This window comes from Bacillus salacetis (genome assembly GCF_003581585.1).
Taxonomy (GTDB): domain Bacteria; phylum Bacillota; class Bacilli; order Bacillales; family Bacillaceae_B; genus Rossellomorea; species Rossellomorea salacetis.
The window spans coordinates 1-57,671 of sequence record NZ_QXIR01000006.1 but is presented as its reverse complement, the minus strand read 5'-3'; the positions used below and the strand labels follow the sequence as shown (position 1 = coordinate 57,671).

The 57,671-nt window shown below is 38.5% G+C and carries 63 protein-coding genes (1 of these 63 running past the window's edge); 61 read left to right on the top strand and 2 right to left on the bottom strand.

From position 1 onward, the window contains the following. On the bottom strand, nucleotides 1–233 hold the 5' portion of the coding sequence (locus tag D3H55_RS06305) for a hypothetical protein (protein ID WP_119546069.1). It extends 580 nt beyond the left edge of the window; the window shows 233 of its 813 coding nt (coding positions 1–233); the start codon lies at nucleotides 231–233; the stop codon falls past the left edge of the window. Nucleotides 234–411: 178 nt separating this feature from the next. On the opposite strand from D3H55_RS06305, the gene D3H55_RS06300 reads away from it, so the two are divergent. The 22 genes from D3H55_RS06300 to galE all read left to right on the top strand — a co-directional run bounded on the left by D3H55_RS06300 (nucleotide 412) and on the right by galE (nucleotide 24,187). Further along, complete coding sequence (locus D3H55_RS06300) at nucleotides 412–1,152, top strand: YveK family protein (protein WP_119546068.1); 741 nt, start codon at nucleotides 412–414, stop codon at nucleotides 1,150–1,152. After that, on the top strand, nucleotides 1,142–1,843 hold the full coding sequence (locus D3H55_RS06295; RefSeq protein ID WP_119546067.1) for a CpsD/CapB family tyrosine-protein kinase: 702 nt from the start codon (nucleotides 1,142–1,144) through the stop codon (nucleotides 1,841–1,843). Before D3H55_RS06300 ends, D3H55_RS06295 begins: the two co-directional genes overlap by 11 nt. A gap of 113 nt (nucleotides 1,844–1,956) precedes the next feature. Next, the gene (locus D3H55_RS06290; protein ID WP_119546066.1) at nucleotides 1,957–2,724 is read left to right on the top strand and encodes a tyrosine-protein phosphatase; all 768 of its coding nucleotides are present in this window, start codon (nucleotides 1,957–1,959) and stop codon (nucleotides 2,722–2,724) included. 441 nt (nucleotides 2,725–3,165) lie between these two features. After that, entirely contained in the window at nucleotides 3,166–3,309 is a 144-nt protein-coding gene (locus D3H55_RS24060) for a hypothetical protein (protein WP_168412980.1), read from the top strand. 103 nt (nucleotides 3,310–3,412) lie between these two features. Further along, on the top strand, nucleotides 3,413–5,233 hold the full coding sequence (locus D3H55_RS06285) for a polysaccharide biosynthesis protein (RefSeq protein WP_119546065.1): 1,821 nt from the start codon (nucleotides 3,413–3,415) through the stop codon (nucleotides 5,231–5,233). A 13-nt stretch (nucleotides 5,234–5,246) separates the two neighbouring features. Continuing rightward, the gene (galU, locus tag D3H55_RS06280) at nucleotides 5,247–6,140 is read left to right on the top strand and encodes a UTP--glucose-1-phosphate uridylyltransferase GalU (RefSeq protein WP_119546064.1); all 894 of its coding nucleotides are present in this window, start codon (nucleotides 5,247–5,249) and stop codon (nucleotides 6,138–6,140) included. 207 nt (nucleotides 6,141–6,347) lie between these two features. Then, nucleotides 6,348–6,731, top strand: coding sequence for a type II secretion system protein (locus D3H55_RS06275; protein ID WP_119546063.1), 384 nt, complete (start codon nucleotides 6,348–6,350; stop codon nucleotides 6,729–6,731). Between the two features lie 1,126 nt (nucleotides 6,732–7,857). Further along, entirely contained in the window at nucleotides 7,858–8,976 is a 1,119-nt protein-coding gene (locus D3H55_RS06270) for a DegT/DnrJ/EryC1/StrS family aminotransferase (RefSeq protein ID WP_119546169.1), read from the top strand. Then, nucleotides 8,973–9,665 carry a sugar transferase gene (locus D3H55_RS06265; protein ID WP_276310208.1) on the top strand — a complete coding sequence of 231 codons (693 nt, stop codon included), beginning with the start codon at nucleotides 8,973–8,975 and terminating at the stop codon, nucleotides 9,663–9,665. Before D3H55_RS06270 ends, D3H55_RS06265 begins: the two co-directional genes overlap by 4 nt. Nucleotides 9,666–9,683: 18 nt before the next feature. Beyond that, nucleotides 9,684–10,430: a glycosyltransferase family 2 protein gene (locus D3H55_RS06260; RefSeq protein WP_119546062.1), complete on the top strand. Its 747-nt coding sequence runs from the start codon at nucleotides 9,684–9,686 to the stop codon at nucleotides 10,428–10,430. A 44-nt stretch (nucleotides 10,431–10,474) separates the two neighbouring features. Next, nucleotides 10,475–11,362 carry an ATP-grasp fold amidoligase family protein gene (locus D3H55_RS06255; RefSeq protein WP_119546061.1) on the top strand — a complete coding sequence of 296 codons (888 nt, stop codon included), beginning with the start codon at nucleotides 10,475–10,477 and terminating at the stop codon, nucleotides 11,360–11,362. Nucleotides 11,363–11,414: 52 nt separating this feature from the next. Further along, the gene (locus D3H55_RS06250) at nucleotides 11,415–12,503 is read left to right on the top strand and encodes a glycosyltransferase (RefSeq protein ID WP_119546060.1); all 1,089 of its coding nucleotides are present in this window, start codon (nucleotides 11,415–11,417) and stop codon (nucleotides 12,501–12,503) included. Nucleotides 12,504–12,550: 47 nt separating this feature from the next. Further along, on the top strand, nucleotides 12,551–13,387 hold the full coding sequence (locus tag D3H55_RS06245) for a hypothetical protein (protein ID WP_119546059.1): 837 nt from the start codon (nucleotides 12,551–12,553) through the stop codon (nucleotides 13,385–13,387). Nucleotides 13,388–13,740: 353 nt separating this feature from the next. Further along, on the top strand, nucleotides 13,741–14,886 hold the full coding sequence (locus tag D3H55_RS06240; RefSeq protein WP_119546058.1) for an EpsG family protein: 1,146 nt from the start codon (nucleotides 13,741–13,743) through the stop codon (nucleotides 14,884–14,886). Between the two features lie 105 nt (nucleotides 14,887–14,991). Beyond that, nucleotides 14,992–15,846: an ATP-grasp fold amidoligase family protein gene (locus D3H55_RS06235; RefSeq protein ID WP_119546057.1), complete on the top strand. Its 855-nt coding sequence runs from the start codon at nucleotides 14,992–14,994 to the stop codon at nucleotides 15,844–15,846. A gap of 13 nt (nucleotides 15,847–15,859) precedes the next feature. Further along, nucleotides 15,860–16,858: a glycosyltransferase family 2 protein gene (locus tag D3H55_RS06230; protein WP_119546056.1), complete on the top strand. Its 999-nt coding sequence runs from the start codon at nucleotides 15,860–15,862 to the stop codon at nucleotides 16,856–16,858. Between the two features lies 1 nt (nucleotide 16,859). After that, nucleotides 16,860–17,975 carry a polysaccharide pyruvyl transferase family protein gene (locus D3H55_RS06225; protein ID WP_119546055.1) on the top strand — a complete coding sequence of 372 codons (1,116 nt, stop codon included), beginning with the start codon at nucleotides 16,860–16,862 and terminating at the stop codon, nucleotides 17,973–17,975. A 66-nt stretch (nucleotides 17,976–18,041) separates the two neighbouring features. Further along, nucleotides 18,042–19,451: a lipopolysaccharide biosynthesis protein gene (locus D3H55_RS06220; protein ID WP_276310207.1), complete on the top strand. Its 1,410-nt coding sequence runs from the start codon at nucleotides 18,042–18,044 to the stop codon at nucleotides 19,449–19,451. A gap of 160 nt (nucleotides 19,452–19,611) precedes the next feature. Continuing rightward, complete coding sequence (locus tag D3H55_RS06215) at nucleotides 19,612–20,982, top strand: UDP-glucose dehydrogenase family protein (protein WP_119546053.1); 1,371 nt, start codon at nucleotides 19,612–19,614, stop codon at nucleotides 20,980–20,982. Beyond that, on the top strand, nucleotides 20,963–21,988 hold the full coding sequence (locus D3H55_RS06210) for an SDR family NAD(P)-dependent oxidoreductase (protein ID WP_119546052.1): 1,026 nt from the start codon (nucleotides 20,963–20,965) through the stop codon (nucleotides 21,986–21,988). Before D3H55_RS06215 ends, D3H55_RS06210 begins: the two co-directional genes overlap by 20 nt. Before the next feature lie 99 nt (nucleotides 21,989–22,087). Beyond that, nucleotides 22,088–23,182 (top strand): non-hydrolyzing UDP-N-acetylglucosamine 2-epimerase, encoded by a 1,095-nt coding sequence (wecB, locus tag D3H55_RS06205; RefSeq protein ID WP_119546051.1) that lies wholly within the window; start codon nucleotides 22,088–22,090, stop codon nucleotides 23,180–23,182. Between the two features lie 15 nt (nucleotides 23,183–23,197). Continuing rightward, the gene (gene galE / locus D3H55_RS06200) at nucleotides 23,198–24,187 is read left to right on the top strand and encodes a UDP-glucose 4-epimerase GalE (protein WP_119546050.1); all 990 of its coding nucleotides are present in this window, start codon (nucleotides 23,198–23,200) and stop codon (nucleotides 24,185–24,187) included. Nucleotides 24,188–24,258: 71 nt separating this feature from the next. Here the strand turns inward: galE and D3H55_RS06195 are convergent, their stop codons facing one another. Continuing rightward, nucleotides 24,259–24,939, bottom strand: a complete 681-nt coding sequence (locus D3H55_RS06195) for a helix-turn-helix domain-containing protein (RefSeq protein WP_205685404.1) — start codon at nucleotides 24,937–24,939, stop codon at nucleotides 24,259–24,261. Between the two features lie 331 nt (nucleotides 24,940–25,270). On the opposite strand from D3H55_RS06195, the gene D3H55_RS06190 reads away from it, so the two are divergent. The 39 genes from D3H55_RS06190 to D3H55_RS06000 form a co-directional block, all read left to right on the top strand. Further along, the gene (locus D3H55_RS06190; protein ID WP_119546049.1) at nucleotides 25,271–25,477 is read left to right on the top strand and encodes a hypothetical protein; all 207 of its coding nucleotides are present in this window, start codon (nucleotides 25,271–25,273) and stop codon (nucleotides 25,475–25,477) included. 337 nt (nucleotides 25,478–25,814) lie between these two features. Next, entirely contained in the window at nucleotides 25,815–26,252 is a 438-nt protein-coding gene (locus D3H55_RS06185) for a sigma-70 family RNA polymerase sigma factor (RefSeq protein ID WP_119546048.1), read from the top strand. 75 nt (nucleotides 26,253–26,327) lie between these two features. Continuing rightward, a complete protein-coding gene (locus D3H55_RS24055; protein WP_168412979.1) occupies nucleotides 26,328–26,504 on the top strand; it encodes a hypothetical protein in 177 nt (58 codons plus the stop codon). After that, entirely contained in the window at nucleotides 26,479–26,820 is a 342-nt protein-coding gene (locus D3H55_RS06180; protein ID WP_119546047.1) for an rRNA biogenesis protein rrp5, read from the top strand. The genes D3H55_RS24055 and D3H55_RS06180 overlap by 26 nt, the downstream gene beginning before the upstream one ends. A gap of 11 nt (nucleotides 26,821–26,831) precedes the next feature. Further along, nucleotides 26,832–27,995 (top strand): DUF2800 domain-containing protein, encoded by a 1,164-nt coding sequence (locus D3H55_RS06175; RefSeq protein ID WP_338067926.1) that lies wholly within the window; start codon nucleotides 26,832–26,834, stop codon nucleotides 27,993–27,995. 17 nt (nucleotides 27,996–28,012) lie between these two features. Continuing rightward, entirely contained in the window at nucleotides 28,013–28,561 is a 549-nt protein-coding gene (locus D3H55_RS06170; RefSeq protein ID WP_119546045.1) for a DUF2815 family protein, read from the top strand. Between the two features lie 5 nt (nucleotides 28,562–28,566). Next, nucleotides 28,567–30,516 carry a DNA polymerase gene (locus D3H55_RS06165; protein ID WP_119546044.1) on the top strand — a complete coding sequence of 650 codons (1,950 nt, stop codon included), beginning with the start codon at nucleotides 28,567–28,569 and terminating at the stop codon, nucleotides 30,514–30,516. Between the two features lie 22 nt (nucleotides 30,517–30,538). After that, nucleotides 30,539–30,718, top strand: coding sequence for a hypothetical protein (locus D3H55_RS06160; protein WP_119546043.1), 180 nt, complete (start codon nucleotides 30,539–30,541; stop codon nucleotides 30,716–30,718). Next, nucleotides 30,702–33,107, top strand: coding sequence for a virulence-associated E family protein (locus D3H55_RS06155; RefSeq protein ID WP_119546042.1), 2,406 nt, complete (start codon nucleotides 30,702–30,704; stop codon nucleotides 33,105–33,107). The genes D3H55_RS06160 and D3H55_RS06155 overlap by 17 nt, the downstream gene beginning before the upstream one ends. A 252-nt stretch (nucleotides 33,108–33,359) precedes the next feature. Further along, nucleotides 33,360–33,638 (top strand): PDDEXK family nuclease, encoded by a 279-nt coding sequence (locus D3H55_RS06150; RefSeq protein ID WP_119546041.1) that lies wholly within the window; start codon nucleotides 33,360–33,362, stop codon nucleotides 33,636–33,638. Further along, on the top strand, nucleotides 33,635–35,014 hold the full coding sequence (locus D3H55_RS06145) for a DEAD/DEAH box helicase (RefSeq protein WP_119546040.1): 1,380 nt from the start codon (nucleotides 33,635–33,637) through the stop codon (nucleotides 35,012–35,014). The genes D3H55_RS06150 and D3H55_RS06145 overlap by 4 nt, the downstream gene beginning before the upstream one ends. A gap of 20 nt (nucleotides 35,015–35,034) precedes the next feature. Next, entirely contained in the window at nucleotides 35,035–35,466 is a 432-nt protein-coding gene (locus D3H55_RS06140) for a DUF1492 domain-containing protein (protein ID WP_119546039.1), read from the top strand. Nucleotides 35,467–35,667: 201 nt separating this feature from the next. Further along, the gene (locus D3H55_RS06135) at nucleotides 35,668–36,021 is read left to right on the top strand and encodes an HNH endonuclease (protein WP_119546038.1); all 354 of its coding nucleotides are present in this window, start codon (nucleotides 35,668–35,670) and stop codon (nucleotides 36,019–36,021) included. A 346-nt stretch (nucleotides 36,022–36,367) separates the two neighbouring features. Beyond that, nucleotides 36,368–36,805, top strand: coding sequence for a helix-turn-helix domain-containing protein (locus D3H55_RS06130; protein ID WP_119546037.1), 438 nt, complete (start codon nucleotides 36,368–36,370; stop codon nucleotides 36,803–36,805). After that, nucleotides 36,795–38,039, top strand: a complete 1,245-nt coding sequence (locus D3H55_RS06125; protein ID WP_119546036.1) for a site-specific DNA-methyltransferase — start codon at nucleotides 36,795–36,797, stop codon at nucleotides 38,037–38,039. Before D3H55_RS06130 ends, D3H55_RS06125 begins: the two co-directional genes overlap by 11 nt. 71 nt (nucleotides 38,040–38,110) lie before the next feature. After that, a complete protein-coding gene (locus tag D3H55_RS06120) occupies nucleotides 38,111–38,308 on the top strand; it encodes a hypothetical protein (RefSeq protein ID WP_119546035.1) in 198 nt (65 codons plus the stop codon). 6 nt (nucleotides 38,309–38,314) lie between these two features. After that, complete coding sequence (locus tag D3H55_RS06115; RefSeq protein ID WP_119546034.1) at nucleotides 38,315–38,629, top strand: DUF6329 domain-containing protein; 315 nt, start codon at nucleotides 38,315–38,317, stop codon at nucleotides 38,627–38,629. 125 nt (nucleotides 38,630–38,754) lie between these two features. Further along, a complete protein-coding gene (locus tag D3H55_RS06110; RefSeq protein ID WP_119546033.1) occupies nucleotides 38,755–39,507 on the top strand; it encodes a virulence-related protein in 753 nt (250 codons plus the stop codon). Next, entirely contained in the window at nucleotides 39,500–39,739 is a 240-nt protein-coding gene (locus tag D3H55_RS06105) for a hypothetical protein (RefSeq protein WP_079525447.1), read from the top strand. Before D3H55_RS06110 ends, D3H55_RS06105 begins: the two co-directional genes overlap by 8 nt. A gap of 267 nt (nucleotides 39,740–40,006) precedes the next feature. Further along, nucleotides 40,007–40,222 (top strand): hypothetical protein, encoded by a 216-nt coding sequence (locus tag D3H55_RS06095; protein WP_119546032.1) that lies wholly within the window; start codon nucleotides 40,007–40,009, stop codon nucleotides 40,220–40,222. A gap of 73 nt (nucleotides 40,223–40,295) precedes the next feature. Continuing rightward, nucleotides 40,296–40,778 carry a phage terminase small subunit P27 family gene (locus D3H55_RS06090; protein WP_079525454.1) on the top strand — a complete coding sequence of 161 codons (483 nt, stop codon included), beginning with the start codon at nucleotides 40,296–40,298 and terminating at the stop codon, nucleotides 40,776–40,778. After that, on the top strand, nucleotides 40,771–42,315 hold the full coding sequence (locus D3H55_RS06085) for a terminase large subunit (protein ID WP_119546031.1): 1,545 nt from the start codon (nucleotides 40,771–40,773) through the stop codon (nucleotides 42,313–42,315). Before D3H55_RS06090 ends, D3H55_RS06085 begins: the two co-directional genes overlap by 8 nt. Nucleotides 42,316–42,348: 33 nt before the next feature. Beyond that, entirely contained in the window at nucleotides 42,349–43,566 is a 1,218-nt protein-coding gene (locus D3H55_RS06080) for a phage portal protein (protein ID WP_119546167.1), read from the top strand. 3 nt (nucleotides 43,567–43,569) lie between these two features. Further along, nucleotides 43,570–44,250, top strand: a complete 681-nt coding sequence (locus tag D3H55_RS06075; RefSeq protein ID WP_119546030.1) for a head maturation protease, ClpP-related — start codon at nucleotides 43,570–43,572, stop codon at nucleotides 44,248–44,250. Between the two features lie 13 nt (nucleotides 44,251–44,263). Continuing rightward, nucleotides 44,264–45,457 (top strand): phage major capsid protein, encoded by a 1,194-nt coding sequence (locus D3H55_RS06070; protein ID WP_119546029.1) that lies wholly within the window; start codon nucleotides 44,264–44,266, stop codon nucleotides 45,455–45,457. A 10-nt stretch (nucleotides 45,458–45,467) separates the two neighbouring features. Next, nucleotides 45,468–45,689, top strand: a complete 222-nt coding sequence (locus D3H55_RS06065) for a head fiber protein (RefSeq protein ID WP_119546028.1) — start codon at nucleotides 45,468–45,470, stop codon at nucleotides 45,687–45,689. An 18-nt stretch (nucleotides 45,690–45,707) separates the two neighbouring features. Continuing rightward, nucleotides 45,708–46,019 carry a head-tail connector protein gene (locus tag D3H55_RS06060; protein WP_119546027.1) on the top strand — a complete coding sequence of 104 codons (312 nt, stop codon included), beginning with the start codon at nucleotides 45,708–45,710 and terminating at the stop codon, nucleotides 46,017–46,019. Then, entirely contained in the window at nucleotides 46,016–46,351 is a 336-nt protein-coding gene (locus D3H55_RS06055) for a head-tail adaptor protein (protein WP_119546026.1), read from the top strand. The genes D3H55_RS06060 and D3H55_RS06055 overlap by 4 nt, the downstream gene beginning before the upstream one ends. A 4-nt stretch (nucleotides 46,352–46,355) precedes the next feature. Beyond that, a complete protein-coding gene (locus D3H55_RS06050; RefSeq protein ID WP_119546025.1) occupies nucleotides 46,356–46,790 on the top strand; it encodes an HK97 gp10 family phage protein in 435 nt (144 codons plus the stop codon). Further along, on the top strand, nucleotides 46,787–47,131 hold the full coding sequence (locus D3H55_RS06045) for a hypothetical protein (RefSeq protein ID WP_119546024.1): 345 nt from the start codon (nucleotides 46,787–46,789) through the stop codon (nucleotides 47,129–47,131). Before D3H55_RS06050 ends, D3H55_RS06045 begins: the two co-directional genes overlap by 4 nt. Next, on the top strand, nucleotides 47,132–48,013 hold the full coding sequence (locus D3H55_RS06040) for a major tail protein (RefSeq protein ID WP_119546023.1): 882 nt from the start codon (nucleotides 47,132–47,134) through the stop codon (nucleotides 48,011–48,013). It begins immediately after the preceding gene. A 19-nt stretch (nucleotides 48,014–48,032) separates the two neighbouring features. Beyond that, a complete protein-coding gene (locus D3H55_RS06035) occupies nucleotides 48,033–48,455 on the top strand; it encodes a hypothetical protein (protein WP_240628503.1) in 423 nt (140 codons plus the stop codon). Between the two features lie 242 nt (nucleotides 48,456–48,697). Next, nucleotides 48,698–51,298 (top strand): phage tail tape measure protein, encoded by a 2,601-nt coding sequence (locus D3H55_RS06030; protein WP_119546022.1) that lies wholly within the window; start codon nucleotides 48,698–48,700, stop codon nucleotides 51,296–51,298. A gap of 15 nt (nucleotides 51,299–51,313) precedes the next feature. Continuing rightward, nucleotides 51,314–52,471: a prophage endopeptidase tail family protein gene (locus tag D3H55_RS06025; RefSeq protein WP_119546021.1), complete on the top strand. Its 1,158-nt coding sequence runs from the start codon at nucleotides 51,314–51,316 to the stop codon at nucleotides 52,469–52,471. Continuing rightward, nucleotides 52,468–53,526 carry a hypothetical protein gene (locus tag D3H55_RS06020; RefSeq protein WP_119546020.1) on the top strand — a complete coding sequence of 353 codons (1,059 nt, stop codon included), beginning with the start codon at nucleotides 52,468–52,470 and terminating at the stop codon, nucleotides 53,524–53,526. The genes D3H55_RS06025 and D3H55_RS06020 overlap by 4 nt, the downstream gene beginning before the upstream one ends. A gap of 88 nt (nucleotides 53,527–53,614) precedes the next feature. Next, nucleotides 53,615–54,049, top strand: coding sequence for a phage holin family protein (locus tag D3H55_RS06015; RefSeq protein ID WP_119546019.1), 435 nt, complete (start codon nucleotides 53,615–53,617; stop codon nucleotides 54,047–54,049). Nucleotides 54,050–54,053: 4 nt separating this feature from the next. Beyond that, nucleotides 54,054–55,016, top strand: coding sequence for an N-acetylmuramoyl-L-alanine amidase (locus D3H55_RS06010; protein WP_240628499.1), 963 nt, complete (start codon nucleotides 54,054–54,056; stop codon nucleotides 55,014–55,016). 228 nt (nucleotides 55,017–55,244) lie between these two features. Then, on the top strand, nucleotides 55,245–56,846 hold the full coding sequence (locus tag D3H55_RS06005) for a recombinase family protein (RefSeq protein WP_119546017.1): 1,602 nt from the start codon (nucleotides 55,245–55,247) through the stop codon (nucleotides 56,844–56,846). Between the two features lie 6 nt (nucleotides 56,847–56,852). After that, on the top strand, nucleotides 56,853–57,671 hold an 819-nt coding region (locus D3H55_RS06000; RefSeq protein WP_136035648.1), incomplete at its 3' end, for a recombinase family protein.

Here is a 57,671-nt window from a genome sequence, read left to right as displayed (position 1 = left end):
TGAACTTCCTCAGGAAGCAGCGATGTTCTCTCAGAAAGCTCTTCCTTCGTCAAGGAATTCAAAGAAGCCGATGTTTCAACATTCTTTTGAGTAGTTACTTCTGCTCCATCTGAAGCCTCTACCATTGGCCTTTCAGCATCAACAAAAGCTTTCTCTTTCCATTCCATCTGCCCGAACACAATTACGCCAATCCCAATAATCGAAAAAATGATAGCCAAAATTCTAAAAAACAAACTATGATGACCTCCTTCATGTGCCTCTATCAGGAATATTATAATAATAATTACTAAAAATTTCTAATCATTTTCGACGCAAAACCCTATTATTTTACAGAAAAATAGCTATAAGGATTAATATTCTATGCTATAATGTTACAAGATTTGAACAAAAAAGAAAAAAGTGGGGGAAACAATGGAAGAAACAATCAGTCTGAAGGATTTACTTGGCACTCTTCGTAAGAGGCTGAGTTTAATTGTGCTTATAACAGCATTGGCGGTCATTACAAGTGGAATCATCAGTTATTTTGTCTTAACGCCAATCTATCAATCTTCTACACAGCTTTTGGTCAATCAAACGAAAAATGAACAAACACCGTTTGATGCCAATGCTATCAGGACGAATCTGGAATTGATCAATACGTATAACGTCATTATGAAAAGTCCGGCCATTTTAGATAAAGTGTCACAAAACTTAGACTTGGATATGACTTCAAGTCAATTAAATGGAAAGATCACTGTTGGAAGTGAAAATAACTCACAAGTTGTCAATGTGGCTGTCACTGACCCTGATCCGGAAAGAGCAGCTCAAATCGCCAATGAGATTGCTACTGTTTTCCAGCAGGAAATTCCCTCTATTATGAATGTTGATAATGTCAGTATCTTATCAAGTGCGGAAGTCGGGGATAAAGTCAGCCCGGTTAAGCCGAAGCCTCTTCTTAACATTGCCATTGCGTTGGTGGTGGGATTGATGGCAGGAGTCGGACTGGCCTTCCTGCTGGAGTATCTGGATAATACTATCAAAACCGAGCAAGACATAGAGAAAGTATTGGAACTTCCTGTGCTGGGAGCCATCACTACCATTACAGATGTCAAAGATGAAAGAAGAAGCCGAAGTGAAAAGCGCAGTATGAGAGGTGAAACCATTGGCTCTTAGAAGACAAAAAATTCAATCCAATAACCATAGCAGAAAGCTTGTGACAGACGCGGCACCAAAGTCGCCTGTTTCAGAACAGTACAGGACTTTGCGGACAAACATTGAATTTTCCCAGGTCGATGATGCTTACCGTTCGTTGATGGTCACCTCTACGGGTCCGGGGGAAGGAAAGTCAACCACTTCTGCAAACCTTGCAGTGGTATTTGCACAACAAGGGAAAAAAGTACTTTTGATAGATGCAGACTTGCGCAAGCCGACGATGCACTACACCTTTCAAAAGATGAATACTGTCGGCCTTTCCAATGCTGTTACCAAACAGGTTGGGCTGACGGACGCTGTACAGAGTACCAGGGTTGAGAACCTGGACATCCTGACATCCGGACCAATCCCGCCTAATCCGGCTGAATTACTTGGTTCGAAGGGGATGAACAGCTTGCTGGAGGAAATGTATCGTTTGTATGATGTAGTCATTTTTGATACGCCTCCTGTACTTGCAGTCACGGACGCCCAAATCCTCGCAAATAAATGCGATGGCACAGTACTGGTCGTTTCCAGCGGCAGAACGGAAATCGAAGCTGCGCAAAAGGCGAAAGAGCAGTTGCAAAGTGCACAGGCCAAGCTGTTGGGCGTAGTCCTTAATAATAAAGAAGTCAAATCGTCGCAATACTATTACTATTACGGCGGTAAATAACAGAAGAAAAAAGTTCCCCCTTTCCTTGGAGTGCAAAATCTATTACATCCTGTTACTGGATGTAAAGGAATAGGGGGTTTTTATATGCCTTAATCCAGAAAGGAGTTATGAACATGATAGATATCCATAGTCACATTTTGCCCGGGGTAGATGATGGAGCCCCTGACTTCACTCACAGCATCGCCATGGCACAGCAGGCGGTAAAAGAAGGAATCAAGACGATGATTGCGACACCTCACCATCTTGATGGTAAGTATACCAACCCAGGACGCCTTATAAGAGAGCGGGTAGCAGAATTAAACCAAAGAATAGAGGAAGAAAACGTTCCTGTGAAAATCCTTTCCGGCCAGGAAATACGCATCTTTGGGGAATTAGCAGATGAACTTTCGGGCACTGAACTATTAACACTGGGAGAGACAGGGCCCTATGTACTTATAGAGCTGCCATCTTCACAAGTCCCGCGTTATACAGAGCAGCTTCTCTTCGACATTCAGTTAAAGGGTTATATACCAGTGATCGCCCATCCGGAAAGAAACCAGGAAATCATAGAGAACCCAGGCCAGCTGTATAACCTTGTGAAGAAAGGCGCCTACTCCCAAGTAACGGCATTAAGTGTAGCAGGCGGCTTCGGGAAAAAGATACAGAAATTCTCCTTGTCCCTTATCGAGCACAACCTTTCACACTTTATTGCATCTGATGCCCATAACACCAGAACCCGCCCTTTCAAGATGGCTCAAGCATTAGACGTTATAGAGAAAAAGTTTGGAAGTGGAATGGTCTATCAATTAGTGGAAAATGCAGAGTTGATGGTAGAAGGAAGTATGGCATATAAAGAGGATCCCAGGAAGGTCCGACAGAAAAAAATTCTTGGTATTTTTTAAGATTTTGTTAAAAATATAACAGAAAGAATAATTTTTTGTCGATTCGACTACATTCGACAAGATTTCTCATTCCAGAAATCGACATTATGTGCTATTGTTTTATAGGAAAGAAGTACCTTAAATATTTATTTATAATTTATCCAGGAGATAGTGGGTTCAATTTAGAGACCATCAAACTTAAAAAGAGTGCACCGCTCAAAAACTAGCCAAAAGCTAGTTTTTGTTGCTGTTTAGAAGCAATAATATGTAAGATTTACCATTTATTATCAACGGCTATGTCTCCTACCCGCTATCGTCGGAGGCACTCGACCATGCTGTGGGCTGGCTCCTAGTCAGACCTTAGACATCCATTGTCAGTGGGGTGGTGTGAGGACGGGTTCGATGCCCGGATTTAATTTTTCCCTGGAATTAAAGGATTAAACCATATTAGGATAGTTATTCATGAAAAAGTTTCAAGGTTTGCCGAAAACCATCCAGAAGACCGTCCGGTATATCTTTCAGGATGCACCCGTGGACAAGTTAGAAGAAATCCAGAAGGTAATCGAACAGGCGATTCAGACGCGATTGCAGGATAAACTGCAATAATCACTAGATATATAATGAAAGGACACTATCAAAATGGTGTATTTTCATTACATATTTAATGCCAAACGTTAAAGAAAAATAATGAGTAAAGAAGGGATTTCATTTGAGTTATCAAAAAAGGGTTTCACTGCTGATGCTGCTGGACTCCATGATTGTCATCAGTACCATTTATCTCGGCTATTTCATCCTTCAGCCGTCTCTGAACATCTATACCATTCCTATCTTAGCAGTCAGTTCCATTGCGCTGTTAGTCAGCCATCATATATTTGCCTTCATCTACCGTCTCTATCATAAAGCATGGGAATATGCGAGTGTCGGCGAAATGGTCGCCATCATTAAAGCCATAACCTATTCAATTATTGCTACCTCTGTTATACAGTTCGTTGTCGTAGGGGATGTATATTTTCGTGTGATGGGTATCACGTGGATGATGCATATCATCTTAATCGGCGGCTCCCGTTTTGCCTGGAGGATGTACCGCGACACGTATATGAAAACAAAAACAGAGAAAAAGAAAGCCCTGATCATCGGAGCGGGTTCGGCCGGAACGATGCTGGTCCGCCAACTTCAAAAAAGTAACGATACCGACCTTGAACCTGTAGCCTTCGTCGATGACGACCGCAACAAACAGAAACTGCAAATCTTTGGAGTGACAGTGGAAGGCGTCACGTCAGACATTCCATCACTCGCAGAGAAGCACAGTATCGACAATATCATCATTGCGATTCCGTCTCTCAGCAAGTCAGAGATACAGAAGGTCTATCAGGAATGCAGCAAGACAAATGCGAAAACACAGATCATGCCGATGATTGAGGATATTGCGACCGGGAAAGTGTCTGTCAATCAATTCCGTGATGTACAAGTGGAAGACCTTCTTGGAAGAGATCCAATAGAATTGGATATGAAGAGCATTTCTCAAAAACTTACCGGAAAAACCATCCTTGTCACCGGTGCAGGTGGATCGATCGGGTCGGAAATCTGCCGCCAGGTCAGCAAGTTCAAGCCGAGGAAGCTTTTGCTGTTAGGACATGGGGAAAACTCCATTTACACTATCGATATGGAACTGCGCAATCAATATAAAAATGAATTTGAGATCATCCCTATTATCGCTGATATTCAAGACCGCAGCCGTATCTTTGATGTAATGGAAGAGCATGCTCCGGATGTTGTCTACCATGCAGCTGCACATAAGCATGTGCCTCTTATGGAATACAACCCGAAAGAAGCAGTGAAGAATAATGTCATCGGTACAAAAAATGTTGCGGAAGCAGCGGATACGTTTGGAGTGAACACATTTGTTCTTGTATCTTCTGATAAGGCTGTCAACCCTACGAATGTGATGGGATCGACGAAGAGGATTGCGGAAATGGTGATCCAGAACTTGAACAAAGAAAGTCAGACAAACTTTGTGGCGGTGCGTTTTGGAAATGTATTGGGAAGCCGCGGAAGTGTCATTCCGTTATTTAAGAAACAGATTCAAGTGGGAGGACCGGTAACGGTTACTCATCCTGATATGACGCGTTACTTCATGACGATCCCTGAAGCTTCCAGGTTAGTTATCCAAGCTGGAGCCCTGGCGCGCGGCGGCGAGATATTTGTACTGGATATGGGTGAGCCGGTCAAGATCGTCGATTTGGCGAAAAACCTCATTCAACTCTCTGGCTATACAATAGAAGAAATCGGATTGAAGTATTCCGGTATCCGTCCCGGTGAGAAGATGTATGAAGAGCTTCTCGGGGAGAATGAAGTTCATGGTGAAGCGGTGTTTCCGAAAATCTTCATCGGGAAAACGGTCGGATTTGATTATGAGAGAGTGTTTAACCTGGTAGAGAATCATCCAAGCTTTGAGCCTCATTATTTGGCACAGTATGTATTGGATCTGGCGAATAAAAAAGACAGCCTTTTAGTGAAAAGTGCGAACTAAGGAGCGGATGAAAATGAAAAAGGTCAGAAAAGCGATTATTCCAGCGGCAGGACTAGGTACAAGGTTCTTGCCGGCAACAAAGGCACAGCCGAAAGAAATGCTGCCGATTGTTGATAAACCAACGATTCAATACATCATCGAGGAAGCGGTGGCTTCGGGGATTGAAGATATCATTATTGTCAGCGGCAGGGGAAAAAGAGCGATCGAAGACCATTTTGATAAGTCATATGAGCTGGAAGAAACGCTTGTCAAAAAAGAGAAGTTCGAGCAGTTGAAAGAGATTCAGGAGATTTCACAGCTGGCGAACATCCATTACATTCGTCAAAAAGAGCCGCTTGGTTTAGGGCATGCAATCGGATGTGCCAGCCGTTTTATTGGGGATGAGCCGTTTGCAGTCCTATTAGGAGATGATATTGTTCATTCTCCAGAAAATCCAGGGTTGAAACAGTTGATTGATGTATACGAAAGATATAACTCTTCCGTCATTGGTGTACAACAAGTGGCTGAAGAAGATGTATCCAAATACGGTGTCATTTCCATCGGACGCGGCGAGATGGAACCAGGTGTGTACGGGATTGATAACCTGGTAGAAAAGCCGAAGAAAGAAGACGCACCTTCCAACTACGCCATCATGGGCCGTTATATCCTGAGACCGGAGATTTTTGAAATCCTCGAAAATCAGGCACCTGGAGCTGGCGGTGAAATTCAGTTGACAGATGCGATCAAGAAGCTGAATGAGCAGCAGATGGTTGTGGGGTGTGAGTTCAAAGGTGAGCGTTATGATGTTGGGGATAAGTTTGGGTTTATTAAGGCTACAGTGGAGTTTGCGCTGGAGCGTGGGGATTTAAGGGAGAATGTGCTTGAATATTTAGAGGGTGTTGTTAGTAAGGAGAAGGTAGAGAGATAGCACTTTCTTCCTGATTTATATTGCAGGCTGTTTGACTGGGCTGTTCTTTCGAACAGCTTTGTGCTTTTTATTGGATTTGTAGTTCATTGAAAGAATTAATTGGTTTTTATTTTGGATACTTTTGTTGTTCTTCGAACAACTTCTTTTATTTGTTACCATCTTGGTCTTTAACATCATGTTTATTTATTTGTTGGAGGAGATCGAGGAATGAATTGTTTTAAGAGGTTGGTTTCTTTTGTTATAGATAAGAGAGGATTAACGCTTATAGAGTTGTTGGCTGTTGTGGTGATTCTAGGGATTATCAGTTCTATTGCTGTTTTAGCAGTGCTGGGTGTGATAGGCGATACTGAGGAAGAGGTTTGTGAAGCTAATCAATTGCAGTTGGAGAAAGAGTATCATCAGGATCTTGTTCTTAATGAGGTTGAGCATTCTGATTTGAGATTTACTTCTTATCTGGTGAAGTTTGGTGAGGTTTGTCCTGTGACTGGAGATATTACTTATGTCGATGGGCATGTTGAGTGTAGTGAGCATGGGGATAGTGCTGAACCGGGTGAAGATGATAGTGGGGATGAAGGGGTTCCGTTTTTGTAGGTGAGTAACAATAGGGGAACATTTAGTGGCTGCTTTGGTAATTACTGCAGATTCCCTTATTGGATTGAATGTTAGTGTGGAAGTCAGAATGGTTAATAGATGACCACAACATATTGTGTTAAAATTAGTGAAAAATCATTAAATTATACAATATATGGGATTCATCTATATAACATAGTACCATTTTGTTAGTATATAAAGATAAAATGGCTTAAATCGAGTGTTTTGATTTGGAAAACGTTGATTTGACGGGCTTTTTAGTATCCCAAAATATGGAAAATTATTGAATGGAGTTAAGGAACTGACTATCGAAGTTAGATTGAGTGCTAGAAACCTTGCGGGATAAGGGTTTGAGGCGTTTTTAGTGAGATTTATAGATTGATTGAATGGTATATATAATAGGAAGAAACTCGGTTTAGAGGTATAAATGCAAGAATATCTATCTCGTATTCTTTAGGTAGATTGAATAGATATTACGAGGTGGGTATTGTAATACGATAAGAAAACACAATATGTAGTATATAAATAAGGTTTTATTCGTTACGGCATACTATGTGTTGATTTTTTCATCTATACCTCATATTGAATATTCGGTGCGAGGTGAGTATCGGAAATCGATAACAAAACACAATATGTAGTATTAAAATCCATTTAATTATGACGAAACATACTATATGTTGATATTTTAATCTATTTCTCATATTGAATATTTCATGCGAGGTGACTATCGGATAGGGATAAAACACAATATGTAGTATTAAATTTCGTGAAAAAGTATAAAACGAACACAATATATTGATTTTATCTATTTAGTATAATCACCTGAGGGTGCAATTTTGCGTAAATGTGTTGCATAGAGGTAACGAGGTGAGTATCGGAATTTGATAAGAAAACACAATATGTAGTATTGAAAATCATCTTATAACAATAAAGTATACTATATGTTGATTTTTTCGTCTATTTCTCATATTGAATATAATATGCGAGGTGGCTATGCTTTATAGATGCAATTTTAGTGGTTTAGAAGTTAGTTGGAATGGAAGAATAGCAGATTCTAATTAAGTCCTAATCTACTAAAATAATAACTTATCAAAGGAAGGAAGTCTAGAAGATGGAGTCGACAAAAGTGAAAGAGAGAATATTCCTTTCTTCACCGCATATGAGTGATGAAGGTTATGAAATGCAATATATAAAGGAAGCTTTTGATACAAACTGGATTGCACCCCTTGGTGAAAACGTAAACGGATTTGAAAGAGAGCTTGCTGAGAAGGTTGGTTCTAAAGCTGCTGCAGCACTGTCTTCAGGAACAGCTGCTATTCATCTAGCTCTTAAAGCGGCAGGAGTCGGAGAAGGGGATATCGTATTCTGTCCAACACTTACTTTCTCCGCTACTGCAAATCCAATCATCTATCAAAATGCTATTCCTGTTTTTATCGATAGTGATTATGAAACCTGGAATATGAGTCCAAAAGCATTGGAAGAAGCATTTGAGAAATATCCAGAAGTAAAGGCAGTTCTTGTTGTTCATTTATATGGCTTGTCCGCTGATATGGATAAGATTATGGAGATTTGTAAGAAACATAATGTGGCGGTTATAGAAGATGCAGCTGAGTCTCTGGGTACTTACTATAAAGGTAAGCATACTGGAACTTTCGGTGACTATGGCGTCTTCTCTTTTAATGGGAATAAGATTATCACAACTTCTGGGGGTGGAATGCTTGTTTCTAATAATGAAGAGAGAATTGCAAAAGCGAGATTTTGGGCCACTCAATCCCGAGATCAAGCTAGACACTACCAGCATAGCGAATTAGGGTTTAATTATCGAATGAGTAATGTTGTTGCGGGGATTGGTAGAGGGCAGCTTAAGGTTCTAAATCAAAGAGTAATGAAAAAGAATTATATATTTGAGTTTTACAAAAGAGAGTTAGGCGAGCTTGAGGGTGTTAAGTTCATGCCAAGCAATGAGTGGAATGAGCCTAATTATTGGTTAAGTTCAATGACTTTGACCAGTAAAGTGAGGCCAATCGATATATTTGAAGCATTGGAAGCTGAGAATATTGAATCAAGACCAGTGTGGAAGCCAATGCATATGCAGCCGTTCTTTGAGAAGTATGAGTTTGTTGGGACGGATGTATCGGAGAAATTGTTTGAAAATGGTGTTTGTTTACCGTCTGATACGAAAATGACGGATAATGATTTGGAGAGAGTTTGTGAGATTATTAAAGGGTTGTGGTTGAAGAAATGAATTCAAAAGGTGGCATTTATAAAAGATTTATAAAGAGACCGATGGATTTTATTCTCTCTTTGATTGCTATTATTGTGCTTAGTCCGGTACTTTTGGCAGTTACTATTCTGGTAAGAACGAAGCTAGGTAGTCCGGTGATTTTTAAGCAGAAAAGACCGGGATTGAATGAGAAAATTTTTACGATGTATAAGTTTCGGACTATGACGGATGAGAGAGATGAGAATGGAGAGCTGCTTCCTGATAGTGTTAGGTTGACGAAGTTTGGTCGATTCCTACGTTCTACATCACTTGACGAGTTACCTGAACTTTTTAATATACTTTTGGGGGATATGGCAATTGTTGGTCCAAGACCACAGCTAGTTCGGGATATGGTATTTATGACTACACAACAAAGAGAAAGACATAGTGTCTTACCAGGGTTAACTGGATGGGCACAAGTTAATGGGCGTAATGGGGTTACATGGGAGAAAAAGCTGACTTTAGATTTAGAATATGTCAATAACATTACTTTCTTACGAGATTGTAGAATTATTTTGATGACTGTAGCTAAAGTATTTATAAGAGACGGAATTAGTGCAGAGGGCATGGATACCGCAGAAGATTATGGTGACTACTTGTTAAGAATTGGTCAAATAGATAAAGGAACTTACATTAATGGTTTAGAGAAAAGCAGAAAGATAGCAAATTAGTTTTAGAGAAGGTGCAAAATGGATAAAAAAGATAATTTAATTTCAATAATTACACCTGTTTATAATTCAGAAAAGTATATTGGAGAAACAATAAAAAGTGTTTTAGCACAGACGCATAATAATTGGGAAATGCTTATTGCTGATGATTGTTCAAAAGATAATACGGCTAAGGTAGTCAGTGAATTTAATGATCCTCGAATTAAGTACTTTAAATTAGAGGAAAATTCTGGTGCTGCTATAGCGAGAAATAAGGCTTTAGAAAAAGCCAAAGGAACATACATTGCATTCCTAGATGCTGATGATATGTGGAAGCCAAATAAATTAGAAAAGCAATTGGATTTTATGATTAATAATAATGTTGGATTTTCTTTTACAGGTTACGAAATATTAAGAGAAAATGGAAACAAAGTTATTAGTGTCCCATCGTGTCTTAGTTATAGTCAGTTTATGAAAAATACAATTATAGGCACACTAACGGTAATGGTTAATACTGAAATAGTCGGTGAGGTTAGGCTAGTTAATGTGAAGAAGGATCATGATTCAATGACCTGGGCTAAGCTCCTTAGAGAGGGCCATACAGCATATGGACTAAATGAAAGTTTAGCATATTATAGAAAAGTTGAAGGGTCCATTTCTAATGATAAATTTAAAGCTGCAAAAAATCATTGGAATAATTGTAGAAATATTGAGAAGTTATCATTACCTAAATGTCTTTATTATTTCCTCTTTTATGGAATTAATGCAGTAAAAAAACATTATTTTTAAAAATAATAATCACAAAATATAGTTACTAGAGGAAGGTGGAAAAAATGGCGAAAGACAATGTTATCTATAATACAAGAAGATACCTTCAAAAGATAGCACTTAAAGTGACATCTAATGAATTTATGTCAAAACTCTATTTCTGGATCATTTTAAAAGAGAAACTAGATTTTAAAAATCCTACATCATTTAATGAAAAAATCCAATGGTTAAAGCTCTATGATTATCCTAATAATCCTTTAGTTATTCAATGTGCAGATAAGTATGCAGTGAGAGAGTATATAAAAGAGAAAGGATGTTCAACTTATTTGAATGGATTAATTGGTGTTTGGGATAAGGTTGACGACATAAATTGGAATGAACTTCCCGAAAAGTTTGTTATGAAATGTAATCATGGATGTGGTTACAATATAATTTGTGATAATAAATCAGAGTTGGATATTGAAGAAGCAAAAACTAAGTTAACAAAATGGATGAAAGAAGATTTTGGCCTATTTAATGCTGAGCCTCATTATAGTAAAATTCCAAGAAAAATAATCTGTGAGGAACATCTTGGAGACGATATTGTTGATTATAAGTTTTTTTCTTTTAATGGGGAACCAAAATTCATGTATATTGCCAAAGGTTTTGGTAAAGGACACAATGAAAGAATTACATTCTTAGATATGGATGGTAATCGTGCTCCATTTAAAAGAACGGATTATGATGAAATTGAAGGAGATTTTGATGCACCTCAAACATTTTCCACTATGGTGGAATTAAGTAGAAAGCTATCTGAAAACTTCACTTTTGTAAGGGTAGATTTTTTTGAAATAGGTGGAAAAATTTATTTTTCAGAATTAACCTTTACACCTAACGGAGGACTAATGCCTTTTTCCCCAAAAAATTACGATGATTATTGGGGAAATATGATAGATTTGAAAGGTCTTCGATAAGAGAATAATTAAAGAATTACATTTCAAAGAAAATGGTTTGTGAGGAAGAGTAATGAATATATTATATATTTCAAAACTAACGGGGAATATGTGGGCTGGACCAAATAATAGTGTTCCAGCTCAAATTTCAGCGCAGTCAAAAGTTGATAAAGTATTTTGGTATAATATTAATCATGTAACAAAAGATAGTTGGAAGGAATTGGGTTTTTATAATAATTTAGATGACTTTCCCCAAAAAAAAATTGATGCTCTACCATATCCTTTCAATAAGCCAGATTTGGTAGTATTTGAAGGAGTTTATGAATTTCCGTTTTGTAGTCTAGTTTTTGAAGTTTGGAAAAAAAAGATACCTTATATTATTATACCAAGAAGTGCTTTAACTAAACACGCCCAACTAAATAATAGAGTAAAAAAGAATATAGGTAACTTGTTGTTTTTTAATAAATTCTTAAATCGAGCAAAATCAATTCATTATCTAACAGAAAAAGAGTACTTAGATTCCGGCGATAAATGGAACCCGAATTATATTGTAATTCCAAATGGAATTGAATATAAGAAGAATGTAAAAGTTTCAAAGGCTAAACAAAAACTTAATGGTATATATATCGGAAGGATTGAAATATACCAGAAGGGTTTAGATTTGTTGATTGAAGCTTGCGCAATGATACAAGATGAGTTAAGAAGAGCAAACTGTTCAATTAATCTATTCGGACCTAACAGAAATAATTCGAGAGAAAATTTGCAAAAAAGAATTGAAACGAAAGGAATTAAAGACCTTATCTTTATAAATGAGGGGGTTTTTGGGGAAGAAAAGGAAAAAATTCAAATTGAAGCAGATTTTTTTATTATGACTTCTCGGTTTGAGGGTCACCCTATGGGATTAATTGAAGCATTATCCTATGGGTTACCAAGTCTAGTGACTACTGGAACAAATCTTACGGACGAAATAGCAAAATACGATGCAGGTTGGACAGCTGAGACCAATACAGAAGGAATTGTTAGCGCATTACAAAATTTATTAAGTACTCAAATGCATTTGGTAGATAAAGGACATAATGCACTTGAGCTCTCTAAACAATATAATTGGGATTCAATTGCAATTATAACTAGTAATAAGTATAAAGATTTAATAAATTTTTAAGATTAAAGTTTTTTAAATAAAAATTTAAAAGGACTAGAGGTTGAAAAATGAAAGAGGGATGGAGCATATACAATTATGCCTTCTTGCCAACAACAGCCCCCCATGAAGAAGCCGAAGTAGATGTATTATTAGAGGGGAAAGTATGGAGTGAGGGTAAGGCTTTTATGGCACGGTATACAACAGACTTTGATTGTGGGTATGAAACAGAGTGGTGGTATTGTATTAAAGACGATCCAATTGACATAAGTAAATTAAAGAAAAAAAGAAGGTATGAGATTACTCGTGCTCTGAAAAATATTGATGTAAAAATAATTAATCCTATGAATTATAAAGATGAAATTTTTAATAATACTATGGAATGTTTTGATGAATATCCAAAACAGTATAAACCTAACATAAATTATAATACATTTAGCGGGGAAATAAAAATGTGGTCTCAAAGTGCAATCTGTTTCGGAGCATTTTTGAAAAATAGTGGTGAATTTTTAGGGTACGCAATCTGCTTTCTGAGAAAAGAATACGTTTCACTAGCACATTTAAAAGTACCTTCTAAATATCATTCATTGGGTACAAATGCTGCTTTGGTGTACGCAGTTTGTACTGAATTCTTAAATAGCAATAAATACAATATAAAATATGTGAGTGATGGAGCAAGAAATATACGGCATAAAACTAATTTCCAAACCTATCTCGAGAAATACTTTGGATTTCGAAAGGCATATTGTAAATTGAATATAGTCTATCGACCTTTTTTTAAATATGCAATAAATCTCTTATACCCGTTTAGAAATTTAATACAATTATTTGGAAAACAAAAACATATTTATAATTTGTCTTGTCTGCTTAAACAGGAAGAAATTCACCGAAGTTTTAAAAGAAATTGAAATTGACAGTCTATATTTTATGTAAAAAAAACTAGATTTAAAATATCGATATAAGCTTAAGAATTCCTGTTAAATACACTGAAAAAAGTATAAAAATGTTAAGAAAATGATTACAGATAAGTCTTGTTTAATTTTCCGATATTTTATATTGATTTTTCCTTTTAGGAATTAGAGATTAGGAAATTTTAGAGAAATTTTTAATGGCTTTCCTTTTTGGGGAGTTGAATTTATGAGGTTATATCTTGGAGAAAAAATACCTTATCCCTGCTTTAGTTTTTAGTGATCTACTCAGGATTAAATTAATGAAACGTAAGGAAGTAGGATAATTGCTAATAAATAAAGGGGAATAATGAATGGCACTTTATATTGGGCTTTCAATTTTTTATATTTTAGTAATGTTACTTGAATGGATGATAGGTAAAAGATTAAACAGTAAGTTATCAATAATAATTCTTCTCTTACCATTATTCATTCTAGCAGGATTTAGAGCAACAACTGTTGGAAATGATACATTAAATTATTATACAACATTTTTATCTGTATCCCAGGAAAATTTATTTTCTTCAACAGTATCACGCCTAGAGATTGGTTATATATTTCTTATGCGTATTATTGGTAACTTGGGATTGAGTTATTTAGGTTTTCAAATAATAACTACAGCATTCATTTTCTTATCTATTGGTAGATTCATTTATAAATATTCTCTTAATCCTGCCCTAAGTGTTTTTGTTTTTGTTACTAGTCGAATGTTTTTTGGAACAATGAATATCAGTAGGCAGTATATAGCAATAGCAATATTGCTTTATTCAATCGACTTTTTAAAAAAGAGGGAGTTTACAAAGTTTTTTATAATAGTATTTCTGGCTTCTCTCTTCCATTCAAGTGCTTTAGTTTTCTTAATACTTTATCCTATTGCATTAGTTAAATTAAATAAAAAAAGGATAATACTTTTCATAGGAGTAGGTACTATTCTTTCAATTATATTTGATAATGTAATACAATTGGTAATTAATTTGACTAATAAATATCAAGGATATTTAGATAGTCAATACTTTAATTTTGAAGGGAATACAGCAATATATTTTCAGTTGGCAATATACTTTATATTTTTTATTGTAGGTTCATATACAGGTTATTGGAAATCTGATTACAATAATATAAAAGAAATTAATTCTAATACTATTAATAAGAGAATAAGAAAATCTAATAATAAGGGGGTTACAATAACAAATGAGATGATTTGGTACGTTGCAGCCCTGTTGACTTTTATTATTGGTATTGTTGGCTTAAATTCAACAATTATGGATAGAATAGCAATGTATTTTTCTGTATTTTATTTAGCATATATTCCTAGCTTGATAACAAAAATAAGAAGTAAACATATTAGAGTAATAATAATTAATGGAATTATCTTAGGACTATTTCTAAGTTTTTGTATAGTTATGATTTATAGACCGAACTGGAATACAGTTTTTCCATATGTGTGGTATCAGGACTAGTTTAGTTAAATTTTTGAAAAAGGAAAAGTTTTGATTATAAATGAATGTCTGAATTTAAAAAATGGGTAAACTTCAGCTCATTATATACGTAGAGGGGTGGTAAATGTGGTTCCGCTTATTGTGAAAAAATTGATTCCGGATAAAGTGTATCTTCAATTAATGTATTATCATCATAACCGTAGGTTTATAAACTTCCGTAAACCGCAATCATTTAGCGAAAAGCAACAATGGTTAAAATTATATAATAGAAAGCCAGAATATACCATTATGGCTGATAAATATGCAGTGCGTAAATATATTGAAGAAGTAATCGGTAAACAGTACTTAGTACCATTGGTAGGAGGACCATGGAATTGTTCTGATGAAATTGATATCTCAAGGTTACCTGAACAATTCGTTTTAAAATGTAGCAATGGCCATGGCGTTGAAATATGTTCTCAAAAGGATAAATTTGATTTTGAGGCTGCAAAAAAACGTTTGGAAAAGTCACTAAGGAATAATTTATTTTGGTATGGTCGTGAATGGCCATATAAAAATTCTAAATCGTGCATTATTGCTGAAGAATATTTAGGAAATGATGCAATAGATTATAAATTTTATTGCTTTAATGGAGCTCCAAAATATTTGTTTATAGTAACAAATAGGTTCCAACCCAATGGGCCCAATGGTGATTACTTTGATATGAATGGTAATCATTTGAAAGTTAGAGATATTGAATTTTACAATAATCCTACCCCTAATTCTTTATTACCTAGCTCTTTTGAAGAAATGAAAACAATTGCACAAAAATTATCCCAAGGTATACCATTCGTTCGTATAGATTTATATGAACGGAAAGAAAAACCTATTTTTGGTGAAATTACGTTTTTTGATTCTAGTGGTTTTTCAAAGTTTGATCAACCAGATTTTGATTATGAATTAGGACGATTAATTAAACTACCTGAGAAAAAATATAATTAAATTGGAGGAGCATATGAACGATTTTAGTCCTTTAATTTCTGTAATTATACCTGTATATAATACTTATGATTATGTCAAAAGGGGTATTGATTCAGTATTATCTCAGACGTATAAAAATATTGAATTAATTATAGTGGATGATGGTTCGACTGATGGAAGCAAAGAATTATTGGATCACATACACAAAATTAATCCACAAATAATAGTTGTGCACCAAAACAACTCTGGAGTATCTGTAGCTAGGAATAGAGGACTTGATTTAATTTCGGGCAAGTATGTCTGCTTTTTAGATTCTGATGATTGGCTAACTGATGATGCAATAGAATTTTTATATGAACAAATTAAGGAGAAAGATAAGACAGTATCAGCATGTGATAGAAATTTTGTGGAAATAAAGAATGGTAAATTAGAAGTTAAAAGGCAACGAGACTCAGAGGCCCCCATATATCTATCTGCTACTCAAGCTTTGCTAGAAACAGGAACTGTAAAATTAAATCTTCAAAGTGCGTGCTATAAGTTATTTCCTGTATCCTTAATTAATGGGAAGGAACAGATTAGATTTAATGAAGAAATTAGTCACGGCGAAGATGGCTTATTTGTATTTGATATATTGTGTCGTGCCGAAGGAATAGTTTTTTCCACGGAGCCTAAGTGGAATATTTTAACACGTCCAGGCAGTGCTACTACTTCGGATTTTTCATCAAAGATGTTAACAGCACTATGGGCTGTTGATAAAATGATTTCTGTAGCTGGTAATAACACTGAATTAATTAATCGACTGAAAATATATTATACAGAACGTGCAATGGGATTGACTGTAAAATATAGCATTAGTAAATACAAAAGTAAAAACGACAAAAAATTGTTACGTTCAGCATTAAAAAGATATAAAGGGATTTTCATTAATAATAATGTTTCTGTTATAAAGAAATTTAAATATTATTTCTTATTATATATGCCGTTAAAAATCGTGTATTTAACATTTAATTTTAAGAAAACTATAGGGGGATAAAATGAAAAAAGCATTGCTCTACGCTTGTATTGAGAAGAATATAGGTGATGATTTATTTATATATACTTTATGCAAAAGATATCCAAATTGCAATTTTTATATTTCCTCGGAGGCAAAGTATGGCTCCTTAAGAGAAATTAAGAATTTGCGATTTAGTCATATATTTAATATATGGCAAAAGGCTAGTAATACTGGAAATAGAAAAGGAATAAAACTTCTTGCTAGTAAAATAATAGCAGCAATTTGTTCAATATATTTAAAACAATTTAGTACTTCAGTGTACGTGGTTGGTAATGCATTTAAAAACTACGAATATAAAGGAACAAGGCAATCAGAATGGTTTAAGCATAGAGTATCATTAACCAAATCATTCTTTTTATTAAGTACAAATTTTGGACCCTTTGCTGATGATCAATGGGTGACGGATTTTAAAAAGCATTTCTCTAAAGGGACACATATATGTTTTAGAGATGAGACTTCATTTGATTTATTCCAAGACCTGGAAAATGTAGATTGGGCACCGGATGTGGTATTGTCATTAGGAAATCAAGAAAAAAGTGAAAAATTGAACAAAGAACAAGTCCTAATATCAGTTATAGATTGTGGTTTTGAAACGCGTCCACAGCACGTAAAAAAACGTCAATATGAATATGAGAATAAAATGATACAATTAAGTAATTATTATTTAAACAAAGGATATAAAGTAAAGATTTTGACCTCAAACAATCAACAAGATTACCCAACGGCTAAAAGAATTCAGAATGAATGCTCAAACCAATTGGGGATAATGCCAGAAATTGTTGAATATGATGGTGATTACAATAAAGTTTTTCAAGAGTATAAAGATTCGAAATATGTAATTGCTACAAGATTGCATGCTATTATACTAGCGTGGCTTTATAATGTGCCTGTAGTCCCTATTATATATGATGTAAAGATTAAAACACTACTAGACTCATATAAGTTTAATGGTTTAAGTTTTGATCTTCAGTCTATAGATGATATTTCTGTTGAACAAGTAGACCACGCATTAAAAAACTATCGATTTAAGAATCTTAACAATTTGTTTCGAGAAGCTAATAATCAATTTAAAGTTTTGGATAAATTATTAAAATAGAAAATTGGAAAGTTTATATTCTATTTTAATAATGTTTAATTATACCAATTAAGAGAGGTAGTTAAAATTAGTACAAAGGAAAGTAAATTATTAAAAGATACACTATTATATTTTATATCTAATCTTGGCTCAAAGCTTTTAATATTCATTCTGCTACCCTTATATACACATTATTTGACTCCTTCTGAATATGGAAAATGGGATCTTATTTCAACAACAGTTATCTTATTAATGCCTTTTTTAACTTTTGAGTTGGTGAGTGCAACATATAGATGGCTAATTGTAGAGGAATCATTCGATAAGAGAAAAAAAACTATAACTACAGGTGCGGTTACTATAATTCGAAACCTATTGGTTTTTAACCTCCTTTTCATTATAATAAATAGTCAAATTTCATTATCATATGGATGGGAAATTTTATTATTGATAAATGTAAGTATAATTAGTTCATTTATGCAACAGAGTGCGAGAGGATTAGGTTTCAATAAGATATTTGCTATTTCAGGGATCTTACAAACTTTAATTATATTGATATTAAATATAATATTTATATTTATTTTTGATTTGAGACTTGCAGCTCTTCTTTATTCATCTATATTAAGCTATGTAATAGTAACTATATATATATGGCTATCAATCAAAATTCATATTTTTATTGATATAAAACACTATTCAAGAAGCATGTTAAAATCCTTTTTACAATATTCTTTGCCATTGATACCAGGTGCTGTAAGTTGGTGGGTTATGAATGCATCAGACAGGTTTATAATTGCGTTTTTTCTTGGTACAGATGCTAATGGAATTTATGCTATATCAAATAAAATCCCATCTTTGCTTACTATGGTAAGTTCAGTTTTTTTTCTTGCTTGGAATGATAGTGCTATTCGTGAGTCTAATAATCAAGGTAAGAATGAGTATTACACAGAGGTTTTTAAGCATTATTTTAGATTAATGACTATTTTTGTTATTGGTATAATAGTCTTGATTAAGCCTATAATGGAAATTATGGTTTCTGACACTTTTTTTGTTGCTTGGAAATACTCAGGAATATTAATTATTGGGGCTCTATTTAATACATTTTCACAATTCTGGGGTGCAGGATACTATGGAAGTAAACAAACCAAAGTTCTTCTTTGGACATCGATCTTAGGGGCACTAATTAATATATTTTTGAATTTACTTCTAATAAATCATCTTGGTCTGTATGCTGCTAGTCTATCGACAGCAATTGCATTTTTATTTACGTGGTTAATGAGGGTTTTTAATAAGAGCAATAATTTTAAGATAAATATTTGCTTAAAGGATTTTTTAGTCCTTTCGTTTTTCTTAATAATAGCTCTAGGGCTTTTATATGTTTCAAACAGCATAATGATAGTAATTCAGTTCATATTTGTAATCTTTTTATTCACCTATTACAATAAAGCAATTCTAAGATTAATATACAAAAAAGCCATTGGAATGATTAGTTCTCGATGACTGTTATTATCTGAAGTGTGTTGTTATGTGGAATTATGGAATGTTAAAGTAGTTAGCCCTTGTTTTGTCTTCAATATTACAAGGGTTTCTTTTTTGTTTAATGCAATTGTTTATATATATTGAAATATTATAAAAATCACTAAATGAGAGGATCTTGACAATGTACAAAATCGCAGTAGCAGGAACAGGTTATGTTGGTTTAGTAGCAGGGGTATGTTTTGCTGAAGTAGGCCACCAAGTAACATGTGTTGATATCGATGAAAATAAAGTGAACTTAATGAAATCAGGTATTTCTCCAATTTATGAAACAGGTTTAGAAGAGTTAATGCAGAGAAATTATGCTATTAGAAGAATTAATTATACAACGGATTATCAATCTGCATATAAGGATGCTGATGCAATTTTTATCGGTGTTGGGACACCTGAGCAACCTGATGGTTCTGCAAATCTATCATACATTGCAACAGTTGCTAGGCAAATTGCTGAATCTATAGAAAAGGATTGTTTAGTAGTTGTAAAATCTACTGTTCCAGTTGGGACGAATGATAAAGTAGAACAGTTTATTCAGGACTTTTTAGTCAATGATGTAAAAGTAGAAGTAGCCTCAAATCCGGAATTTTTGGCTCAAGGTTCTGCGGTACATGATACGTTACATGCAGAAAGAATTATTATTGGTACAGAAAGCAAATGGGCAGAAGAGTTGCTTACGAAGATTTATGAGCCATTCCATTTACCAATTGTTTCAGTAAATAGAAGATCAGCTGAAATGATCAAGTACGCTTCAAATGACTTCCTAGCCCTTAAAATTTCCTATATGAATGATATTGCTAACCTTTGTGAATTGGTTGGAGCGGATATTCAGGATGTAGCTAAAGGAATGAGCTTTGATGAGCGGATTGGAAGTAAGTTTTTAAATGCTGGTATCGGTTTCGGTGGTTCATGTTTTCCCAAGGATACTAAAGCTCTTGAGTATATTGCTAGACAGAACGGTTATGAACTCAAAACGATTAAGGCTGCCATTGATGTGAATAAAGAACAGAAGATGATGTTATATAAAAAAGCTAGCAAAAGACTTATTACCTTTAATGGTCTTAAAGTAGCTGTACTTGGTTTAACGTTTAAACCTGGAACAGATGATTTAAGAGAAGCGGCATCTCTTGAAAATGTCCCTTTATTATTAGAACAAGGTGCAGATATTTATGCATATGATCCTGTAGGTGCGTTTAATTTTGCAAAAGTATATCCAGAAGGTAAAAATGGGAATGGTTCGATTACCTATGCTGCAAATGCTGAAGAAGCTTTGGAAGATGCGAATGTCTGCTTTATCTTTACGGAATGGGGAGAGGTAAAAGCGGTTACTCCTGAAACATATAAGAAATTAATGAGAACCCCATTAGTGTATGATGGTAGAAATATTTATCGAGTGGAAGATATGCAAGAGGCAGGGATCGAATATTATTCCATTGGTAGAAAGCCTATAACTAGAGAGTTGTTGAAGGAGTCGAAGAACCTTGAATTACAAAACTCTTGATCCTAGTAAAACCTACTTAATCACTGGTGCAGCAGGTTTTATTGGATACTATTTATCTAAGAAACTATTAGAACAAGGCTGCCGTGTGATCGGGATTGATAACGTCAATGATTACTATGATGTGAATCTTAAACATACCCGTTTGAATCAACTAGAACCTTATGAGAAGTTTACTTTTATTAAAGGTGACATATCAGACAAGGATATGGTAATGAAGACCTTTGAAGAGTACAAGCCTAATGTTGTAGTAAACTTAGCTGCTCAAGCAGGAGTAAGGTATTCAATAGAGAATCCGGATGTTTATATTCAAAGTAATATCATTGGTTTTTATAACATTCTTGAAGCATGTAGATATAATCCAGTTGATCACTTGGTGTATGCATCATCTAGTTCTGTTTATGGAGCCAATAAAAAAGTCCCATTTGAAGAAACAGATTTTGTTGATAATCCAGTATCATTGTATGCATCGACTAAGAAATCAAATGAATTAATGGCACATACTTATAGCCATCTTTATAAGATTCCAGCTACAGGGCTTCGATTCTTTACTGTTTACGGCCCAATGGGTCGACCAGATATGGCTTATTTTGGATTTGCGAATAAGTATTTTGCAGGTGATCCAATTAAGATATTTAATAATGGTGATTTTGAGAATGACCTTTACCGTGACTTTACTTATATAGATGACATCATTGAGGGAATTGAACGATTATTAAGTAATCCACCTGAAGGCGATGTGCAACATAAAGTCTTTAACATCGGAAACAATAGCCCGGAGAAATTGATGGTATTTATCGAAACGTTAGAAAAGGCCTTGAGTAGAGCGCTAGGCAAAGAGGTACAATTTGAAAAGGTTTTTGAACCAATTAAGCCAGGTGATGTACCAGCTACTTATGCTTCAACAGATCAATTGCAGAAAGCTGTGGGCTTTAAACCGGAGACTTCGATTGAAGAAGGACTCAATAAATTTGCCGATTGGTATGTGGGTTATTATAAGTTTAAGTAAGGTAATTTGGAGAGTATAATATGAGTTTTTGAGTATAATTAGTGAAGATCTAGTACGTATGTGCTTGAAGAATATCAAATTTAAAGTTGGTTGATAAGAATGAAGAAGAAAATAATGGTCGTATTTGGGACAAGGCCAGAAGCTATTAAGATGTGTCCATTAGTTAAAGAACTAAAAACACGGGATCAATTGGATACAGTTGTTTGTGTTACAGGTCAACATAGAGAAATGTTAGACCAAGTCTTGGATGCATTTAATGTTATCCCAGATTTTGATCTTTCCATCATGAAAGCAAAACAGACTCTATTCGATGTAACCATAAATATTTTAGAAAAAATGAAAACTGTATTAGAAGAAGTAAGGCCTGACGTAGTTTTAGTTCATGGTGATACTTCAACAACATTTGTAACGTCTTTAGCGTGTTTTTATCTACAAATTCCAGTTGGTCATGTGGAAGCTGGACTTAGGACATATAATATTTATTCTCCATATCCAGAGGAATTCAATCGGCAAGCTGTAGGAATTGTAGCTAAGTATAACTTTGCTCCAACAGATATGTCTAAAGAAAACCTACTTAAAGAGGGTAAAGATCCTGCTACTATACATGTAACTGGTAATACGGCAATAGATGCACTTAAAACAACTGTTAGGGATGATTATGCTCATGAGCAATTAGATTGGGCATCAGATAGCAGACTTATGATGATAACGGCTCATCGAAGAGAAAATCTTGGCGAACCAATGAGAAATATGTTTAAAGCCATTAAGAGGATTGTTGATGAACATCCGGATATTAAGGCAATTTATCCAATTCATATGAACCCGATAGTAAGGGAAGCTGCTAACGAAATACTAGGGAATAACGATAGGGTAAGAATCATTGAACCATTAGAAGTCTTGGATTTTCATAATTTCCTATCAAGATCATATTTAATATTGACTGATAGTGGTGGCATTCAAGAGGAGGCTCCGAGTTTAGGTAAACCAGTGTTGGTAATGCGTGATACAACTGAGCGTCCAGAGGGTATAGATGCTGGAACATTAAAGCTGGTTGGGACAGATGAAGAGAATATATATAAGACCTTTAAATTACTTCTTGAAGATAAAACTGAGTATGAAAAAATGAGTCAAGCAAGCAATCCATATGGTGATGGATTCGCAAGTAAGAGAATTGCTGATGTTTTAGAAGTTTAGGGGGCAAATAGGGAAATGTCTATATTAGTAACCGGAGGAGCAGGATATATTGGCTCTCATACAGTAAGATATTTTTTAGAACATAATGAAGAAGTTGTTGTTGTTGATAATTTACAAAGTGGTCATCGAACATCAATTGATATAGACAATTTCTATTCAATTGATCTTAGAAAAAAAGATGAGTTAGACAGAGTTTTTAAGACTCACAATATTGAAGCAGTTATTCACTTTGCAGCTAACTCTTTAGTTGGCGAAAGCATGGCTAATCCATATGAATACTACCATAACAATGTATATGGAATGATGTGTCTATTGGATGTTATGAGGCATAATAATGTCAGAAAAATAGTATTCTCATCAACTGCAGCTACCTATGGAGAACCTAAGAACATCCCTATTCTTGAAGAAGATAAAACAAATCCTACGAACACTTATGGTGAAACAAAACTAGCCATGGAGAAAATGATGAAGTGGTTTGATCAAGGTTATGATATTAAATATGTTTCTTTAAGATACTTTAATGCTGCTGGAGCTCATGAAAGTGGTAATATTGGGGAAGATCATGATCCAGAAACACATCTGATTCCTTTGATTTTACAAGTTCCACTTGGTCAAAGAGATAAAATTTATATGTTCGGCGATGATTACCCTACAGATGATGGTACATGTATTAGAGATTATATTCATGTAATGGACTTGGCTTCTGCTCACTATTTAGCATTAGAATACTTAAGAAAAGATAACCCAAGTGACATTTTTAATCTGGGTAACGGAAATGGTTACTCAGTCAAAGAAGTAATTGATGCAGCAAGAATGGTAACGAACCATCCGATTCCAGCAGAGGTAAAAGAAAGAAGAGCAGGTGATCCAGCTGCCTTGATCGCTTCTTCAGAGAAAGCAAGGAAGATATTAGGATGGAAACCGCAGTTTGACTCATTAGAAAAGATTATTACAGATGCATGGAACTGGCATAAGAGTCATCCTAATGGCTATTTAAGTAAATAAATATCGGTGAGGATAAACTTACCCGCTGGGCTCAATGGCTTGGCGGGCTTATTTGTGCTGCTTATTTTTTCCTAGAAATGCAATTCTTCGTAATCAGTTCCCCGTAAAATAATGATACTCGTCTCTATGTCTAAGTGAATTGGTTTCAATTTAATATATTGTTCAGCTAATACGCGAATGTCCATTACTATGGAGTATTTAGTTATCGGTTTGTCGTAAACAGCAAGCCTACCAAACCTTAGCAGGAGCTGTTGCCTTCCCATACCCGTTTGTGGTGGATACTTCTTTACATCCCTCGTATAAAGGAAATCAATATGCCATATTTCCTTCCCCTTCGTTGCAACAATATCTCCTACACATCCATGACTGTGCCGTTCTATATTATATCCCTGTGAAATTAAGTTTGGAGTTATATACCTAATCGCTCTTTCCTCAAATTCTCTAATATGATCTAAGTGTTGTGATCTATCCTCTTTTTTAACCACATCGATTTCAAAAGCAGATTCCCCAGTATAATCTTTTGTCAAATTAGTAAAATATTCAGGACTTACCTCTAATGCTTCTGATAAAGCGAAAATTTTATCATATGGAATATTTTTAATACCTCCCGTTTCATATCGCTGTATAGAAGATTTACTCATGCCCGTCTTCTCGGCTAGATCTTGATAGGTCATATTTAAAAAGAGACGTCTTTCCTTTAAACGTCTTCGTAGAATTTCCTGATCAGTCTTACTCATTTCATCTTTCTTCATAAAATTGCCCTCCAATTTCTTACTATACTCATATTATAATTCTCTCTAATAATTTATGCAACTTTTTGTTGAATGTTGCATATTTAGGATTGACGCAAATATCGTGTCGAAGTATAATGGAAATTGTTAGCAATACTATTTTTTTATTTATTTTAGTTTCCCAAATATGCAACAAAATAAATTGAATCGCAGAAAGGAAGGTAAGAATTGTGATAATAGGGAAAGGCAGAAAATTGGTATTCCTACTGTACAGAACATATGTTCCGATATAAAATATAATAGAGGAATACTTTCATAAAAGGCTTTATTACAACAGTTGGGAGGAAAACGAATGATTAAAGAAGATGTATTAGCAAGAGTGGAATGTCCTGTGTGTGGTCACAGGCTAATGGATAAAGGGGATAATGCTACTGGTCCCGTACAAACGAAGTGCACCAAATGTAAGCGGGTTTGGGAAGTTGAACTCGCGACAGATGAATTTAAACAGGTAGGCGGAAAACCTATAGCGAGACGAAAAGGAGAATCTGAATCACCATGAGTTACAAAGTAATTCTACCTTAAGGTCCGTATATATCAGTGATTGATAACTGATGTATGCGGACCTTTTTACTTTTTACCAAAAGTTCATATCACGATGATACCAAGCGAGGAATCGATGGCATTACCCAGGCTGGATCAAGAATAAACAATGATCATATTCCAGTAAGTGAATGCACATTGAATCTTAAATATTCGGTACCGAGTAATGGAGTCGTGATGTGAACTACCTTAAACCGGGCACAAATCAACCTACAAATAATGTGGGTGATTGTGCTCGGTTTTTTTTGTCTCTTTTTTCCCTACGGCTCCTTGCCGGACCATAGGAGGAAAAGAGAATGAATGAGTTTTTTATCAAAATCGGCAAGGAGCAGGTCAGTGTTAGCGGAGAGATTTACAAAGAGTATTACAAAATGAAAAGAAGAGAGCGGTACCTAGAAGAGGATATTAAAGTTGGACGGATTGCTGTTGATTCTGAAACAGAAACGGTAGATTTTGTCCCGAGCAAAGAGGATTCAATCAATCGTTTGATGGATCTAGGCGGTGATTTTAAGGATGACCAAATGATAGAAGATATTCTTTGCGATAAAGCCACTCTATTAATCTTGCAGGAAGCGATGGCTGAACTGAATGAAAAGGAACAAGAGCTCATACAGGCTCTTTACTATAAAGATCTAACAGTAAGAGAGGTAGCAAAGGTAGAAAACATCTCTCATGTAGCTGTTGTTAAACGACACAAAAAGGTGTTGGACAAGCTTAAAAAATATTTTTTGTAATTTTGGTTACCAAACCATCTTTCTCGTTGGCTAATAAGTGAAGGGCCATATCTAAAGAAAAGGAGGTGACCTGTGATGACAACACAAGTAAAGCAAAAGGGTGTCAATAAAGATATGCAGGAAGAGATGGTTGGCGTCCTTACAGCTATCAGCATTGTATCGAAAAGACTAGCCAATCGACTGAGCCAGCTTGATGAACAAAATGAAAAGAAAGGAGAAACAGCAAATGAGCAAAACAAAACTCGCTCTTGATGTAGTGACAGACTTACGAAATCTAGCAGGTAGCATTGAAACCTTGGTGTTTGCACTGGAAAACAATCAAACGGTATCAGCAACTTCCGTTGAGAAACAACAAACGAAAGAAAATGAGGAGTCAAAGAAATCTCCAAAACCTACGAAAGCTAAGCTGTCAACTTTGGAGGATGTGAGAGCGAAACTTGCAGCACTTTCTCAAGATGGAAAACAGGTACAAGTGAAAGAGCTGATTACGGGATTTGGAGCAAAAAAATTAAGTGATATTCCAGCTGAAAAGTATCCAGAGCTTTTAGAAGAAGCGGGGAAACTTTGATGAGGAATGCTGTGAATCATTCAGAAAGAGCTCATGCGAGTTTAAGTGCTTCTGGTGCGAGTCGCTGGTTAGCTTGTCCACCAAGCGTTCGGTTGTCAGAGCAGTACGAAGAAACAACAAGCGTCTTTGCCAAAGAGGGTACATTCATGCATGAGCTATCAGAACTTTATTTGTCTTATGAATTAAAACAGATGACAAAAGCACAGTTGAATAAAAAGCTGAAGCAAATGAAACAAAATGAATTTTATAACACAGAAATTGAACAAGCTGTAAAAACCTATGTAGATGTTGTTACTGAAAAGATGAACGAGGCTAGGGTATCTAGCAAGGATCCGCTCATCCTTATTGAGGAAAGGGTAGATTTTAGTCCCTATGTTCCAGACGGATTCGGAACCGGGGACGTAATACTGATTTATGGTGATAGATTAGAAGTTATTGATCTTAAGGGTGGGAAAGGTGTCAAGGTTTCAGCAGTTGAAAACCCACAAATGCGACTGTACGCTTTGGGTGCATTAAACAACTTTGGTGTACTCTATGATACTCAGAAAATACTGATGACCATTGTGCAGCCAAGGTTAGATAATATCTCCACTGATGAAATGCAGGTCGAAGAACTATTGGAATGGGCAGAGAATGAGGTCAAGCCCAAAGCGGAGTTAGCATTTAAAGGCGAAGGTGATTTCTTAGCAGGTGAGCATTGCCGCTTTTGTAAGGTGAAGGCGACCTGTAGAGCGAGAGCGGAGGAAAATTTGAAACTTGCCTGTATGGATTTTCAGAAACCTCCGTTACTGACAGATGATGAAGTAGTGGAAGTGTTAACTTCCATTGATCAGCTGCTGAGCTGGGCAAAAGATGTACAAGAATATGCATTTGCTATGGCGATGAATGAAAACAAGCAATGGCCAGGGATGAAACTGGTTGAGGGCAGAGGTAGCCGTAAATATAGTGATGAAAATGCAGTAGTTGAGGCACTTACTGCTGCAGGATATGACAGTGATGTGATTTATAAGAAATCACTCAATACGATTACTACTCTAGAAAAAGAGTTAGGTAAAAAAGCATTTCAAGAATTGCTTGGTTCTCTCATCACAAAAGCACCGGGAAAGGTAAAACTCGTGCCAGAAGAGGACAAGCGACAAGAAATAAAATCTTCACCAGAAGCGGATTTTCAATAATGAGGAGGAAATAAGATATGGTAAAAATCACAATTGGAACAAAGGAAAACCCAGTACGGTTCAGTTATGCGAATGTACATCAAGCAGTCAGCGTTAATGGAAGTGACCTTAAATATTCAGTAAGTATCATTATCCCAAAATCCGATAAGGCAACAATCAAGAAAGTAAAAGATGCGATTCAAAAAGCGACTCAAGAAAACAAGGATAAGTTTGGTGGTAAGGTTCCATCCAACTTAAAAACACCATTGCGTGACGGCGATGTGGATCGTGAAGATGATGAGGCTTATGCAGATTCTTATTTCATTAATGCCAACAGCAAAATTAAACCAGGAATTGTAGATGCGGATTTAAATCCAATCATGGACCAAAGTGAGTTTTATTCAGGCTGCTATGGACGAGTTAGTTTGACCTTTTATGGATTTAATGTAAACGGAAACCGTGGGATTGCTGCTGGACTTCAAAACATCATGAAAACAGATGATGGTGAACCACTTGGCGGCCGTAGTAGTGCTGAAGCAGACTTTGGTGATGACGGTGACGATGATGAAGATGACATCTTAGGTTGATGTCTATGAAACTCTTATCTATTGATATAGAAACTTACAGTAGTGTAGACCTAATTAAGTCTGGGGTCTATGCCTACTGTGAATCATCTGATTTTGAAATTCTTCTCATTGCTTATGCCTTTGATGACGAAGAGGTGCAGATTGTTGACTTAGCTTCTGGTGAGAAGATGCCAGCTGACATTTTAAAAGCTATGACAGATCCGAAAATTATAAAGACAGCATATAATGCCAACTTTGAAAGAACCTGCTTAGCCAAGTATTTTCATCAGCCGATGCCGCCAGATCAATGGCGGTGTTCATCGGTTCATGCTTTAATGCTTGGCTTGCCTGGTTATCTCGATGGGGTAGCGAAATGTCTTAGGTTGAAGGATCAGAAGATGAAGGAAGGAAAAGCCTTGATACGTTACTTTTCTGTGCCCTGTAAGGCGACCAAAGTGAATGGTGGAAGAACCCGTAATTTACCTGAACACGACCCTGATAAGTGGGCTACCTTTATAGATTACTGTAAACAGGATGTTGAAGTGGAACGGCAAATCCGGAAAAAGCTAGAATCATTCCCAATTCCCAAAGTCGAACAGAAGCTTTGGGAGTTGGACCAGAAAATAAATGATGAAGGTGTTTTTATTGATTCAATTCTTGTCGAGAATGCTCTTCGAGCAGATAAGGCATTTCAGGATAAGCTCTTTGAAGAAGCTGTGCGTTTAACAGGACTCGAGAACCCGAATAGTCCAGCGCAGCTGAAAGGTTGGTTGTTAAAGCAAGGGTTAGAAGTCAATAGCCTTGCAAAGAAAAATGTGGAAGCACTAATGAGTGAAGTGGAAAATCAGGAAGTAAAGCGGCTGTTGGAATTAAGACAAGCCATGTCCAAAACATCTGTGAAAAAGTATGAAGCAATGGAGCGGTCAATCTGTACTGACCAAAGAATTAGAGGGTTGCTCCAATTTTACGGGGCGAATCGCACAGGTCGCTGGGCTGGTAGACTCGTTCAAATTCATAATCTACCAAGAAACAGTTTAAAAGATTTACAGATTGCAAGAGACCTATTGAAATCTGGAAGCTATGATGCATTGGAGCTTCTTTTTGAGAGTGTGTCGGATGTATTATCGCAGTTAATTCGAACAGCATTTATTCCATCAAAGAGCCACCGTTTTGTTGTGGCTGACTTTTCAGCAATTGAAGCACGGGTGATTGCTTGGCTTGCTGGCGAGCGTTGGAGGATGGATGTATTCCAATCCCATGGGAAGATTTATGAAGCCTCTGCTGCGCAGATGTTTAAAGTACCCATTGAAACCATTGATAAAGGAAGCCCACTCCGACAGAAAGGTAAAATTGCTGAATTGGCTCTTGGCTACGGTGGATCCAAAGGGGCTTTGATGCAGATGGGGGCTTTAGAAATGGGCCTCTCCGAAGATGAACTTCCAGAGTTAGTTTCCGCTTGGCGAGAGGCGAATCCAAATATCGTGAAACTTTGGTGGGGCATAGAAGCAGCAGCCATCAAAGCGGTGAAAGAAAAAGTAGTGGTGAAAATGCAATATGGTCTCACCTTCCATTATATAAAGGGCATTTTATTTATCACGTTGCCATCGGGGCGTTCTCTTGCTTATGTAAGGCCCAGAATCGGGGTGGACGAGCGCTTTGGAAAAGAACAGCTTACGTATGAAGGAACGGAACAAGGATCCAAACAGTGGGGCAGGATTCCGACTTACGGTGGAAAATTGACGGAGAATATTATTCAAGCCATTGCTAGAGATTGTCTAGCTGTATCGATGCTTCGTTTAGATGAGGCGGGATACCGCATTAATTTCCATGTTCATGATGAAGTCATTCTTGATGTTCCTATTACCACTGGGTCAATGGAAGAAGTCGAAAACATAATGGGTCAATCGATTGATTGGGCACCTGGTCTTCCTCTTGGGGCGGATAGCTTTGAAACCTTCTATTACAAGAAAGATTGACATTCGATAGGAGCGATGGCGAGTGGCTGACATGGATACAGTGAAATTTTTAATGGACTTAAAACGATACAAAGACGTACTACCAAAACAAACGATGAAAACATTAAAAGGTCAGGCTCTTTCCGGTGATTTGGAAGGAGCCAAAAAAGGCCTAGGTACTGTGTTACGAAGGAGGGCTGGTAGATGTGAAAGAGCTCAGTGAAAGAAGAAGTTACAGCTTAAAACATAATGGAAACCTTACGATTGCAACCGGAAGAAATCGTAAAGAACTGAACTGGAAGAATCGAGAGATGCTTTGGTCTGAGGTGGTTCAGAAGCTAAGTAGTACAATTCGAACTCATGAAACGTATGAGGAATATAAGAAGCTTTCCAAATCAAAGCAAGACGAGATAAAAGATGTAGGTGGTTTTGTCGGCGGGACCTTAAAGGGTGGCAGAAGAAAACATGATGGTGTGGTTTGGCGACAAATTGTCTCCCTTGATGCTGACTTTGTGAAAGGGGATTTATGGACAGCTGTCGAGACCATGTTTGGCTACGGGTGCGCCATGTACTCTACTCATAAACACCAACCAAAGAATCCAAGATTGCGACTTGTCATTCCTTTATCCAGACCAGTTACCGCCGATGAATACGTACCGATTGCTAGAAGGATAGCTGCTGACCTAGGCATTGATTTTTTCGATGATACCACCTATCAAGTGCACCGGCTGATGTATTGGCCATCGACATCATCTGATGGGGAATTTGTCTTTAAAGTACTAGACGAGCCATGGATTGATCCAGATGCTGTTTTGGCGAGATATCCAGATTGGAAAGATTCCTCTTACTGGCCCGAAAGCTCAAGAACTGTTCACGAGCGGAAGAAACTGGCTGATAAGCAAGGTGATCCCAAAACCAAAGAAGGTGTGGTTGGTGCTTTTTGCCGGACTTACACTGTCACCGATGTGATTGATAAATATTTAAGTGATATTTACGTTCCTTGCGAGGATCCAAACAGATATACGTATTCAGCTGGTTCCACAGCTGGTGGGTTAGTGATTTACGAAGATGGTGACTTTGCCTACTCTCATCATTCTACTGACCCTATTGGTGGAAGACTCTGTAACGCATTTGATTTAGTTCGTATGCATTTATTTGGTGGCCTGGATGAAACGATGAAAGAAGGAACACCAATCAATCGATTGCCTTCGTATAAAGCAATGGTGGAAGAAGCCTTAAAAGATAAGCAAGTCAAACTAACCCTTGGTAAAGAACAGTTAAGCCTTGCTGCTGATGATTTTGAAGATGAGGAAATGGAGTGGCTAACAGAACTAACGAGGGACCAGAAAGGAAATATCGTCTCCAGTGCACCGAATGTCATCCTTATTCTTGAAAATGATCCAGTTTTAAAAGACCGAATCGCTATGAACGATTTTGTACATCGGGTGGTTATAAAAGATGATTTGCCTTGGCGAAGTGCTGAAAGAGGAGAATATTGGTCAGACACTGATGATGCTAGTTTAAGAAATTACCTTTACTCCATCTATGGCATTAAAGGAGCGGGGGTTATTGCTGACGCTTGGAGTGAAGTGGCAGTGAAATATGCCTTTCATCCGATTAAAGATTATTTAAATGGTCTTGTTTGGGATGGTCAGGAGCGGATTGAAACCTTACTGGTAGATTATCTTGGTGCTGATAATAATGAATGTGTCAGAACATTTACTCGGAAAATTATGCTTGCAGCAGTTACAAGGATTTATAGACCGGGTGCCAAGTTTGACTACTGTGTTGTCCTTGTTGGCCCTCAAGGTGTGGGGAAGAGTTACATTATTAAGCTTATAGGTAAGGAATGGCACTCGGATTCCTTGATTACTGTGAAGGGCAAAGAAGCCTATGAACAGCTTCAGGGTGCATGGATTTTAGAAATGGCCGAGCTGACGGCAACGAAGAAGGCAGACACGGAAGCAGTAAAGCATTTTATTTCCAAATCCGAGGATACCTTTCGAGTTGCTTATGGCAGGCACAATGAAACGTTCAAGCGGCAGTGCGTTTTTTTCGGAACCACCAATGATTATGATTTTTTAAATGATCCAACAGGAAACCGTCGCTTTTTACCGATTACAGTAAACGGTGGCGGTAGGAAAAACATGTGGGAGGAATTAACGGAAGAGGAAGTCGATCAGATTTGGGCGGAGGCAAAGGTACTGTTTGAAAAGGGAGAGACCTTAGCTTTAAGTAAAGAAATTGAAGAAAAGGCCTATGAACTTCAGGCTGCTCATACTCAGGAAAATCCGATCGCAGAAAGCATTCGAACTTATCTAGAAACAATGGTGCCAACGAACTGGTATGAACTAGACATTGGTTCAAGAAGAGCTTATTTGCATATGGACCAGCAGGGTGATGTATCAAGTAAAAAAATGAAGCTAACTAAGGTGTGTGCTCAGATGGTTTGGGAAGAACTTTTCCAAAAGGATGTATCCATCATGACCAGATATGATGCCAAAGAAATAAATATGATCATCCAACATACACCTGGCTGGAAACGAGTGAGCTCGATTCGTTTTGACAATAGTTATGGGACACAACGGGGATTTAGAAGAGAAGAATTGTAAACACGTAAACTTTGAAATCAATTTATTGTTAACAACCAACTCCTTATATCCTCTATCTATATACTTTGTAAACATGATAAACAACTATATCTATATTAGAAGAAATAGAGAATAACATATATAACCTATACACCCTAATAGCCATATATGTATAGATTAACAATTTTTATGTTTACTTGTTTACGAGAAGGTTGAAAGCCTTATGAATACTGAGTTTTAACTGTAAACATTTATTTTAGGGGTGACCGATAGATGAATGAAGTGAGTGTCGAGAAAAGGCTAAAAAAGAAAGTAAACGAAAATGGTGGGTTAGCATTAAAACTTGTGTCGCCCGGTTTTGCTGGGGTGCCAGACCGGTTGGTGCTCTTTCATGGTTCAAGGATTGCTTTTGTGGAATTAAAGGCACCGGCTAAGAGGCTACGAGCCTTACAGCAAAAAAGGAAGAAACAGCTGGAAGCATTAGGATTTAAAGTTTATAAGATTGATAGCTACGAGGCGGTCGATCGAATGCTGGAGGAGATGAGCCCTTGAAATATAAACCGTATCATTACCAGGCTTATGCCACCCAATGGATTATTGATAAAAAGAAATCAGCTCTTTTCCTCGAAATGGGAATGGGGAAATCAATAGCAACCCTGACAGCGATTTTGGAACTGATGTATGACTACTTCGATGTGGCGAAAGTTCTCGTTATTGCACCGCTTCGAGTTGCTAGTACGACTTGGGAGGAAGAAGTGGAAAAGTGGGATCATTTGAAAGGGCTCCGAATTTCCAAAGTGCTCGGCAATGAAAAGCAAAGGGTTGCTGCTTTATATAGAAAAGCTGACATCTACATCATCAATCGTGAAAACGTAACATGGCTTGTAGAACGATTTGATTCGGACTGGCCATTTGACATGGTAGTAATTGATGAGTTGTCCAGCTTTAAATCCTCGAAGGCCCAGCGGTTCAAAGCCTTAAAAAAGGTGAGGCCCTTTATCAAAAGAATGGTCGGTTTAACTGGAACACCTGCACCAAACAGTTTGATTGATTTGTGGCCACAGATTTACTTGCTAGACGGCGGAGAACGACTGGGTAAAACAGTCACAGGATATCGTGAGAAATATTTCTTACCGGATAAACGAAATCAAATGATTGTCTATACTTGGAAATTAAAAGAGGGAGCGGAAGACGCAATACATGAAAGGCTTTCTGATATTTGTGTGAGTATGAAGGCCAAGGATTACCTCGAGCTGCCAGACCGAATCAACAATGTGATTTCGGTGGAACTTCCTATGAAAGCGAAGGAGCAGTATGACCGATTAGAAAAAGAACTCATTTTATCAATCGAAGAAGCGGATGTCTTGGCTGGTTCCGCTGCCGTCCTTGCTAATAAATTATTACAAATGGCAAATGGCGCTGTTTACGATGAAGACGGAGAAGTGAAACCAATTCATGATGAAAAATTAAAAGCATTGGATGAATTGATTGAAACAGCTAACGGAAATCCGGTTCTTGTGTTTTATGGTTATCAGCATGATAAGGACAGGATTTTAAAGCATTTAAAGAAACTAAAGCCGAGGATCCTTCAAACAGATCAAGATATCAAGGATTGGAATCAAGGGAAGGTTCAAGTTTTGTTAGCCCACCCAGCATCTGCTGGTCATGGGCTTAACCTTCAAACGGGTGGAAATATCATTATCTGGTTTGGACTCACTTGGAGTCTTGAACTTTACCAACAAGCAAATGCAAGATTATGGCGACAAGGTCAAAAACAATCGGTCGTGATTCACCACATCATTGCCAAAGACACCATTGATGAACGAGTGATGAAAGCACTGGAAGATAAAGACGTAAGCCAAGCGGCATTAATGGAAGCGGTCAAAGCAAGAATGAATCAATATAAAGAGGGTTTACCCCATGGATAGAATGACAGGAGGAATCGACGGTGGATGCAAAAGAATATTTATCCCAGGCTTTTCAGCTTGATCAAAGAATAAACAGTAAACTTGAACAAGTTGCGATGTTACGAGACCTTGCTTTAAAAACAACATCCGTCCTTCAGGATGATAAGGTTCAAAGTACGAAACAGCAATCACCGATGGAAACTGCTCTCGTTAAGTTAATGAGCCTAGAGGAAGAAATCAATGGCGACATTGATCAATTAATTGATTTAAAACGTGAGTTGGCTACCTTCGTTTCTGAAATCGAGAATCCCTCCCATCGTTTACTCCTTGAGCTACGTTATCTTGGTGGGAGTACCTGGGAAGAAGTCGCTGCCATCATGGGTTATGATGTGCGATGGGTTTATCGGTTGCATCGGAAGGCATTGAAAGAAGCAACGGAACGATTAGAAAGTAGCCCGGTGGAATGCATATGAAAAAGAAGATTATTCACAACACCCTTGAAGGATCAAGTTCCTTTAAGGGTTTTTTGTTTGGATTTTGAAACACGCCATGAAAAGCCATTATAAGCCACCCTCTTCCTGTGATAGAGTATAAGCTATAGAAATAGAATGATACAGCCCTTGAAGGACTTACCTTCGGGGCTTTGTTAATAGTATTAAACGGAGTTGAGAGCAATGCCAATGAAACCAAAGAAGCCATGCAAACACAACGGTTGTCCTTTGTTAGCGGACGACAAGTACTGTGAGTTTCATGCAAAGCTTCATGTAGATGATAGAGCAAACGCAACCGTGCGTGGTTATGATAACCGATGGAGGAAGGCGAGCAAGCGTTTCTTAAGCGCCCACCCTCTTTGTAAACACTGTGAGCAGAAAGGGAAGCTGACTCAAGCAACGGTTGTTGACCACATCAAACCACACCGTGGAGACCAGAGACTGTTCTGGGATGAAAGCAATTGGCAGTCTTTGTGTAAGAGATGTCATGATCGTAAGACAAGAACAGAAGATCAGTATCCAATCTACACTTTTTAATGGACGGGTAGGGGAGGTCAAATCTCTACAACCTTTTATATGGCGACCGCGCGCCCCCTTTACGTGAATTTTCGCGGAATTAAACAAGGGGGGTTACTTTTGAGGGCTTGAATATGTGGCCAATCTTAATAGTGGTAAGGGTTTAGGAATCTTTAGATTTTGCGAAAAGGTTCGATAGAGGAAATGATAAAAGTGGTGTTCAGCCCTTGATAGGACTGGGTTTTAACAGTTTTAACCAAAAAACAAAAAAGCAGATGAAACGCATGTTTTAGCTTGTTAAACGGCTGATTAATGCGTTTTTTTATTGCCCTTTTAAATACTGTTTACGCAGAAAGGAGTAGAAGTAATGACCGAAGCCGAGAGGCAACAAATCTATAACTTGCGGCTTAAAGGAGTTGGATATAAAGCGATCGCTGCGGTATTGGGGAAATCCCGTGATACTGTACGTATCTTTTGTAAACAAAATGGTCTAGATGGGGATGCAAAAGTTGTAGCTTTAAATGTGAAAGAACAAATGAAGAACCATGTACTCTGTTCCTCCTGCGGTAAACTCCTTAAGCAAAAGGGACGAGGGAGGATTCGTAAGTTTTGTTCTGATGAATGTCGCAGAAATTGGTGGAATGAAAATCCCCAGGCACGAAAGAAAAGGGAAACTGCCGTTTATAACTATACGTGTCCACAATGCGGGGAAAGTTTTAGTTGTTATGGGAACAAGAAGCGGAAGTTCTGTAGCCATGATTGCTATATCAAATTTAGATTTTGGAGTGAAGAAGATGGAAATTAAAAAGCTGCCGATTGATGATTTAATTCCTGCTAGTTATAACCCAAGAAAAAAGCTTAAGCCGGGAGACAGTGAATTTGAAAAGATTAAAAATAGTATTGAGCAATTTGGTTATGTAGAACCTGTCATTGTTAACCAGGATATGACGGTGATCGGTGGGCACCAAAGAATCACAGTTTTAAAGACGTTAGGTTTTACGGAAATCGATTGTGTGGTCACCGATATTGATAAGACAAAAGAAAAAGCGCTGAATATTGCTTTAAATAAAATCAGCGGTGAATGGAACAAAGAATTGTTAGCAGACCTTATTCAAGATTTGCAGTCCTTGGATTACGACGTTTCATTCACAGGTTTTGACCCACCAGAAATCGACCAGCTTTTTAATGAGGTACATGATAAAGATATTACGGAAGACGATTTTGATGTTGAAAAGGAATTAGCTGAACCAGCTATTACCCAAAAAGGTGACGTGTGGTTACTTGGTAGGCATCGTTTAGTTTGTGGGGACAGTACAGATGCAGAGGTTTATCAAGTTCTCATGAATGGCCAGAAAGCAAATCTTGTTGTAACGGACCCGCCGTACAACGTCAATTACTCTTCACAAGCAGGCAGTATCCAGAACGATAACATGAAAGATGATGAGTTTTATAATTTCCTACTCAAAGCCTATAAGAATATGGCTACCAGTATGGAAAAGGATGCATCCATCTATGTGTTCCATGCGGATACAGAAGGTTACAACTTTAGAAAGGCTTTCAAAGATGCAGGCTTTTACTTATCGGGTGTTTGCATCTGGGCCAAGCAAAGCCTGGTTCTTGGAAGAAGTCCATACCAATGGAAACATGAACCGATTTTATTTGGCTGGTTAAAGGATGGTAAGCATAACTGGTATGCTGATCGAAAGCAGAGCACCATTTGGAATTTTGATAGACCATCGAAGAATGTTCTTCATCCAACGATGAAGCCGGTTAACTTGTGTGCCTACCCGATTCAAAACAGTAGCATGAGCAATTGCATCGTCCTGGATCCTTTTGGCGGGAGTGGTTCTACTCTCATGGCTTGTGAACAAACCAACCGAATCTGCTATACGATTGAACTGGATGAAAAGTATGCAGATGCAATTGTCAAAAGGTATATCGAGCATGCGGGAACGGATGCGAATGTTTATCTGGAAAGAGACGGAGAGAAGCTATCGTATTCAGATGTTCCTAAACCTGTATTAGATGAAATATTATAGATGAACAAAGTTGCTATACCTCAAGGTGTATGGCAATATGCTACTACCTTGAAGAGATTGGAGGCAGAGTGATGGAAGAAAACCATAAACCATCAGTCAAACTTATTGGCGAAGATGGTAATATCTTTTCTATCCTTGGACGAGTCAGCAGAGCATTAAAAGAAGATGGGAAAGAAGAACAAGTCAAAGAAGTAAGTGAGCGAGTGATGGCGTCCAGTTCCTATGGTGAAGCCCTCCAAATCATCATGGAATACGTTGAGGTGGAGTGATGAGGAATGAAAGCATTGTTTGGAAGAAAAGTTAGTAATCTAGCGGAGCTGAAGGAAATAACGGAAGAAGCTATGAAGCGAGGGCAGCGAGGGCAAAGCTACATCGTAACAAAAGAAATAGAGTTAGAAGACAGCGATTTTCACAACTTTGCTAATGACTTCTTTAATGACCAGCCTTGGGTCAATGAGGAAGACGGTGGAGTGAATGAGAACCGAGAGGCCCGCTGCATTAGAGTGATCAATAAAGATACAGGTGAAAAAGTTTTAGTGAACTGCGAAGGCTATAGTTATCCAAGATATACAGCAATTGAAAATGACTAGAGTGGGGCCTTAACGGGCCTTTTTCTATTGGTCTATAAATATACGCATTTTGATCAGGAATGACTTGCTATTACTTGTGTTTAGAGTGATATATGTACTACACCAAAACACAGGAGGTAGTGAAAATGGATCGAAAAGAAATGGTCAAAAAACTAGGACAATTTTTAGGAGTGAAACCCAAGTATCTAAACGTTCCAACCTTTGCCTACGAAATTATAACCGAGGATGAAACCTACACTATAGATAGGCAGGGCACGATTACAAACTCAGCCGGAGAAGTGAAAACCTTTGAAGAGATAACTAATCCGCCAGAGCTTGAAGAAGAAACAGGTGAGGAACAGCCAGTGGTTCTTGATTTGGATGGGATTGAGGTAACGCTCCCGCTTGAGGGCCACACCGGAAACACATTAAGAAATCTAGTAAACATGCTTTATAGCAAACAGCACCTAATCTTGAAAGCATTTGAAACAACCCAGCAGCTGATGGATGAAACCTTCCCAGAGGATTTGAGTGAAAAAGAAATGAGTACATTTGAGGAGTTTAAGAAGGCACTTGATGAACTTGGAGTTGAGAGGGTCCCAGGCGTAGCTTTTGATTTTGAAAAAGAAACATTCACTATCAAACTAGCAGCGCAAAACTTGGATTCAGAGAAAATTGCAGCCTTTCAAGACCTCACCGCATTCATCAACAAAAATGCCAAGAAGCAAAAACGAGCGACTTTCAAACGAGCTCAGGATGACAATCCGAAATATGCCTTTAGGACTTGGCTGATAAGACTCGGAATGAATGGCCCCGAGTACAAAACAACTAGAAAGGTGCTACTACAAAACCTTGAAGGAAGCGGAGCCTTTAGAAAGGTGAGTGAACCGAATGAATGAGCAAATCTACCAAGCAATGATTCAGGGACTTAAGGCAACCATCATTGAAAAAGAGGTCGTCCTTGGCGAAGCGGATGCTAAAGAAGGAGTCCTTACCATTCTCGACTTGCTAGAGGATCTGGACCAGTTTTGGAACAGTGAAGAGGATTTGGATCCAAACGCTAGGGCTCTTGAAATATTCATTCAGGAAACTAGAAAGAAGTACAGTTCTGAGGTGAAGCAAGATGGATAAATTTTTCTCACAAACACATTGTGATCGCTGTGGCGGCAGCTTAAAAAGTGGACGGATTATGTCCATGTACAATACCGATTGCATTTGCTTAAACTGCAAAGATAAGGAATCCAGGCGGACTGATTATGGTAAGGCGGTCGAAGCCGAACATAATGAGATTAAGAAGGGCAACTACAATTATAAGGGCATTAAAGGCGAGAATTAACTTGATAATCCCTGTGTTTAGAGTGATGTATAGACATACAAAAACACAGGGAGGTTGTTTGAATGACCAGAGATATGGTTCAGATGTTGCAAGGGAACGTTGATGCAGTGAAAGGGATGGAACTTTTACTTCAGCAAAAGCGGGATTTAAAAGCAGCGGGATATCAAGAAAATGAAATGTATCTTTTGCCGGGAATGCTAGTCCTACAACTTGAAGATGGAGAAGTACGCTGGATGGCTTTTGAAGGAGAATTCAAGGTGGAAGTATGGAAGAAATAAGGGGATGTATCAATCGGAGTCTATCAGGAGGTAGGCTCTTTTCTTATGACAAATTTGAAAGGAGGTGGCGCCTGTGGCTCAACGTGGAAGGAAACCAAAGCCTACTGCACTGAAAGCATTAGAAGGCAACCCAGGGAAGCGTGACCTGAATCAGAAAGAACCGAAACCTGAAAAGAAAGCACCAAGATGCCCATCTTGGCTGGAACCAGAAGCCAAGAAAGAGTGGCGAAGAATGGTCAAACAACTAGAGCAATTAGGGATCCTGACTGAAGTGGATATGGCTGCCTTTGCGGGATATTGTCAAGCTTATGCAAGGTGGAAAGAGGCAGAAGAGTTTATCACCAAGCATGGAACCATTGTCAAAACCCCTTCAGGATATTGGCAACAGGTGCCGCAGGTTTCCATTGCCCAGAGCTATTTAAAAATCATGAATAGGTTCTGTGAGCAGTTTGGATTAACTCCTTCATCACGTACTAGAATTGTGGCGGATAAACCAAGCGATGCAGAAGACCCAATGGAATTTATGCTCTTTCAAGGTGGTGGTAAGGGTGTATGACGAGGAAAAGGCAAAGCATGCCGTTAACTTTATCAACTGCTTAAAACATACGAAAGGTCAGTGGCGTGGGGTTCCTTTTGACCTTCTACCTTGGCAGGACAAAATTATCAGGGACGTATTTGGTACGGTCAAAGAAAATGGCTATCGGCAATATAATACAGCTTATATTGAGATTCCAAAGAAAAATGGAAAGAGTGAAATTGCCGCTGCCGTAGCTTTATTGATGACTTGTGCTGACAATGAGTGGGGAGCAGAAGTTTATGGTTGTGCTTCTGACAGGCAACAGGCCTCGATTGTTTTTGACGTTGCAGTAGAAATGGTGGACCAGTCGCCAGCTCTTAGGAAAAGATTCAAGCCTGTTATGTCAATGAAACGGCTAGTTTATAAACCTACCAATAGTTTTTATCAGGTTTTATCGGCAGAAGCCTATACCAAACATGGTCTTAATGTTCACTCGGTTGTCTTTGATGAATTACATGCTCAGCCAAACCGAGAGTTGTTTGATGTTATGACAAAAGGTTCTGGGGATGCTCGACTTCAGCCGTTGTTCTTTTTAATCACTACTGCAGGTACTGATCGAAATTCTATTTGTTATGAAGTCCATCAAAAAGCGGTAGACATCATTGAGGGAAGAAAGATTGATCCTACTTTTTATCCAGTTATTTACGGTATCAAAGACAACGATGATTGGACTAATGAAAAGAACTGGTATAAGGCCAATCCATCATTGGACCATACCATTGATATAGAGAAAGTAAGAAATGCGTTTATTAGTGCAAAGGAAAATCCAGCGGAAGAAAACATATTCAGACAGCTGAGACTGAATCAATGGGTGAAACAATCGACCCGTTGGATGCAAATGGAGAAATGGGATGCTTGTGATGATCCTGTTGATTTCGACAGCCTTCTTGGAAGAGAGTGTTTTGCTGGGCTGGATCTTTCGAGCACAACCGATATTACCGCATTTGTATTGGTTTTTCCACCAAGGACAGATGATGAGAAATTCATTGTCCTTCCTTACTTCTGGATACCAGATGAAAACTTGAAAGTAAGGGTAAGGCGTGACCATGTCCCTTATGACATTTGGGAACAGCAAGGATATATCAAAACGACAGAAGGAAATGTTGTTCATTACGGATTCATTGAGGCTTTCATTGAAGAACTAGGAATGAAGTACAACATTAAAGAAATTGCCTTTGATAGATGGGGCGCTGTGCAGATGGTTCAGAATCTTGAAGGCATGGGCTTTACTGTTGTTCCGTTTGGACAAGGGTATAAAGATATGTCACCAGCATCAAAAGAATTGATGAAGATAACCCTTGAGAAAAGAATCGTTCACGGTGGAAATCCAGTTTTAAGATGGATGATGGATAACATCTTTGTCAAAACCGACCCCGCAGGAAACATAAAGCCTGATAAAGAGAAAAGTACAGAACGTATTGATGGTGCTGTTGCATTGATTATGGCACTGGATCGGGCAATTCGGAATGAAAATAGAGAAAGTGTTTATGATGGTCGAGGGATATTAATCTTATAAAATGCTACCATTCGAGGAGGTTTGTGAATGAAAATACCACTTATATCAAGGCTTTTTCAATCAAGAGATGGTCCAAAAAACACTTTTCTAGGGAGTACTTACAGCTTCTTCTTTGGTGGTACAACAAGTGGGAAAACAGTCAATGAAAGAACAGCGATGCAGACCACTGCGGTTTATGCTTGTGTGAGGATTCTAGCAGAAACCATCGCTAGTCTCCCACTTCATCTATACAGATACACTGACAATGGGAAGGAAAAAGCAGTAGAGAACAGTTTATATTACAAGCTCCATGACGAGCCGAATGCCGAGATGACTTCGTTCGTGTTTAGAGAAACACTGATGAGTCATCTTTTATTATGGGGAAATGCCTATGCACAGATCATTCGAGATGGCAGGGGCAATGTACTTTCCCTTTATCCTTTACTTCCAGACAGGATGGTAGTGGACAGAACTTCTACCGGGGAACTTTTCTATGAATATCGGAAAGACACGGGTTCGGTCATCCTTCGAAGGGAAGAAGTGCTTCATATTCCTGGCCTTGGGTTTGACGGGCTTGTTGGATATTCACCGATTGCTATGGCTAAAAATGCGATTGGAATGGCCCTAGCAACAGAAGAGTATGGAGCAAAGTTCTTCGCAAATGGAGCAAACCCCGGTGGTGTTTTGGAGCATCCGGGAGTTGTTAAGGATCCTTCAAAAATCCGAGAAAGCTGGAATGCGGTTTACCAAGGAAGTAGCAATGCACATCGGATTGCAGTTCTTGAGGAAGGGATGAAATTTCAAAGCATCGGCATTCCACCAGAACAAGCACAATTCCTTGAAACGAGAAAATTTCAGACGGAAGAGATTTGTAGAATCTTTCGAGTACCACCTCACCTTGTAGCCAATTTGGATAAAGCGACTTTCAGTAATATTGAACACCAGTCTATTAGTTTCATAGATAACACGATCATGCCTTGGGTGACGAGAATCGAACAGTCCATGAAAAAGGCGTTACTAAGTGAAACGGATAAGAAAGAGTACTTTATCAAATTTAATCTAAATGGAAGGCTCCGAGGAGATGCGGGGTCAAGGGCTCAATTCTATCAAATCATGCGACAAAACGGAGTGATGTCGGCGAATGACATCCGAGAACTAGAAGAGATGAACTTAATCCCTGAAGAGCAGGGTGGATCGAAATATTTAGTGAACGGGAATTTTGTTGATATGTCAAAAGCCGGAGCATGGACAGAAAAATATGAGGAGGGATAAGCCATGAAGAAGTTTTGGAATTGGGTCAAGAATGAAGACGGCAGGACACTCCACCTGGATGGCGTCATTGCTGAAGAATCATGGTTTGGCGATGAAGTAACACCGAAACAGTTTAAATCAGAGCTAAACAATGATGGTGGGAATATCACCGTCTGGATTAACTCACCAGGTGGCGACGTTTTTGCAGCAAGTCAAATTTACAACATGCTCATGGATTACAAAGGGGATGTGACCGTGAAGATTGACGGAATTGCCGCTAGTGCTGCCTCTGTTATTGCAATGGCAGGTGGCGAAGTCCACATGTCTCCAGTTTCGATGATGATGATTCATAATCCGATGACCATCGCATTTGGAGATACAGCTGAAATGAAAAAAGCAATCCAGATGCTGAGTGAGGTAAAAGAGAGCATTATCAATGCTTACGAACTGAAGACAGGTCTTTCAAGGACCAAGCTCTCGCACATGATGGATGATGAAAGTTGGTTTAATTCCAAAAAGGCGGTGGAGCTTGGTTTTGCAGATGCGATTATGTTCCAAGAAGAAAGTAATCAAGACTCATCGGATGAAGGGGTTATTTATAACAAGATGGCGGTTGTGAATTCGTTTTTACACAAACTGCCACAGAAGAAAACAGGAACTGATATCACCGTATTAGACAAGAGGCTAGACCTCTTAAAATTTTAAGGAGGAGATTTGGATGAGTAAAGTATTAGAACTGCGTGAAAAGCGAGCAAAAGCATGGGAACAAACAAAGGCATTTCTTGATTCAAAACGTGGAGAAGATGGGATCCTTTCTGCCGAGGCTACTTCTACCTATGAAAAGATGGAGGCAGAAGTTGTCAATCTCGGGAAGGAAATTGACCGATTGGAAAGACAGCAAGCAATTGATTTAGAACTTTCCAAACCGATTAATCAGCCGATTACTTCAAAGCCAACGGGTGTTGAAGGGCAGAAAACAGGCCGAGCAACCAATGAATACAAGGAAGCGTTCTGGAAATCGATGAGAAATAAAAGTAATTATGAAGTACAGAATGCCTTAAAGATTGGAACCGACTCTGAGGGTGGTTATCTTGCTCCAGATGAGTTTGAAAGAACTCTCATTGAATCGTTGGAAGAGGAAAATATCTTCCGGTCATTAGCCAAGGTCATTACGACTTCCTCAGGAGATCGTAAAATCCCGGTGGTTGCTTCAAAAGGAACCGCTTCATGGGTAGATGAAGAAGGATTGATTCCTGAATCAGATGATAGCTTTGGACAAGTTTCAATTGGAGCTTATAAATTAGCCACCATGATTAAGGTGTCCGAGGAACTTTTAAATGATAGTGTGTTTAATCTTGAAGCTTATATTGCAAAAGAATTTGCGAGACGGATTGGTGCCAAAGAAGAAGAAGCTTTCTTTGTTGGAGATGGCACCGGAAAACCGACTGGCATTTTTAATGCCACTGGTGGAGCAGAACTTGGCGTGACTGGAACTTCAGCAACCGCTGTTTCAGTGGATGAGATTATGGACCTATTCTATTCCTTAAAATCACCTTATCGCAAAAAGGCCATTTTTGTTATGAATGATGCGACTGTTAAATTGATGCGAAAGTTGAAAGATGGGAATGGCCAGTACCTATGGCAGCCTTCGATCCAAGCGGGGCAACCTGATACAATCCTGAATCGTCCAGTTAAAACCTCTGCCTATGTACCAACGGTTGAAGCTGGGGCTAAGACGATTGCTTTTGGTGATTTCGGATACTATTGGGTTGCTGATCGCCAGGGCCGTTCTTTCCAGCGATTAAATGAACTGTATGCGGCAACAGGCCAAGTTGGTTTTAAGGCAACACAACGAGTGGATGGAAAGTTAATTCTTCCTGAAGCAATCAAAGTGCTTCAACAGAAAGCGTAGGTGATAGTGGATGAGTAATGTTAAGAACTATACCGAACAAGGCGGGGAAAAGACAATCATTGGCGGTTCACTAGATATTGTTGAGGGCGGTAAGTTGTTATTTAATGGCGCAGAGGCAAAGCCTGCCGTTAGCCAAGCGGATAGTACAGCCGCAGATGTTGCCAGCCTGGTTACCGATTTTAACGCTCTGTTAGCAAAACTGAAAACAGCTGGTCTGATGAATGCTGAATAATAAAGGGAGGAAGCAGTGATGAATGAGTTGTTATCAAAGGTAAAACAAAACCTTATTCTAAACCATGATGAGGACGATGTACTGCTTTCTGGATTCATCACTGCCGCTGTTTCCTATGCAGAAAGCTATCAAAAGAAACCCGAGGGCTTTTACAATGAAAATCCCATGCATCCAACTACTGAACAAGCTGTCATCATGCTATCGTCTCACTTTTATGAAAGTCGGGATGGTAGTACTGGTGGCTTTTTTGCTGACAATGTAGAAGCGAGTAAACAGGTCTGGAATGTGGTCAATATGCTGCTTCGTCTTAATAAGGACGTGATCATATGAGTTTGGGAAAAATGAATGTCACGATTGATATTTTTAAAGAAGAATCCAACAAAGATGCTGAGGGTTTTGTTACGAAAGATGAACAACTTTTAACTTCCATGAGGGCCTATAAAGAAAGTCGTCATGGGAGTGAAGCTTGGAAAAATCGGGCTAGTTTCTCTGAGGCTAGCTCCCTTTTTCGTTTTAGAAAACCTAGGGGATTCGAGCTAACCACAGGTTTATTCATTGGCTGTAAGGATGAAATATACAACATTTTGAGTGTTGAGGATATTAAAGAGCGAGGCATGTATGTAGTAGTGTTAGCTGAAAAAATAACAGGATCAAAGGGGTGAGGTTATGGCAAGAGCAGCAGTAAAAATGCCGGATGACTTTCTAGAAAGAATCGCTAAATTAAACAGTCACTTTGATGACATTGTTCCGAGAGTATTAGAAAAGGGAGCGGAACCAGTTATTCAGAAAGCAAAAAGTAATCTAGCTGCCAGAATTGGGCAGGGAACAAAAGAACCTTCTCAATCTTCTGGTGAATTATTAGCATCACTTGAAACGACAAAGGCTGTCCAAGATGCAAAAGGTGACTGGAACTTGAGGGTAGGCGTTCCTACAACTAAGGACAGTAAAGGGGTTTCAAATGCTTTGAAGGCAGCTGTATTGGAGTATGGGAAATCTGGCCAACCTCCTAGACCTTGGTTAAAACCTACAAAGTCCGCTACCAGAAAAGCCTGTGCGGATGCGATGGAGAGAGCATTGGATAAGGAGATTGAAAAACTATGAGTCTATTAAAGGACTTGCATAGCCTACTTGAACCTATCGGCATTCCCATTGAAACAGGTATATTCTCAGGGAAACCACCTAATGAATATATCGTCATTACACCGATGTCAGATAGGTTGGACTTCTTTGCTGATAATCAAGCCCATTCTGTTATAGAGGAAGCACGGCTATCGCTATTTACGAAAAAGAATTACCAGCCAATTAAAAATCAGCTTACAAAGATCCTGCTAAAAGCGGATATAACCATTACGGACCGGCAATATATCGGGTTTGAGGATGATACGAAATACCATCATTACGCCATTGATGTTATGAAAGAATATGAAATGGAGGAAAGTTAAATGGCAACCATCGGATTGGACCGTTTATTCTATGCCAAAATTAATGAAGATGAAAATGGCATAGAAACATATGAAAGTCCCAAAATACTAGCAAAAGCCATGACCGCAGAACTCAGTGTTGAGCTCATTGAAGCCATCCTTTATGCGGATGATGGAGCATCAGAAATTGTAAAGGAATTTAACAGTGGAACATTAACCCTTGGAATTGATGATATCGGCTCCATTGCAGCACAAGATTTAACGGGAAGTAAAATTGATAGCAACAATGTAGTAGTTTCAAGAAGTGAAGATGGTGGGAACCCTGTGGCAGTTGGGTTTCGTGCCAAGAAAGCAAATGGAAAGTATCGATACTTTTGGCTTTATCGGGTTATTTTTAGTATTCCTACAACGAACCTTACGACAAAAGGTGAATCGATTACGTTTAGCAGTCCCACCATAGAAGGAACGGTGTTTAGGCGAAATAAGCTAGATGGTGAGAATAAACATCCATGGAAGGCAGAAGTCACAGAAGGAGATAATGGTGTAGCCCAAGAGACCATTACGAATTGGTTTAGTTCTGTATATGAGCCTGACTTTTCACCAGTAACCCCAACGATTACGGTGACCACACAGCCCGCTGATTTAACAGAAGTAGTGGAAGGTAGCATTTCTGGTAGTTTATCAGTGGTTGCGAGCACGAATACAAGCTACCCAGTCACTTATCAGTGGTATGAAAATACAATCGACAGCACGACAGGTGGTACGGTCATTAATGGTGAAACTTCTGCCAGCTTTGACATCCCAACGGATTTACTTGCAGGATCTTATTATTACTACTGTGTATTAAGCTCTGTTGGTGCTAGTGATGTTAAAACGAATGTGGCTACAGTAACCGTATCGTAAAGGAGGATGAGGTACATTGGTGAATGAAAAAGTGGAGACATCGACTGTAGATGTTGATTTTGCAGCTGAGGAAAGAAGTGCTGTGATTGAAATTGGAGATGTGGAGTATAAATTGATTTTGACCACCAAGGCGACAAAGGAAATTGCAAAGCGTTATGGTGGCCTTGAGAACCTTGGTGCTAAGTTAATGAACACAAAGGACTTTGAACTGGCGCTGGATGAGATTGTTTGGCTGATTACCTTGTTGGCAAATCAGTCGATCTTAATTCACAATTTGAAAAATAAACAGGATAAGAAAGAGCTATTGGCAGAGGATGAAGTTGAATTATTGACAACTCCCTTTGAACTGGCAGAGTACAAAAATGCCATCATGGCCAGCATGCTGAAAGGCACAAAACGACATATACAGAGTGAACCAGCAAAAAACGTGGAAGTCGGGTAAGCGATGAGGAGTTGTTTATCCGACTTATTTATTATGGCACCGCTCAGTTAAATCGTAGTGAGGAAGTAGTATGGTTGATGCCGATGGGGTATTTAATGGATTTATGGGAATGTCATAAGCAGTTTACCGGAATTGCCAAGCCGTTGATGGAAGTATCAATTGATGATGTGATTCCTGTAGGGATTTAATGCGCTCAAAAATGGGTGTATTTTTTTATGCACAAATAGAGGGGAGGTGGAGTCGTGGCTGATAACTTTGGACTTCGAATCGGTGTGGAAGGCGAAAAGGATTTCAAAAATGCCTTGAGAGATATTAATCGAAATTTCAAGGTGTTAGGCAGTGAAATGAAACTCGTTACTGCCCAATTTGATCGACAGGATCAATCGATTGAAGCCCTAACAGCAAGAAATGGAGTGCTCACCAAGTCGGTAGATGCTCAAAAGGATAAAATCAGTACATTAGAAGCTGCCCTTAGAAATGCTGCTGAATCATTTGGAGAAACCGACAGACGAACGCAAAATTGGCAAATTCAGTTGAATAACGCCAAGTCTGAACTGATGAAGATGGAGCGGGAACTTGATAATAACAATCAAGCCATTCAAGATTTGAATGAAGGATTCAATGATGCTGAGGGAGAAGTCGAGGAGTTTGCTGATGAAGTACAGAATGCAGCGGATCAGACTGAAGATGCCTCTGGTCGCTTTGAAAAATTGGGTGGTGTCTTAAAAGGAATCGGAGCAACCATCGGTGCAGCAGTAGCCGCCATTGGAACCGCTGCAGTGGCTACAGGGGCCAGCCTGATTAAACTTGGCGATGAATACAATATGGCTGTCAATCAGATTTCTGCCTCCACTGGTGCAACAGGTGCTGAACTCGAGGAACTAGGTGAGGTTGCTCAAAATGTGTACAAGCATAATTTTGGCGACAGCTTAGAAGATGTAGCAACAGGAATTTCAGAAGTGCAAAAAATGACTGGACTCATGGGCGAAGAACTAGAAAAAGCCACTGAGTCCGGTTTTGCTTTAAGGGACACTTTTGGAATGGATATGCAGGAGTCTACAAGAGCAGCAAGTGCCCTTATGAAAAACTTCGGTATTTCCGCAGATGAAGCTTATAACATCATTGCAACTGGTGCACAAAATGGAGCAGACCAGAATGGAGATTTATTAGATACACTTAATGAATACTCTGTTCAATATGCTTCCCTTGGCCTCAGTGCAGATGAGTTTATCGCTAGTTTAATAGCAGGTGCAGAAAGCGGAGCATTTAGTATTGATAAGGTTGGGGATGCCGTTAAGGAATTCAACATTCGAGCAAAAGACGGCAGCAATACAAGCATAGAAGCTTTCACCGCTTTGGGTCTTAATGCAGAAGAAATGATGAATAAGTTTGCCCAAGGTGGCGAAACAGCCAATGAAGCTTTTTTCAGTGTTATTCAAAAGTTGCAGGAGGTAGAGGATCCGCTTCTTAAAAATACGATAGGTGTACAGTTATTTGGTACACAGTTTGAGGATTTGGAAGCTAGTGTATTACCGGTTCTTGCTGGAATAAAAGATAGTACCGTTGCAAGCGGGGATGCTTTATCTCAAATAACGGAAGTAAAATACGATAACCTGACTGATGGGATTGAAGGGGTTAAACGTTCGTTGCAAGGTGTGTTCTTGCCTGCAGTAAGTGAAGTGTCTGGTGGTATCACAGACTTATTTTCCGGTTTATCGAATGGGATTAATGAAGCGGACGGGGATTTTGAAAAAATTGCAGAAGTGATCGGCGAGACTGTTGCTGGTATCACAGAACTAATTACAGAGCAGTTGCCTCAATTCGTTACGTTAGGGCTTCAAATCATTATGTCACTTGTTGGTGCGATCGTAGAAAACCTCCCAATGATTATTGATTCTGCTATGCAAATTGTGACGACTCTACTTCAGGGGCTTATTGAGGCTCTACCTCAAATCACAGAAGGAGCACTCTACCTGGTTCTTAGTTTGGTAGGCGGAATCATTGCCAATCTTCCCGCCTTAGTCGAAGCGGCTTTAACAATGATTGTGACACTAGCGACTGGTATTGGTGAAGCTTTACCTAACCTTATTCCATCCATTGTATCAGCGATTCTATTAATTGTTGAGACGATCATAAACAATCTCGACATGGTTTTGGAGGCAGCTTTTAAAATTATTGAAGGTTTGGCTGTAGGAATTATCAATGCTTTACCTCGATTAATCGAAGCACTGCCCGCAATTATTACATCCATCATTAATTTTATAACTGGAAATCTACCAAAAATAATCGAGATGGGAATTACCTTAATCATTCAATTGGCAGCGGGGCTAATCAGAGCGATTCCTCAACTTGTAGGCCAGTTACCACAGATTGTTTCTGCAATCATAGTTGGAATTGGCAAAGCGGCACTCTCCATTGGAGAAATTGGGGTGAATATCGTTCGTGGGCTTTGGAACGGGATTTCTTCCATGATTGGATGGATCAAAAGTAAGGTTAGTAATTTTGTAGGTGGAATTGTTAGCAGTGTAAAAGGGGTTCTCGGAATCCGCTCTCCTTCGAAAGTGTTTGCCGGTATCGGGGAGAACATGGGTGAAGGGATTGGTGTAGGATTCTCTGATGCCATGGGCAATGTTGAAAAGGAAATGGAAGGCGCTATTCCTACCGATTTTGATTTAAATATGGATAGCGTAGTCACTGGAGTTGAAGGTGGAAAGAGCGGTGCATCTTTTGATGTCACGATTCCGCTAACGATTGACGGGAATGTATTAACTAGGGTCATAGCCCAGCTTCAGTGGAACCAAAATACAGTGACCGTTAGAAACCTAGGAGTTGCTGGTTCATAAAAGGAGGGCAGATTGGTGATTGAAATCTTTGCAGGAAGTACATTAATACAGACTATCCGAAAAGTGATGTCATCGAATGTAAGGGAAACACTAGAAGGAGAATTCACGCTGTCGTTTACCGTTCTAGCCAAGTCTGCCCTTGCTTTAAAAACGAAACAGCTGGCCAAGTTAAATGATCAGTATTTTGAGATCGTGCAGATTACGAAGTCATTACAAGGTAGTTTGCCAGTCTGTTCTGTGACTTGTGAGCATGTATCTTACATTTTAAATGATGAGATTTTTAATATAGATGCTTTTGATTTTACGGGGGATCCTGCAGTTGGATTGAATCAGCTATTATCAGGGACTCCTTTTTCAGCAGGAACGATTGATTTTACCGAAAGCTGTACCATGAAAATCAATCAGGAAGTAACCAGAAGGGCATCTCTCATGCAGTACATTGCCATCTTGGGTGGCGAAATTGAATACAATGGCTATTTAATTAATATTCGACAGCATCGAGGAAGTAGCGAGTATCAGGAAGTGATGGGTTCGAAAAACGTCACCGATGTATCTGTTTCCCATGACTCAAGGGAAAATGCCTCTTCGTACAATATCTCTTTCTTTAAACTATTGAATTTAGCAGTGGGAGATAATGTGCATATTGTGTTCAAACCACTCGGTATTGATGTGAAAACAAGGATTATATCTTTGGAGTACAATCCATTTTATCGCTATGACATTCGAGTGGAAGTAGGAAGGTATAAACCAAGTATTTCGGATACCTTCTACCGCATTGAAAACTCAATGAATAAGGTGGAAAGCTCGCTAAATGATGTGGGTAGTTCTGTGAATGGACTGCAGTACCAAATGGATCAGCTTGGCGTTTCTTATACAATAGTAAAGAATTTGACGATTGATGAAACCATGATTCATGTAACCTATGAAGTTGAAAAAGGGGATACCCATCAATATTTTGCTGATTATAGTTATACATCTGATAGTAATGGTCGAATTACAAGCATTACTTTGCAAGATATTTTTTCAGAGTTGTTGTTAAAAGAAGTATCGACTTTGACAGTGGATGCTGCGAGGTTTGACATCGTCTATGCTGATGGAGAGACGGCAAGTTACAACTATTCAACAGATAGCAGCGGCAGAATTACGGGAATTGAAAAGGTGGTGGAAGGATGAGTTATCACAGGAATTTTAACAATACATTAGCGATTTGGGCCGCTTTTGGTGGCAGAGGTGAACTCATTCTTCCCATCCCCACTTTAAGCTGGCAAAGAAAATATTATAATGATTTTGGATACACTCAGTATGGAAGTGAAAGGCAAATTAATGTGTACGATAATGGAAATGCACAAGTTGCAGTGTATTATGCCAAAACACCGTATATGTCTTATTTCAATAAAAGTACTGGGGAATGGACAGTAGTCGATGTTCCTTGGTGGAGCTACGGCCAACCGGAAATTTTGTATGCTGGTGATGGGGTGTTTTTAGCAAAAATTGTAGGGCTAGCTAATATCATTGCTTCTTTTGATGGCATCACTTGGCATAACGCTGGGTACTGCCAAGGGGCACAAAACTCCATGACCACAGGGGCCTATGATTCTAGTATTGGTTCTGGAGTCGTTAGCTGGTGGTACTATAAGTCGCCGGTGTATTACAGTTTTGATTCGTTAACAGAAAGAACGGCTTGGACATTGGTAGGAGCAGATGGTTCATCGGTTCCTATTTTTAGTTACATGACCACTCATAAAGGAAGATTCGTTGGAGTTGTAGGTGGAGATCGTTCTATTGCGGCAGCAAGCACCTCAAGCCCTGGTTCTTGGTCCACAACGATTCCAGAGGATTTAAATACATATTATATGTATGTCCGTTCGGTTCACGACAAACTCTTTGTAATGAAATATCGCTATGTTAGTGGAATCTTTCATGTGAACCTGTGTGTGATGAATGACAGTGCGACCAAGCTTACAGAAACCAATTTATCTCATGTCGGAGATCTCGCCAATAATAACATCCCAAATCCAGAAAATATCATCTGGATGGAAGATTGGGGAAAATATGCTTTATTTAATGAGAGTATGCTGTATGTCTCAGCTGATGGCCTAACTTGGGAAGGAGTCGAACAGCCGGGATTCACAACAACTAATTCAGATACATTTGGCGGGGCTATCTATGTACCGGGTGACGGTTTTTATGTGAAAGCTAGTGGTTATGTGTATTATGCACCCTATTAAATAATGAAAATACAGGCGCTTTGTGGCTATCTTGTCACAGGCGTCTTTTTATATAGATTAAAACAGGTTGGAGAGCGAGGGGAGAAACATGGCAATAAAAGAGTTTTGGATAGTTGTACAAACAGTAATTGCTGCATTGGGCGGTTGGTTGGGCTGGTTCCTTGGGGGACTTGATGGATTTTTATATGCTCTCATTATTTTTGTCATTGTGGATTACATTACCGGCATTATGGTGGCGATCATCAATAAAGAGCTTTCAAGTGAAATTGGTGCACGAGGGATTTTCAAGAAGATCCTTATTTTTATACTTGTCGGGATTGCTCATATCATTGACAGCCGACTGATTGGTGAGGGAAGTGTCATCCGCACAGCCGTCATCTTTTTTTATCTTTCCAATGAAGGAATTAGCATTATAGAAAATTCCACAAGAATTGGACTTCCGGTACCACAAAAACTGAAAGATGTTTTAGCTCAGTTGCATGGAAAATCGAAGGGAGAAGATGAGAATGGAACTAAACGTTAAGTATATGACCAGAAATGATTGTTTTACTGCTGGAAGGAAGATTAATCCTAAAGGGATTATGGTCCATTCCACTGCAACACCGGGTGTCATGGCTGCCGATTGGTTTAGTCGTTGGAATAAATCCTACAAAGCGGGTGAAACCAATCGACAGGTTGCTGTTCATGCTTTTGTTGATGATAAAGGGGTGTGGCAGTACTTACCTTGGAATCACCGTGGTTGGCATGCTGGTGGAGCGGCTAATAACACCCATATTGGATTTGAGATTTGTGAGCCGGGTGGTTTTTCTTATGGGAAAGGATCTACGATGGTTGGCTATAACGTTTCAAAGAATGAAGCTTACTTTAGAAAGGCTTGGCAGAATGCAGTGGAACTTTGTGTGATGTTGTGCCGAAAATATGATTTAACAGAAGAGGATATCATTTGCCACTCTGAAGGAGCCAACAAAAGAATTGCAAGTAGTCATGCAGATGTGATGCATTGGTTTCCGAAGCATGGTGAAAGTATGAATTCCTTTAGAGCTGCAGTTAGAGCAGCATTAAATAAAGAAAATAGTCATGCAGCAGGAGCGCCGGGTATTCAGGTAGGCGATGTGGTTGCTATAAAAGATTCTGCTCTTAGGTATTATCCTGGTGGGGCTGCGATTCCAGAATGGGTAAAGACAGGCTCTCATCATAAAGTTACACAGATTGTATCCAGTGGAAAGGCAGTCGTAAAAGGCGGAAGACAATGTGTGTTGCTTGGCAAAAAAGTAGATAAGAAGACAGGAAAAGAATCGGCAGGGATTATGAGCTGGATCGAGACAGGTTCCTTGATTGTATTGAAATCTTCTAGTCCAACCAAAAAGCCTCCTGATGGAAAGGCTTTATATCGAGTGCAAGTTGGCGCATTTTCAAATAAGAAAAATGCTGAAGTATTACTAGGAAAAATAAAGAAAGCTGGGTTTGATGGCTTTATTAAGAAGGGTTAAAGCGGGATTACAAGGGCTGATAATTCTCAGGATATCAGCTCTTTTTTCTGCTTTTTATCCATTTAATTACTTGCTATTAGGATGGAATTAAGTGATATATACAATAACCAAAAAAGCTGATGAACCTTGATGCAAAGCGGATTCAGCAGTTTCTTTTTGGGGAGCCAGGTTGAATAGAAGAAGCCAGGTGTTAAGAAATAGGGCTAAAATTTGAAAGGAGGCAAAAACATGGCAGAAGCATTGTTTGGTTCATTTGGGCAAAGTGCAGGTGGCCTTTCATTAATGGATCCACCAGCAGAACAACCTAAGAAATTAAGAGTGGCTGCATATGTACGAGTCAGCAGCCTCTTAGATGAACAAGAAGGATCTTTTGATAACCAAAAGACACATTACACTCAATTAATTCGCTCCACACCGGGTTGGAAGATGGTTGACATTTATACAGACCAAGGAAGGTCTGGGACTTCGATGGCGAAGCGACCAGGCTTTAATCGAATGATTCGACACGCTTATGAAAAGAAAATTGATATTATCCTTTGCAAGTCAGTGTCCAGATTTGCGAGAAATGTACTTGACGCCATTAACACGATTCGAGAACTGACTGAGTTGGGTGTTCGGATTATTTTTGACAAAGAAAATATTGATACAGGCGATATGGCAAGTGAGTTTATTCTCACCATGTTATCTGCGACAGCCCAGGAAGAAAGTCGAAGTATTTCAGAGAATATCAACTGGGCATTAGAAAAGCGGTATGAAAGAGGTGAACCAGTCTTTGTTAGAAAGCTGGGCTACCAAAAGAACGAAAAGAAAGAATGGATCATCATAGAAGAAGAAGCGCACATTGTTCGAGAAGCATTTGAAGAAGCATTGGATGGAAAGACACCTGCTCAAATTGCTAAGCAATTCATAAAAAAGAAATATAAGAAAATTAACGGACGAACAGACTGGTCTTCCGCCACAGTTCGATTGATATTACTCAATCGGGACTACACCGGAGATGTCATTTGCCAGAAATACTATACAGAAAATTACCTTTCGCATAAGAGAGTGGCCAATAATGGAGAACGAAATCAGTATTTTATCGAGAACCACCATGAACCGATTGTGAACCGAGAAACATTTGAAGCAGTCCAGCGAGAACTAGAGAGGCGTAAAAAGCCAAATAAAAATAAAAAGGTAAATCGCTACCCGCTTTCCAGCCGGATTCAATGTGGGAAATGCGGAGGAAATTTACATCGATTCATTTGCAAAGGGGTTGTTAGATGGCGCTGTGAGAATAACGTAAGAAGCAAAGAGCTCTGTACCATGGGAAGCATTAAGGAAGAGGTGATTAGGGAAGCCATGCAAGATGCTTTTCTCGAACGATACCGGATGGCACGGTTAATTTACGACATGGACAGAATGAAAAAGGATCTTACAAGAGCTGTTGCTGCAAGGGACTTTTCTTACAACAGACTTCGCTTGGATTTAGAACAAATTTTATTAGAAGAGAATATTGCACTTATTAATGCCAATGGGTCTGAAGCGGATAGTACAGATGAGAAACTTGAGGAGCTGGCATCGAAAAGAGCATCTGTTGAAAAAGAACTAAAGATAAGAGAGGATTGGTGGGAGCTTCTGGATCAAGATTTTGCTTTTAGAGAAGAAGCCAATACAAAGCTCAAGGAACTAGATGCAGTAAGGGATCCATCTAAACAATTACAAAAAGAACTTCAAAATATTTCATTCTTACGGGCATGGGTAGTACGTGTAAAAGCGATAACACCAATGTCCTTTTGTATGCATTGGATTGACGATAAGGAAACGATAGTTGATTTAAGAAAGGAGTAGGAAAAAATGAGTAGCCATCAAAGTTCATCAAGGGTTCGGATAATTCCTGCAAAAGCTAGAACGGGCCGAACGGAAGCAAATCCTGGTGGACAAAAGAAACGGATTGCAGTGTATGCCCGAGTATCCACTGACTCAGAAATGCAGGCAAGCAGTTATGACCTCCAAGTGGCACATTACAAAGATTATGTAAGTAAAAACCCTGCTTGGACTCTGGTTGATGTGTATGCAGATGAAGGGATATCAGGAACCTCAACAAAGAACCGTACAGAATTTAATAGAATGATTCAAGACTGTGAAGGAGGGCGGATTGACTATATTTTGACCAAGTCAATCAGTCGCTTCGCACGTAACACTCTTGATTGCATATCCCGAATAAGGATGCTCAAGAATCTACGACCTGCCGTGGGCGTTTTCTTCGAAAAGGAAAACATTGACACATTAGATTCAAAGTCAGAGCTTTTCCTAACGATTTTATCTTCCATGGCTCAGGAAGAAAGCCGTAGCGTAAGTGAAAACACGAAATGGGGAGTGCAGAAGAGATTCCAACAAGGAATAGTCCATATGCCGACCACGTTTTTCCTGGGTTACGACACAACTGAAGATGGAGAAATAGTGATTAACGAAGAACAAGCAACGGTGGTAAGGCGTATTTTTCGAGAATTCTTAGAAGGTAAAGGGTGTCCAAGAATTGCAAAAGGCTTAACAAGAGACGGATTAAAGACAGGAAAAGGGAATAAAACGTGGACGTCAGATGCAGTTTATAAAATTTTGAAACAAGAGAAGTACCAAGGCCACTGTTTAGCACAGAAAACCGTTACGATCGAT

Excerpts from the sequence above, each read along its gene's own strand:
- D3H55_RS06180 (WP_119546047.1), top strand. The coding sequence starts at position 26,479 with ATGAGCAAAACAAAACTCGCTCTTGATGTAGTGACAGACTTACGAAAT.
- D3H55_RS06300 (WP_119546068.1), top strand. The coding sequence starts at position 412 with ATGGAAGAAACAATCAGTCTGAAGGATTTACTTGGCACTCTTCGTAAG.
- D3H55_RS24060 (WP_168412980.1), top strand. The coding sequence starts at position 3,166 with ATGAAAAAGTTTCAAGGTTTGCCGAAAACCATCCAGAAGACCGTCCGG.
- D3H55_RS06170 (WP_119546045.1), top strand. The coding sequence starts at position 28,013 with ATGGTAAAAATCACAATTGGAACAAAGGAAAACCCAGTACGGTTCAGT.
- D3H55_RS06135 (WP_119546038.1), top strand. The coding sequence starts at position 35,668 with ATGCCAATGAAACCAAAGAAGCCATGCAAACACAACGGTTGTCCTTTG.
- D3H55_RS06240 (WP_119546058.1), top strand. The coding sequence starts at position 13,741 with ATGGCACTTTATATTGGGCTTTCAATTTTTTATATTTTAGTAATGTTA.
- D3H55_RS06195 (WP_205685404.1), bottom strand. The coding sequence starts at position 24,939 with ATGAAGAAAGATGAAATGAGTAAGACTGATCAGGAAATTCTACGAAGA.
- D3H55_RS06230 (WP_119546056.1), top strand. The coding sequence starts at position 15,860 with ATGAACGATTTTAGTCCTTTAATTTCTGTAATTATACCTGTATATAAT.
- D3H55_RS06095 (WP_119546032.1), top strand. The coding sequence starts at position 40,007 with ATGACCAGAGATATGGTTCAGATGTTGCAAGGGAACGTTGATGCAGTG.
- D3H55_RS06010 (WP_240628499.1), top strand. The coding sequence starts at position 54,054 with ATGACCAGAAATGATTGTTTTACTGCTGGAAGGAAGATTAATCCTAAA.
- D3H55_RS06075 (WP_119546030.1), top strand. The coding sequence starts at position 43,570 with ATGAAGAAGTTTTGGAATTGGGTCAAGAATGAAGACGGCAGGACACTC.
- D3H55_RS06105 (WP_079525447.1), top strand. The coding sequence starts at position 39,500 with ATGAATGAGCAAATCTACCAAGCAATGATTCAGGGACTTAAGGCAACC.
- D3H55_RS06050 (WP_119546025.1), top strand. The coding sequence starts at position 46,356 with ATGGCAAGAGCAGCAGTAAAAATGCCGGATGACTTTCTAGAAAGAATC.
- D3H55_RS06125 (WP_119546036.1), top strand. The coding sequence starts at position 36,795 with ATGGAAATTAAAAAGCTGCCGATTGATGATTTAATTCCTGCTAGTTAT.
- D3H55_RS06225 (WP_119546055.1), top strand. The coding sequence starts at position 16,860 with ATGAAAAAAGCATTGCTCTACGCTTGTATTGAGAAGAATATAGGTGAT.
- galE (WP_119546050.1), top strand. The coding sequence starts at position 23,198 with ATGTCTATATTAGTAACCGGAGGAGCAGGATATATTGGCTCTCATACA.
- D3H55_RS06065 (WP_119546028.1), top strand. The coding sequence starts at position 45,468 with ATGAGTAATGTTAAGAACTATACCGAACAAGGCGGGGAAAAGACAATC.
- D3H55_RS06215 (WP_119546053.1), top strand. The coding sequence starts at position 19,612 with ATGTACAAAATCGCAGTAGCAGGAACAGGTTATGTTGGTTTAGTAGCA.
- D3H55_RS06040 (WP_119546023.1), top strand. The coding sequence starts at position 47,132 with ATGGCAACCATCGGATTGGACCGTTTATTCTATGCCAAAATTAATGAA.
- D3H55_RS06255 (WP_119546061.1), top strand. The coding sequence starts at position 10,475 with ATGGCGAAAGACAATGTTATCTATAATACAAGAAGATACCTTCAAAAG.
- D3H55_RS06060 (WP_119546027.1), top strand. The coding sequence starts at position 45,708 with ATGAATGAGTTGTTATCAAAGGTAAAACAAAACCTTATTCTAAACCAT.
- D3H55_RS06045 (WP_119546024.1), top strand. The coding sequence starts at position 46,787 with ATGAGTCTATTAAAGGACTTGCATAGCCTACTTGAACCTATCGGCATT.
- D3H55_RS06265 (WP_276310208.1), top strand. The coding sequence starts at position 8,973 with ATGAATTCAAAAGGTGGCATTTATAAAAGATTTATAAAGAGACCGATG.
- D3H55_RS06070 (WP_119546029.1), top strand. The coding sequence starts at position 44,264 with ATGAGTAAAGTATTAGAACTGCGTGAAAAGCGAGCAAAAGCATGGGAA.
- D3H55_RS06110 (WP_119546033.1), top strand. The coding sequence starts at position 38,755 with ATGGATCGAAAAGAAATGGTCAAAAAACTAGGACAATTTTTAGGAGTG.
- D3H55_RS06055 (WP_119546026.1), top strand. The coding sequence starts at position 46,016 with ATGAGTTTGGGAAAAATGAATGTCACGATTGATATTTTTAAAGAAGAA.
- D3H55_RS24055 (WP_168412979.1), top strand. The coding sequence starts at position 26,328 with ATGACAACACAAGTAAAGCAAAAGGGTGTCAATAAAGATATGCAGGAA.
- D3H55_RS06120 (WP_119546035.1), top strand. The coding sequence starts at position 38,111 with ATGGAAGAAAACCATAAACCATCAGTCAAACTTATTGGCGAAGATGGT.
- D3H55_RS06020 (WP_119546020.1), top strand. The coding sequence starts at position 52,468 with ATGAGTTATCACAGGAATTTTAACAATACATTAGCGATTTGGGCCGCT.
- D3H55_RS06260 (WP_119546062.1), top strand. The coding sequence starts at position 9,684 with ATGGATAAAAAAGATAATTTAATTTCAATAATTACACCTGTTTATAAT.
- D3H55_RS06015 (WP_119546019.1), top strand. The coding sequence starts at position 53,615 with ATGGCAATAAAAGAGTTTTGGATAGTTGTACAAACAGTAATTGCTGCA.
- D3H55_RS06250 (WP_119546060.1), top strand. The coding sequence starts at position 11,415 with ATGAATATATTATATATTTCAAAACTAACGGGGAATATGTGGGCTGGA.
- D3H55_RS06290 (WP_119546066.1), top strand. The coding sequence starts at position 1,957 with ATGATAGATATCCATAGTCACATTTTGCCCGGGGTAGATGATGGAGCC.
- D3H55_RS06185 (WP_119546048.1), top strand. The coding sequence starts at position 25,815 with ATGAATGAGTTTTTTATCAAAATCGGCAAGGAGCAGGTCAGTGTTAGC.
- D3H55_RS06245 (WP_119546059.1), top strand. The coding sequence starts at position 12,551 with ATGAAAGAGGGATGGAGCATATACAATTATGCCTTCTTGCCAACAACA.
- wecB (WP_119546051.1), top strand. The coding sequence starts at position 22,088 with ATGAAGAAGAAAATAATGGTCGTATTTGGGACAAGGCCAGAAGCTATT.
- D3H55_RS06165 (WP_119546044.1), top strand. The coding sequence starts at position 28,567 with ATGAAACTCTTATCTATTGATATAGAAACTTACAGTAGTGTAGACCTA.
- D3H55_RS06190 (WP_119546049.1), top strand. The coding sequence starts at position 25,271 with ATGATTAAAGAAGATGTATTAGCAAGAGTGGAATGTCCTGTGTGTGGT.
- galU (WP_119546064.1), top strand. The coding sequence starts at position 5,247 with ATGAAAAAGGTCAGAAAAGCGATTATTCCAGCGGCAGGACTAGGTACA.
- D3H55_RS06005 (WP_119546017.1), top strand. The coding sequence starts at position 55,245 with ATGGCAGAAGCATTGTTTGGTTCATTTGGGCAAAGTGCAGGTGGCCTT.
- D3H55_RS06150 (WP_119546041.1), top strand. The coding sequence starts at position 33,360 with ATGAATGAAGTGAGTGTCGAGAAAAGGCTAAAAAAGAAAGTAAACGAA.
- D3H55_RS06130 (WP_119546037.1), top strand. The coding sequence starts at position 36,368 with ATGACCGAAGCCGAGAGGCAACAAATCTATAACTTGCGGCTTAAAGGA.
- D3H55_RS06275 (WP_119546063.1), top strand. The coding sequence starts at position 6,348 with ATGAATTGTTTTAAGAGGTTGGTTTCTTTTGTTATAGATAAGAGAGGA.
- D3H55_RS06115 (WP_119546034.1), top strand. The coding sequence starts at position 38,315 with ATGAAAGCATTGTTTGGAAGAAAAGTTAGTAATCTAGCGGAGCTGAAG.